The sequence below is a fragment of the Ohtaekwangia kribbensis genome, assembly GCF_042676245.1.
In the GTDB taxonomy this organism is placed as follows: Bacteria; Bacteroidota; Bacteroidia; order Cytophagales; family Cyclobacteriaceae; genus Ohtaekwangia; species Ohtaekwangia kribbensis.
In genome coordinates this window covers 631,904-689,574 of record NZ_JBHTKA010000008.1, presented here as the reverse complement: position 1 = coordinate 689,574, position 57,671 = coordinate 631,904, and the positions used below count along the sequence as shown (strand labels likewise).

Genomic DNA, 57,671 nt, shown 5'->3' with positions numbered 1-57,671 from the left:
TGTCCAGCTTGAACCACCGGCTGTATAGTTTGCACTCTTGCTATCCAGGTATTTTGATTTGCCGGCTTGCGTATCGGCAGTCCAGTTTATCGGGCTAGCACCGATAGTTCCTCCACCGGTATTCACTCTATATATAGGAGTCGAAGATGTTACCGGTGGTTTTGAACTTGTAGTGTTAACGGTTACAACGACATCGTCATACGCAGAAGCCCCTGCATTATCTTTTACAGTAAGCCGGAAGGTATAGGTACCTGCCACAAGCGCTGAAGCCGTGAGCTTTATGGTTGAGGTTCCACTCAACGTAGCCGCAGGTCCGCTTTGTTTGGTCCAGGTATAGGAACTTATAGAACCATCGGCATCGCTCGCGGTAGCTGTAATGGTAATGCTGGATGTTGGGAGTGTTATTGTTTTGTCAGCACCGGCATTCACCACAGGTGCGCTGTTGCCACCGGCCTGTAATTCAAACGCCCCGATATCATATACACCACCGGCAGGTCTTGATTTCTTATCGAAGTCAAACGTAACACCGTAGGATGACGTAGATGCACCTTTGTTCAACGCTGGTGATGCTGTTAACAAGTGATAGTCGTATGACGCTGCGTTTACAAATTTAGCGTCTGCAATATTGTTGCTATAGAAGTTGTTAACTTCTTCCAACTTTACCGTAGGGTGTACTTTGTTTACATATTTACCAGAGCCCGGCTTGATCACAATGTTATTGATGAAGTGATTCATGCTTACGCGCTCCGCTGCGATCTTCAATCCGTCTTCGCCAGGGTTAATGATTGTGTTATTCACAAATGAAAAACCAGGACCAAGTGTACCTACCGTGGTAGCATCATCACAATATATACCGTTGCTGCCGGCATCAATCACAATGTTGTTATAAACCTTGTTATCACCTTTACCTTGTATAAGGATACCGTTACCGGGACCTTTTCTTACTTTGTTGTTATACAACAATCCTCCGGTACCAAGTCCTATTTGTATACCGTTGTTCTGATAGTTTGCAAACGGATCCTGTCCGAAGAGTTCAACATCGTTGCTGTATATTTCACATCCCGAAGTTGCTGCACCTACTTGTATCGCCTCGGCACCGGTTCGCTTGATTATATTCTTGTATACTTTGCAGCCAACAACATCATGCGGATACAGAAGTACGCCAAGGCATAATAGATTTCCATTCCATCCGTTGAAGAACGAGTTTCCAATGTACATACCTTCACCTCCCACATCGTGCACATAGTTATCGTGGACAACAACATTATACATGGTGAATTTTCCGCGATTGGCACTAAGATCGCAGCGAGGATCTGTCTTAGCCATGATGCCCGAGAAACCGGCACCCGCTATTTCTACATTTTCGATTTCTACATCGGAACTTAAATCTGATACCACCAATGCATTTGATCCTGCTTTGGTTGTCTTGCAGCGTATACCATATTGTTTGCTGGCATCGCCTGTTCCGGAAATTTTAAAGTACCGACTCGTTGAGACCCATATCGAATAGTTTCTGTCTCCGTTCTCTACATTCGCTACACCGCCACAGTTTTTAATAACAACGGGTTTATCTGCAGTGCCAATAATGTTTGAAAATCGCAGTACACTTCTGTTACCTGCCTGTAAACAAATAACGTCACCAGGTTTAATGCCTAACGCTTTACCGTCAACGTTTACTTCACTCAGTCCCACAGTGTACTTACAATTACAATTCTGCGCCCATGAAAAATGTACCGATAAACAAGCAACCAACACAAAGACAATTTTCAACATGGTTTTTCCTCTCATGATCTAGACTTAGGGTTTTATTTTAGCAAGCACCAGCACCTTGCTGATAATTTTTTTGATCGCACAAAAGTATCCCGGCAGGAACAGTTTTTTCTGTTTCATAAACATGCAGCATTACATGCGCCAAAGATGCAATTAGATTATACCTGAACCAGAGACATGGGTAGAGCACCAACAGAATGAGCAATATATTTCACAACAAGTGTGTATATATTTATATACTCATTAAACTATATATGGGCTCATGAAGATTAAAACGCGGTATTAATTCGGGCGCAATGTGTAATTATTTTGGCTTGTGGACAAGTGTTGTACAAGCCTGTCTCTATTTTGATTACAGTGCGAGTGTAGAAATTTTTTACACAGTTAAGGGTAAGTTTCAATATATACCGATGAGACAGTCAAAAAATTGGGTCAACTGCATTTGCCCTCAATATTAATTTTTTAAAAATTTTTTTTGTCTCACTGCATAATTCTAATGCCAACATTCCATTGGATACTTTTACTCCTCATTTCGAAGTGCAGAGCGTGTCTCATCTATATAAATGTGAAAAACAACTATATAGCGTGAAAACAGTACAGCAAAAATTGAAGTGTCTCAAAAATTATCGCAGGTGAATAGGACAATAATCAATTACCATTAGGACAGTATGAGAGAATTTATACTTGAAAATTTGTGATGCAACATTAGTCGGTTTAACATCAACTATGCGCTCTGCAGTATTAGACACAAGCCCCAATGCTTCAAATCAGTTATAAGAGTGAACGGAATAAGACACGAAGGTTTTATAATGAGCTGTCTCAAACGATATACTTCGTGCTCAGATTCGCGATGAGACATGAATTGGACAATGGTATATTTGAATTGATACGCGAGTATATAGCGTACAACGAACAGAACATTTCGCGTTTTCCAAAACAGGCGGAAAAAAGGAAGGACAGCTCTAGTAGCTGTCCTTTTGCTTCTGTACCCGGGGCGGGAGTTGAACCCGCACGACTATTACTAGCCACAGGATTTTAAGTCCTGCGTGTCTACCAATTCCACCACCCGGGCGTCCTGCTGACGTTTGCCAGCGGAGCTTGGTGTTAAATAAAAAAGTGTGAGGGTTCTCACACTTTTCTGTTTCTGTTAATCTCTCCTGTTTGGAAGATTAAGAGCGGGAAACGAGGCTCGAACTCGCGACCCCGACCTTGGCAAGGTCGTGCTCTACCAACTGAGCTACTCCCGCTTATCTGGCCCTTTGTTTCGTAAAGGGAGTGCAAATTTAAAGCGGAATCACAAATTTCCAAATCATGGTTATTTAAATCATGCAGATTTTTTCATCGCTTCAAATTCTTTTCGAAGCTCTACAGCATGTTGCTTGTTCTTTGAATGCTTGATATGATGAGGTACTCCCTTGAGATCTGATATTAATCCTACCGCCTGGAAACTTCTTAATATATAGTATGTTATATCGATCTCCCACCAGAAAAATCCTTGTCTGCCGGATACTTCGTAATAATGGTGGTTATTATGCCAACCCTCTCCCAATGTTAAAAGCGCAAGCCATAAACTATTTTTTGATTCATCGTTCGATTCATAGCGCTGCGTTCCAAACTTGTGCATGATCGAGTTGATGGAGAATGTTCCGTGGTATAAAATCACCGTACTTAAAAAGAATCCGATGAACAGTGAAGAAAAACCAGCGGAAGTAAACATAGCTGTTATGCTACCACCGTTTACAATTCCACCAAGTGCCATTACTACCAGTGCAAGAATAGTGGGCGGCACCAGGTAATGTTTATTAAGCCACATAAGCTCTGGATACTTGGCGTAGTCGCCTATAGTTTTATAGTCTGTTTCTTTAAAATCAGGACCCACGATCCATCCGATGTGTGAATACCAGAATCCATAAATTTTCATAGAGTGCGGATCTGCCGGTGTATCGCTGTGACGATGGTGATGACGGTGATGTGCTGCCCACCACAGCACTCCTTTTTGTGCTGAAGTCTGCGCCATAAATGCAATCACGGCCTGGAACCAACGTGATGTTTTATATGATTTGTGTGCGAAGTAACGATGATAACCTCCCGTAACCCAAAACATACGTGATACATATAGCACTGCACATATAGTCCAGTCAAACCATGTAGCACCTGTCCAGATTGCTCCAAGAGGTAAAAGATGTACTACTAAAAATGCCAGTTCCTGAACAAGAATTGGTTTTCTGCGTACTTCTGGTGTTAATGTTGTATTCGTCATTGGTAAACTAAACAAAGATTCCGGAAATAAATTCAGATCGATAAATGGGTCACATTTTCCTTACCGCACTACAAAGGTAAAGCATATTGAAATAACGGTTTTACTCATGTAATAATTTCTTGCAGAGCAAACAAGTGTGTGGTAGTCAATTGTTTAATTTTACAATACTTTCTATAAGTGGAATATGATGGCCCGATTTTGGTGTTATCTTTACAGCCGCTTACAGAGGCACGGATGAACCAGGCACAGACCATAGCATTGTATCAACCATTACTCCAAACTATCGCCTATAATTTAGTGCGTTGCAAGGAGGATGCTGAGGATATTGTACAGGAGACTTTCGCAAAATGGCTGAGCGTTGATCAACAGAAAATTGATAACACCAAAGCATATCTTATTCGTGCTGTTACCAACAACTGTTTGAATCATCTTAACTCCCTGCGCAAGAAAAAAGAAGAGTATATCGATAACGTTTCTGAAATGATAAAACATTTCAAAGAAACCAACCTTGCTCACCTGGATATGGACGCTGCGATTAAAGTGCTTCATTCAAAACTGGAGCCGCTCGAACGCGCAGTATACCTGCTGAAAGAAGTTTTTGATTTTGACTACGAAGAACTCCAGCAAACCTTCGACAAGAAAAAAGATCACTGTCGCCAGTTGTTCTTTCGCGCGAAGAAGAAATTAAGTGAGGAAACATCTAAGATCGACCTGCCTGATACATCCAAACTATTGGAAAGTTTTCGAAATGCCTGTTATTTGGGTAATGCCTCCGAACTCATTCAGGAGCTGAAAAATGATATTGCAGCTGCTATCAGCAAAAAATTTTAACTTTCTTTTTCATTTCTGTCACAAATCCGGTTGTCACTTGTCTTACAGTAAAAGGCTCTGTAAGAGCCTCAATTAATAAGTTTTATCTACAACCAATTTTCACATGATCGTCATTTTTGCATTTTTTATTGCGCACTGGTATCTCTCTCTTTTCTTCCAGACATTTTTTCTGCATCGGTATGCTTCTCATAAGGCGTTTACGATGAACAAATTCACGGAGAAGGTATTTTTTGTGCTGACGTGGATTTTTCAAGGCTCGAACTATTTAAGCCCATATGGTTATGGCGTTATGCACCGCATGCACCATGCTTTTGCCGATACGGAGGATGATCCGCACTCACCAAAGTATGACGAGACCATCTGGAATATGATGTGGAAAACCAAAACGATCTATTCTGATATCGCTAATAAAAGAATTGTTGTTGACAAGCGCTTTACTGAAGGAGTGCCGCAGTGGGAAGCCTTCGATAAATTTGCGCGCTCATGGCCGTCACGCATCTTTTGGGCTGCAGTATATATTACTATTTATGCTCAGTTCGCTACAGCATGGTGGTTATGGCTGTTGTTACCGATTCATTTTCTGATGAGCCCTGTTCACGGAGCGATCATTAACTGGTTTGCCCATAAATATGGTTACAGAAACTTTGAAGTTGGCGATACTTCTAAGAACTTCTTGCCTGTAGATTTTCTGATGATGGGCGAAAGCTATCACAACAACCACCACAAGCACGGAGGCCGCGCAAACTTCGGTGGAATTCGCTGGCACGAGATCGATCCAACCTATTTAGTTATTAAGGTGCTGGACAAACTAAACATTATTCAGATTGCCAGACGCAAAGAAGTAAGCCTTGAAAATGTGAAGAAGGCTGCCTGATAAAACATATCTAAAGAAGTATTTACAGATCCCCTTAGGAATTTCTTAAGGGGATTTTTTATTTTATACAGGCGAAAAAGATTACTGTAGAGAAATATTTCTCATGGCAGGTAATTAAAAAAAATTTGTCGGGGAAATAAACGAAGACTAGAAAAGATGATTGAAAAAATTTCGCTAACGGTGGGTTCCTTAGAAAAAGAAAGTGGTGATGGAGGGAATCGAACCCCCGACACAAGGATTTTCAGTCCTTTGCTCTACCAACTGAGCTACATCACCGGGAAATCACCACTGTCTCTTGTTCGACAGGGGCACAAAAGTATGTAAATTTATATTCGGTGCAAAACTCCAGACGAATTTATTGGAATTAATAGACATAGAGTTATTATCGCGTATGATTCAACAGATTGCTTTTATCATTACACTGGGTGCTGCCAGCTGGTTTATCTGGAAGCGAGCCTCCCGTATTCGTGCCAATATAAATCTTGGTAAAGACAAAGAAATAAAAGACAATCCTCAGCAACGGTTATCTAATATGATACTCGTGGCGCTGGGTCAGAAAAAAATGTTTAAGAGACCTGTTCCGGCCTTTCTTCATTTAATGATCTATGTAGGCTTCCTGGTTATCAACCTCGAGGTGCTCGAGTTTATTATTGATGGCCTGGCGGGCACGCACCGTATCTTCGCTCCGTATCTCGGAAGTTTCTATACAGTACTCATGAATATTTTTGAGTTCCTCGCGATGGCTGTTCTCCTCTCCTGCGTTTTCTTTTTACTCCGAAGAAATGTTTTAAAGCTGAAAAGATTTTGGGCACGCGAACTTGTGGGATGGCCGAGACTGGATGCGAATATTATTCTTTGCACCGAGATCGTTTTGATGCTTGCCATCTTAACCATGAATGCCACCGACCAGGTTCTTCAACGATCGAATGAACACTACGCAGCTACGGGTAAATTATTTTTTAGCTCGTTTCTCATTCCTCTTTTCGATTCACTGCCGGAAGGTACCCTTATATTTATTGAACGATTTGCCTGGTGGTTTCACATCATCGGTATTCTGGGCTTCGCTATATATGTAACGTACTCCAAGCACCTCCACATTTTCCTCGGGTTCCCGAATACATACTTCGCCAACGTAGAGGCTAAGGGCCACATGAAAAATATGCCTGTAGTGACGAACGAAGTAAAAATGATGCTAGGCCTGGCGGATGCAAATGCTGCGGCTGCGCCTCCTGCAGAACCCGGACGCTTCGGGGCAAAAGATATAAATGACCTGAATTGGAACAACCTGCTTGCAGCATATTCATGCACCGAATGCGGCCGCTGCACATCGGAGTGCCCTGCGAATATTACCGGTAAAAAATTATCGCCACGCAAGATCATGATGGATACGCGCGATCGCATGGAAGATGTAGGAAAGAGTCTTGAAAAAGGTGGACCTGGTTTACAGGATGGAAAAACATTGCTCGGAGACTACATCACCAAAGAAGAAATTAACGCCTGTACCAGTTGCAACGCCTGCGTTGAAGCATGCCCAGTGATGATTAACCCACTGGAAATTATTTTAGAATTAAGACGCTATGTTGCCATGGAAGAATCTGGTTCACCAGCTTCGTGGAACTCTGTGTTTCAAAATATAGAGACCAACTTTGCGCCCTGGAAATTTTCTCCGAGCGATCGCTTTAACTGGGCGAAAGATGAGAAATAAATTTATAGCATCACCTAACGACTAACTATAACCATGACTATACACACAATGGCCGATATGGCCGCTAAAGGTGAAACACCCGAAGTTCTTTTTTGGGTTGGTTGTGCCGGATCTTTTGATGATCGTTACAAACGCGTGACAAAAGCATTCGTAAAAATTTTGAATGCTGTTAATATAAAATTCGCAGTGCTTGGTACGGAAGAAACCTGCACGGGCGACCCTGCCAGACGAGCCGGCAATGAATTTCTTTTTCAGATGCAAGCCATGAGCAACATCCAGGTGTTGAATGGCTATGGCGTTAAAAAAATTGTTACGGCCTGCCCGCATTGTTTCAACACCATTAAAAATGAATATCCTGAGCTTGGCGGAAATTATGAAGTGATTCACCACTCAACATTCCTTCAGCAATTGATTAATGAAGGAAAGATCAAAGTAGAAGGTGGCGCGTTCAAGGGAAAGAAAATTACCTATCACGATTCATGCTATCTCGGAAGAGCCAACAATATATATGAGGCACCGCGTGCGGTTCTCGAGGCACTTGACGCAGATTTAGTAGAAATGAAGCGGTGCCGAACAACTGGATTATGCTGCGGTGCCGGAGGTGCACAAATGTTTAAAGAACCCGAGAAAGGTGATAAAGATATAAATGTAGAGCGCACAGAAGAGGCGTTGAACACAGGTGCATCCACCATTGCCGTAGCTTGTCCGTTCTGCATGACCATGATGAGCGATGGAGTTAAGAACAAAGAGCGCGAAGCAGAAGTAAAGGTGAAGGATTTGGCAGAACTTATTGTTGAGGCCAACGGTTTACAATAAGCATATCCGGTGCTACTAGGCACTTCAAAAAATTCTCAAGGCTATGTATATACCATTCGAATCTCTCCCGTCACACTCCAGAGTCTGGATTTACCAGTCGGGTAAAAAATTTACGCAGGCTGATATCGACACAATCTCAAAGGCTCTTGTTTCGTTTACTCAGAGCTGGTCTGTACACGGTCAACCTATGGATGCATCGTTCGATATTCGCCATGATCATTTTATTATTCTTGCTGTGAATGACCAGGCAAGCGGATGTTCCATTGACAGTTCGGTAAGAACGATAAAAGAAATTGGTACTTCCATTGGTGCCGATCTCTTCGATCGTACCCAAGTGGCGTTCCGGGTAAAAGATGAAGTATTGCTGCTGAAGCTTGCTGAGCTGAAGCAAAAATTTGAGGAAGGTATATGGCATGAGCAAACGCCAACATTCAATAACCTTGTAGACACAAAAGCAGCGTTGGCAGACAATTGGGTGGTGGCGGCCGGCACTACATGGTTAAAACGTTATCTTCCGAAGGAAACCGTATCGCGTTAATTCAATAATTCGTAGCTTTAACAATATATTCAAGCGGTTATGAAGTCTACATTTTTTTCGCTTCTGGTTTTGCTTCTGGCGGTAAGTGCATGCAGCACAGAAAAGAAAGCCCAGAAAGCATTCCTCCTCGGTAAATACCAAAACGCGATCGAACTGTATAAGAAAACGGGAAATAGTCCGAAGGCTAATTTCTTCATTGCCGAATCATACCGATTGTCCAACCGATATAAAGAGGCTGAACAGTTTTATGCAAGGGCCGGTGGCCGCGGTATTGATAAAGACACCGTTAAATTTTATTACGCACAGTCTCTTAAAGCCAACGCTAAATATGATGAAGCTAAAAAACAATACGAGGAATTAATCGCTTCAACATCCAATGATCTATTGAAAGATCGGGCACGCTCCGAAATGAACGGCCTCGATTACCTGGCCAAGCTTAGCGAAACCAAGAGCTACTATAAAGTAAAGAACCTCGAAAGTATCAATACTCCTGCCAGCGAATACTCTCCGGTATACCTCAACAGCGAACTTTACTTTACATCATCACGCGGTGATGGTAAGATATATGAAGCAGAAGGAAAACCTTTTACCGATCTGTATAAAGTTACAACCAAAGGTGCCAACGTTGATATTAATACAGTGACCAAATTACCTGAAGGTATAAACGACAACATCCGGAATGAAGGATGTGTTACCTTCTCGCCTGATGGAAAGGTCATGGTGTTTGCCAAGGGTAACTCTGAAAAGAAAAAAGGCGGTGGAGCCGATGTTGACCTATATATCTCGCGCTTCCGCAATAACGTTTGGTCAGAGCCTGTACCGATAAACATCAATACACAATTCAAAAATGAGTCCGACCCGGATGCAAAAAACTTTAGTTGGGATTCATCACCGGCATTCAGTCCGGACGGCCGCACACTTTACTTTGCTTCTAACCGCAAGGGTGGTTATGGTGGAACCGATCTATACTCGGCACAAATGGATTCGCGCGGCAGGTTTACCCGCGTGCGTAACCTCGGGCCAGAGATCAACACGCCAGGCAACGAACTGTTCCCCTATGTAGCAGAAGATGCCAAGCTATATTTCGCTTCAGATGCACATCCCGGATATGGTGGCCTGGATATGTTTGTGGTGAAGCGCGCAAACGGAAAAACACAAATTGAAAATTTAGGTCAGCCCATGAACTCATCGGATGATGATTTCGGAATTTTCCTTTTCAAACCCGATCGCGGATTCTTCGCTTCCAATCGTAACGGAGGTAGAGGTGATGATGACATCTATACTTTCATCAATGAAGATCCGAACCTGAAGGTTGTTAACTACTACCTGCAGGGTATAGCGTATACGGAAGACAAAAATCAGAACAGACAAATTCTACCGAACACCAAAGTAAGTTTACTCGATGGCAAGGGCGACATCATGCAAGACTATACCACGGGCAATGATGGCAAGTTCCTGTTCCGTGTATATGAGAACGAAGATTACAGCCTCGTTGGTGAAACCGATGGCTACCTCATCAAACGTCAGGGATATACCATGAAAGGCAAGTCGGTTGACCCTAATTCATTGAAAGACCTGATCACGACTATCACGCTGGATACGGTCATCGTACTTGACAAGATCGAGCTCAACCGGATTTTCGTGATGGAAAATATATACTATAACTATAACAAATCTGATATCCGCCCGGATGCAGCAAAAGAACTTGACAAGCTTGTTCAATTGCTCGTTGATAATCCGGAGATCAAAATAGAATTGGGATCACATACCGATAGTGTTGATACAGATGACTATAACCAGCGACTGTCTCAAAGACGTGCGGAGTCGGCCGTAGGCTATATTGTGCAGCATGGTATTTCACCCGATCGTCTTGTAGCAAAAGGATACGGAGAGTCAAAACCGATTGCGCGAAATACAAATCCGGATGGAACGGATAACCCGGTGGGTCGTCAGAAAAACCGTAGAACGGAATTCAAGATTCTTGAAGTAACGGCCCGCGTGAAGCCGATCGAAGACGAAGAGGTTGACGAAGAGGACAAATACTTCAGGGACAATTAAGCTGTATAAGCTGATTCATTTCTTTAAGAAAACTTAACAGGATACTCAAAGCAGAGTATCCTGTTTTTTATTTCTTTACGTTGACACCAAAATCTATCGAAATGAAAATACGGAACCTGTTATGCTATAGCATCGCCCTGATTGTTATCGCGGCATGCTCGTCCAAAAAAACTTCCAACAAGAAATTTTCGGAGGCTGTTGCTCCGCTATACGAAAGCTCGCTGAAGCCGTTTTATCATGGCGTTGCTTCGGGCGATCCGCTTCAAGACCGCGTGATCATCTGGACACGGGTTACTCCGGAGGATTCCGCAGCTACAATACAAGTGCGATGGGACATAGCGTCCGATGAAAATTTCTCAACTATACTGAAGTCAGACTCTGTTACTACCGATGCAACAAAAGACTATACCGTGAAAGTAGATGTAGATGGATTGCAACCTGCCCATCATTACTACTACCGCTTCCATGCACTTGGACAAACTTCTCCGACTGGTCGTACAAGAACATTATCAAGCGATGCAGTGGATAGCTTAAGGTTTGCCATTGTAAGTTGCAGTAATTGGGAGTTCGGATATTTCAATCCATACTCAATCATTGCCGACAAAGAGGTGGATGCTGTTATACACCTGGGAGACTATATATATGAGTACGCCACCGGAGTGTATGGCGATACAACCATCGGAAGAAAAAATTTGCCAGCACATGAGATTGTTTCATTGAACGACTATCGAACACGCTATTCGCAATATCACCTGGATGAAGGTTTGAGAAAGTTACGCATGCGCCATCCGCTAATTACCATTTGGGATGATCACGAAGTAGCGAACAATGTATATACTGAAGGTGCGCAAAATCATCAACCTGAAGAAGGCGATTTCAATGCGCGTAAAGCGGCAGCGCGACAAGCATATTACGAGTGGATGCCAATCCGCGAAAGCGATAAACTATACCGATCATTTTCGTTTGGAAAGTTAGCGGACCTCATCATGCTGGACGAACGCCTTGAAGGACGTACCGCTCCAGTCGATAGCGTAAGTGCTCCTGATTTTGAAAGCGACAAACGCAGCATGCTGGGTGTTGAGCAGCTTCAGTGGTTCGAGCGCTCTATGAAAGATTCAAAAGCAACCTGGAAAGTTATTGGCAACCAGGTTCTCTTTTCAGACCTTAACATCAGTGGCCTCTATAAAAATGACATGCCTAAAAATCTCGATGCATGGGATGGTTATCCTTCCGAGAAAAAACGCATCGAACAATATATAGTTGAAAATAAAATCGAAGATATACTCTTTGTTACGGGCGATACGCATGCTTCGTGGGCCATCGAAACATTTGCGGAAGGTCTTGCCAACACAAAAGGCAAACAGGCACTGGCTGTCGAGTTGGGCACTACAAGTGTATCATCCGGAAACGGAAATGAAGGAAAGCCTGACGATAGTGTGAAGGTGAAAGAACAGAAATTGCTGAAACAAAATCCACACATTAAATATCTGAACAACCGCGATCACGGCTATCTCTTGCTCACGCTATATCCGCAAAAAGCAAAAGCAGAATGGTTTTATGCTGAAACGCTTCGCAGCATCAGTAAGAAAGAAATTCTTGGAAAAAGTTTCAGCATTGCACAAGGCAAACACATTCTACAATAACGCAGTTGAATTTTTTATAGTGCTTGAAAAAGGTTGCATTCTGCAGCCTTTTTTGTTTTAAAATGAAAGTAAACGATGGCACGGAGCTTGCGTTAATACTATAAATAAACAAGTATATTTATGAAAACGCTGCTACCCGTGCTGTTGCTCTTGATAGGCGCTACTCGCGCCTTTGCGTATGATTCCGGCATTGCGATTCAGACCGAAGATCGAACCGGTATATTGGTTTCGGTTAATGGAAAACTTTACAACAAACAACCTGGTAAAGTTGTACGCGTACGAAGTATGCCAGGCTTATTTCACCTAGAAGTAAAAGTTCTTAACCCGTGGAATAAGCAATGGTATATTGTTCGTAAAGATGTGCGTGTTGAAAAAGGATTTGAGTTTCAGTATAAGGTTGTTTTCGTTAACAAGCTTAAACCCGAAATTATAGAAGTAAAAAAGTACCCGATTTACTCGAAGTACTTCCTTAATCCTAATCTATATAACAGGCATCCTGTTTCGTAGCATTTAGCTTCGTCTTTTTGAAAGCACTACGAACAGAAGTATAATTACAAAGATGGTGAGGATGCTTGTGTTCCAGAAAACAAAGGGTCCATGGAAATTCCAGCTGAACAACCAGCCGAATAAACCCATGATGCCTCCTAGCACAGCACCGAATAGCCCCATCACAACACCAAAGATCGCTCCGAAGATTCCGATAATTCCACCCAGAATTCCGCCTGCAATGCCAATCCATATAGGAAAGGTTACAATCAAAAGCACAATGAGGAGAATCGTAGTGGTCGAGGTGTTTGAACTTCTGCTTTGCATAAGATTGTATTTTGGTACGTTTACTATTTCTTTACAAAAGTCCTACCCGTTTTTTAAAACGCTCTTTTAAGCTAGTGAAGGCAGTTTTTTGCCTCAACGTCCCTATCCATTTGTAAGCAAATGAACAGTTCCGTTTACAAATTCGTACACCTTATAAAATAGAAAAGGCCGGATTTCTCCGACCTCCTCAGTTTAGGTTAAGGTATGAGTTCTTAAATATTTTCGCACCGATTAGAAAGGATACTCTCCTTTCGCAATTACATAGTCAGCTACTTTTCTTCTGGCTTCTTTTAGATTGTATGCATCAATTTTTGTAAAGCGTTTCAATCCCATAAGCATGAGGCGTTGTTCATCTCCATCAGCAAAAGCTGAAATCGCTTCTCTTCCTACTGCTGCTGCTTTACCAATCGCGTGATGTAAGTATATCAGCGCCATTTCTTTTTGAATCTCAGTTGCCTTTTCTCCTTTTTGTGCGATGAGTTTTTCAACACGCAACAGAACAGATTCCGCCACATAAGCTTCGATAAGTATATCTGCCAGGTTCATGATGATCTCCTGTTGCTCAGAAAGCTTCATCATAAATTTCTGTACAGCCGATCCGGCAATCATCAATCCTGCTTTCTTCAGATTTGCCAGTGCCTTCTTCTCTTTAACAAATATACCTTCCTCTTCGCTCGCTCCGAAATCAGGTATAGCCATCAGATCTTTTTGCACAGCCATAGCGGGCGTCATCAGATCGATTGTTCCTTTCATCGCACGCTTCAATAACATGTCGATGGTGAGCAGGCGGTTAATTTCATTGGTTCCTTCGAAGATCCGGTTGATACGAGCATCGCGATACGCGCGGTCCATCGGACCTTCAGCCGAGAAGCCCATACCTCCGTAAATCTGAACACCTTCATCGGTAACAAAATCCAAAACTTCAGAGCCGTGTACTTTTAATATAGCGCACTCAATAGCAAATTCTTCCAGGGCTTTCAAACGTGCTTTGGAAGAATCCATGCCTCCTGCTGTAAATGCATTGTAAGCGTCATCTATATTCTGGCTTGCGCGATAGTGCGCAGATTCAGAAGCAAATACCTTTGTTACCATTTCAGCAATTTTGTGCTTGATAGCACCGAACGATGAAATTGAAACTCCGAACTGTTTACGCTCATTCGAATATTTGGTAGCAAGTGTTACCGTATGCTTACTTCCTCCGAGCGCTGCTATGCCTAACTTGATACGACCTATATTCAGAATGTTTACCGCAATCTTGAAACCATTCTCGCGTTCACTCAAAAGATTTTCAACCGGAACCTTGCAGTCGTTGAAGAAAATCTGGCGGGTAGACGATCCTTTTATACCCATCTTCTTTTCTTCTTCGTTCATGGTTATACCACCGAACGATTTTTCAACGATAAAGGCACTGAGGTTTTTGTCATTATCAATCTTGGCGAATACAACATATATATCTGCAAAACCTCCGTTAGTGATCCACATTTTCTGGCCATTGATAATATAGTGTTTACCATCGGCACTTAATGCAGCCTTTGTTTTACCGCTGTTGGCATCGGAACCTGAATCCGGTTCTGTTAAACAGTATGCAGCCTTCCACTCACCTGTGGCGAGCTTTGGTATATATTTCTGTTTTTGCGCATCGTTACCATAATAGAGTATAGGAAGTGTACCGATACCGGTATGTGCCGATAGTGCTACAGCTACTGAATGACCGGCACCTATTACTTCCGCTACAAGCATGGTGGTATTGAAGTCCATACCGAAACCACCCAGCTCGGCAGGCACAGATGTACCGAGTAAACCAAGCTCACCAGCTTTATCAAGAATAGAAGGCATCAACTTCGGGTCCTTCATCGAGTCGATCGCATCCAGGTGTGGCCAGACTTCTTTTGCAAGAAAATCTTTACACTGCTGCTGGATCATGCGCTGCTCTTCGTTGAATTCTTCCGGAATGAAAATTTCATTGGCTGCAGTTTCGCGAATAAGAAACTCCCCTCCCTTGATGGCTTGTTTTTCGGCTGTGGTAGTACTCATAACCTATAATGTTTTTATAAATTCTTGTTGATTCGTTTTCAGAAATATTTTACAACGTCTTATTACAGAAGCTCATATATACCGGCTACGCCCTGGCCTCCGCCAACACAGGCTGTAACCATTCCATATTTTTTCTTCTGTCTGCGAAGCTCACCAAAGAGTTGAACAGAAAGTCTTGCACCAGACGACCCCAACGGGTGGCCTACTGCAATTGCTCCTCCGTTTACATTTAACTTGGTGCGATCTATACCAAGTTCTTTTACTACTGCCAATGACTGTGCAGCAAACGCTTCGTTCAATTCAAACAGATCGATATCGTCTAATTTCAGATCGGCAAGTTTCAATGCTTTTGGTATAGCAGCCACCGGGCCGATTCCCATAATGCGCGGATCAACACCAGCTACAGCGTAGCTCACCATTCGCGCGATTGGTTTAACATTCAATTGCTTTACCATTCTTTCAGACATTACCACTACGAACGCAGCACCGTCTGAAGTTTGCGATGAGTTACCGGCCGTAACAGTTCCACCGGCAGCAAACACCGGTTTCAATTTTGAAAGTCCTTCAACTGTTGTGTCGGTACGTATACCTTCATCTTTATCTACGATGAATTCGCGCGTTTTCTTTTTCATGTTCTCATCCACATATACTTCCTTCACCGTGATGGGAACAACTTCATCTTTAAATTTACCTTCCTTCCACGCAGCGGCAGCTTTCATGTGCGACTCGTACGAGAACTGATCTTGTTCTTCGCGTGAAATTTTAAATTGCTTGGATACTTCTTCTGCGGTAAGACCCATGCTGGTATAATAAGTAGGATGATCTTTCGCGATGGTATAATTCAATGCGGTTTTTATACCCATTACCGGCACAAGTGACATTGACTCTGTTCCGCCCGCTATAATTACATCGGCCTGACCTGCATGAATACGTGCACTCGCGATTGCGATAGTTTCTACACCCGAGCCACAATAACGATTCACCACCATACCCGGAGTATCTATACCCAACGCAAGCAACGAGATCATGCGTCCCATCTGCATACCTTGTTCAGCTTCAGGTACTGCGTTACCAACGATCAAATCGTCAACCATTTTATTTTCAAGTCCGGGAACAGACTTTACCAGATGCTTGATCACATCAGCAGCAAGGTCGTCTGGTCTTGTAAAACGAAACCCGCCTTTCTTTGCTTTACCAACGCCAGTTCTGAAACCAGCTACTATATATGCATCCATAGTTTAATATTTTAGTTTCGAAGTGGTTTACCACCGGTTAATATCGACTGAATTCTTTCCAATGTTTTCTTTTCACCTGTGAGTGACACGAATGCTTCACGCTCCAGGTCGAGCAGATATTGTTCGCTTACTTCCTGTGCATACGAGAGATCACCTCCACACATTACGTTGGCAATCCAACGGGCAATTTTTTTATCATGATCGCTGATATAGTTACCCATGCGCATACCTTCAACACCTGCCATGAAGAGTGCCATACCTGTGCGACCCTGAACTTTTATATTTTTGGCAGGTACAGGCATAGTATATCCTGCTTCCGCCAATTCCAGTACAGCTGCTTTTGCATCGAGAATCTGACGATCTCTGTTAACAGAAATTCTATCTTTACTTCTCAGTATACCCATTTCGCGCGCCTCCTCTGCTGATAAGGCAACTTTTGCAGTTGCTATATTCATAAACGCATTTTGAAGTGCGTTCAGTTCTACATCGCCTTCTTCCAGCGCATCGCTCACGCGTTTGGTAAGTTCTTTTGTTCCACCTCCACCGGGAATCAATCCTACACCAACTTCAACAAGGCCTATATAGGTTTCCGCAGCTGCTTGCGCGAGATCCGAGTGAAGCGTCATCTCACAACCACCTCCGAGTGTTCGGCCTTGTGGAGCAACAACCACCGGAACGGACGAATAGCGAATGCGCATAACCGAGTTTTGAAATTGACGAACCATAAAATCGATCTCGTCATACTCCTGCTCGATAGCATACATGAATACGAGACCAAGGTTTGCGCCCAATGAAAAGTCTGCACCCTGGTGACCGATAACTAATCCTTTGAAATCTTTTTCTGCGAGATCAATCGCTTTGTTCAATCCTTCAATAACCGAGCTGCCCAGTGTATAGCTCTTGCTGTGCCAAGAGAAATCAATCACGCCATCGCCTATATCGGTAACTTTAGACTCTGCGTTTTTCCAGACTATATTATTGCTGAGGTTTTCAAGAATGATAAATTCTTCTTTACCTGGTATATTTTTATAACTCTTGGAAGGTATATCGTAATACTGACGTTTGCCGCCTTCTATTTTATAGAAAGATTTATTTCCTGAAGCGACCATGTCGTATACCCATGCGGCAGGTTTATAGCCTGTGGCTTCCATTGTCTGAATTGACTTCTCCACACCAACGGCATCCCATGTTTCAAACGGACCGAGTTCCCAACCGAAACCAGCACATACAGCATCATCGATTTTATAGAGTTCGTCAGCAATTTCAGGTATACGGTTGCTGGCATATTGAAACAATCCGAAAAATGCATCGCGATAAAAATCACCGGCCTTATCTTTTCCGGCCAGCAAAACTTTAAAACGATCTTTCAGATTATCGATTGTTTTGGTGGTTTCGAGCGTAGCAAATTTTGCTTTCGCTTTTGTTTTATACTCCAGCGTTTTAAGATCCAGTGTCAGGATCTCGGTTTCGCCTTTTGCATTTTTTGATTTTTTATAGAAACCCTGACCAGTCTTGTCACCTAGCCATTTATTTTTTTCAAGTTGATTAACTACATCGGGCAGCTTGAACATTTCACGACCTTCATCATTCGGAAGCGCTGCATATAAATTGTTCGCTACTTTAACTAGCGTATCGAGTCCTACTAAGTCGGATGTGCGAAAGGTTGCAGATTTAGGTCTGCCAATAACCGGACCGGTAAGCTTATCAATTTCATCCACATTGAGATCGAACTTACGCATGGCGTCAATTACTTTTAACAAGCCCCAAACACCAACGCGGTTCCCTATAAATGCAGGCGTATCTTTACAAAGCACTGTTGTTTTTCCGAGGTATAAATCGCCATAGTGCATCAGGAATTTTACTACCTCCGGATCAGTATGCGGTGTAGGTATAATCTCGAATAATTTGAGATAGCGTGGCGGATTAAAGAAGTGCGTACCCGCAAAATTCTTTTTAAAGTCTTCGCTTCTTCCTTCGGCCATCAGGTGAATTGGTATACCTGAAGTGTTTGAAGTAACAAGTGTTCCGCTCTTGCGAAATTTCTCTACCTGCTCGTATACTTTCTTCTTGATGTCGAGATTTTCAACAACTACTTCTATAATCCAGTCGTAATCTTTGATCTTCGGCATATCATCGTCAAAGTTGCCGAGCGTGATGCGTGAAATAAATTTCTTGCTATAGATCGGACCGGGACTCGATTTGATCGAACGATCGAACGAGCTCTGCACAATTCGATTTTTTACGACTTTACTTTCAAGCGAAAGACCTTTGGCTTTCTCTTCATCCGTAAGTTCTTTCGGGGCAATATCCAATAACATTACCTGGCAGCCAATGTTGGCAAAATGACAAGCAATGGCGGAGCCCATTACTCCGGAACCTAAAACAGCAACTTTGCGAATAGAACGTTTCATACTTTATGTTTGATGTGGTCGCATGTATACATGTCACACGCGTCCGAAGTTAATTCTATACTTTTTCGTAAATGTTATTTCGATCGATTATCTGATTTATGTTTTGCAGCACATCAAAAAATACGGCAAGTTTTTCAGCATCTATCTCTTCGCGCACTGCATCGTTAAATCGAAGAACGGTTTTCCGCGATACTTCTTTTTTCTTTTTACCGAGATCTGTCAAAAAAATTCTCACCGAACGTTTATCAACAGGATCGGGCTCACGGTATATTAGTTTTTTCTCTTCCATGGTCTTGAGCATGCGCGTAAGACTTCTTGCTTCGAGACCCATGAGCGGCGCAATTTTAGTAGCGGGAGTTCCGTCTTCAGAATGTATATTTAGAAGAACGAACCCGATGGACGTAGTGATATCATATTTACTCGCCTGTTGATTATACATTCGAGCAATTGCGTGCCACGCTGTTTTTATATGATGATCTACGGTTTCTTCCCTTCGCATACGTTTGAATCGGGGATAGCGAAGGTAGAAAAATTTTGGTATGCATGCAGAGTAATTGAAAATTTTTTTCCGGGCGATTTTTCAAAAATTCAATCTGCGTTTTTGAGGCACAGACAGCGTTTTTGATTTTTAACAATTTTACATTTTCCACAAAAATGCATTAGGAAAGCCCAGACGCAGTTTTTGAATTTTATAGTTTTAATAGAATCAACACAAAAGCGAAGCGAAAAATGGAATTTAAGCAACTACAAGAGCAGTATGCAAAGCCTGGCAAAGTGAAAACCATCTCGTTTCGTCCGAAGCGACTCGAGCCGGTCAGATTCACGCGGGAGATTTTGGCGATAAAGGATAAAGGTCTTGAAGGCGATCGTTACAAAAATTCAGGAGGCGACCGACAAGTTACGCTCATACAAGTCGAGGACTTAAAAGCAATCGCGAGCTATCTCGGGCGGGAAGAAATTGATCCGGCACTCACACGAAGAAATATAGTATCAGAAGGTATAAATCTTCTTTCTTTAAAAGGAAAGCGATTCAAAATCGGAGAAGCTGTTCTTGAATATACCGGAGATTGTCATCCGTGTTCGCGAATGGAAGAAAGTTTAGGTCATGGCGGATATAACGCGATGCGCGGACATGGAGGTATAACAGCAAAAGTTATTGAAGGCGGTGTTATTCGTGAGGGTGATGATATTAATCCGATTTGATTCATGTTAAAGACGCTTCGCCTAAAGCCATTCGATAAAAGAGGATTTCCATTTGATCTTCCTGTTCTCCAGAATTTCAAAGAGATTGAAATTGATTTGCCTATAACAATTTTTATCGGAGACAACGGCTGCGGCAAGTCGACCATTCTTGAAACACTCGCGTACTCCATCGGATTACCAACAATTAGTAGCAAGAGTATAGAAACAGACGGCTCGCTAAAAGCGGCAAAATTATTGGCTCCTTATTTTCAATTATCATGGACGAATAAAACCCGACAGGGATTATTTTTTCGCGCAGAAGATTTTACCGGCTTCATCCGATCCGTTAACGAACTGCGAAGTGCTTTTGATAAAGACATGCAGGATTTTGAAGCATCGCTTGAGGGCCACTCACTTGAAAGAGTCCGCGGTATGATAACAGGACAAAAGAATGCGTTGATTGAAAAATATGGCAGCGATCTCAATGCCTATTCGCATGGAGAAGGTTTTTTGAAAATTTTCGAATCTCGCTTTACGCAAAAGGGTATTTATATATTAGACGAACCAGAGGCATCGCTTTCTCCGCTTCGCCAGCTTTCTTTAATTTTACTTATTAAAGAGATGGTTCAGCAACGCGGCGCACAATTCATTTTGGCCACACATTCTCCTATATTAATGGGCATCCCAAATGCAAAACTTTTGGAATTACGCGATGGGCTGATTACGCAAACGAGTTTTGAAGAAACCGAGCATTACAGAATAACCAAAGGCTTTCTTGAAAACCGCGAACAGTTTTTACGATTTCTATAATCTATACAAATGTCGTTGCAATCTCGGTTTTTATAGGGGTACTGTTTACAGCACTTTTGTAAATTTTTTGACCACTTTCTAGGGATGATTTTCTAAAGACGCTTGTATTTTTTTTCATTTTGTTGTTGCAAACCAATGTTACTTCCAAGCATGCATATTTTCAAAAATTAGGTCTGGAATGAATCAATGTACTTTCTAAATATATAGTGTTTTAATTTTCTTCATTATTCAATGTAGATTCATTCGTTTCATTTTTTCATAAAGTCGATATCCACAGTTTTTAACACTGCTGTCAGGTATTTTTAAAATTCGAATTGCTTTAAAAAATAATCTATCTTTGGGTGGGAGAATGCCCATTTGTCTATATGAAAAGGCTTTACACTTTAACCTGCTTGCTGTTGGCATGCTCAACGGCATTGTTTGCCCAGTTATCAGGCACTGTTACAGTAGGTACTTCAGGAATGTATCCTGATCTCACAGGTTCATCCGGACTTTTCAATGCAATCAATGTTAATGGTATGAATGGAAATGTTACCGTAAGCATTGTGTCTGACATCACTGAACCGGGAACACACAGTTTAAATCAGCGAACAGAGTTTGGCGGTCCGTTCCTTCTTACCATTCGACCAAGTTCAAACGTGATGCGAACTATAACCGGAGCGACAGGTGGTGGCCTTGCACTTATTCGTTTTACAGGAGCTGACCGTGTTATAATTGATGGAAGAGATCCTTCTAATTCAACATTTGATTATTCAAATCGCTACCTCACATTCTCAAATACATTCGAGAATGTTACACCTGCCGGTGAAGGAATTGTTTTCAGTTTTAGCGGTGGTGCTATAGATAACTCACTTCGTTCTATCATCATTGAAGGAAATGATGCAAACGTAAATCGCGGTGTCGTTTTTTTTGGGGGTGGCGGTACAGTGGGTAACAATAACATTGTAGTAGAATACTGCGACATAAAAAATTCAAGTCTTCATCCGTCAAACGGGATATATTCTTCGGGTTCCTTTGGAACACCCAATCAAAACAACACCATTCGTTATAATAGAATTTACGATTTCTTTTTTGGTGTTGGTACTGTGAACACCGGTCGCGGAATTTTTCTAAGCTCCAACAATGATAACTGGACGATTGAAAATAATTCCATCTATCAAACATCAGCCATATCAAACACTGCGAGTAAAGATATATATGGTATAAACATTACGAGTTCAGGTACATATTATATCAATAATAACTACATCGGCGGTGACAGTCCGTTGGCTGCCGTTAGCAGTATTCCATGGACATCGTCCAACAGTTCTTCCTATATCCGTTCGCGTCTCATCTGGCTTGAGCCCAGTTCAGGAACAACAACTGCAGAAATTTCAGGCAACGTCCTCACGAATGTAAATGCAACGAGCCACGCAGCAACTGCTGCAACATTGCTGGTGGGTATTTTTGCAAACAATTGTAACTGCACGATTGAAGATAATTTTATCGGCTCGAAGGCAGACGGAACAGGAAGTATAGCTGTAACCGACAACACAGACGGTGGAACCGTGATTGGTATACAAACGAGTGGAACCCAACCCGTGGTGATACAGGAAAATACTGTTCAGAATTTTGTTGTGAGTAACAGCGGAGCGACTCCTTCAACATCAGCGCTCTTCAGAGGTATTGATCTTAACGTATCGAGCACTACGTACTCAACAGTTTTGAAAAATACGATCGTTAAAAATACAATTACCAGCAAGCCTTCGGGAGTTCAGTATATCTTCTCGGGAATTAATACCGGCACTGCCGGAGTTCGTGCCAACATTACAAAAAATGAAATCGGATCGCTCAGCGATAACACGCGGGCAAATTCTGTTGTGATCGATGCCTGCACTACATGTCCTTCAGAATATGAGATCGTTGGTATCAACACGAACACTACCAGCAACTATAGTTATGTAGATAAAAATAAAATCGGATACATCGTAGCATCCGGTGCTTCTACAGTAAACTATAGATTAACAGGTATAACAGCCGGAGCAAATGTCAGCAGCGTTCAGCGAAACACGATCAGCAACTTGCAAAGCAATTCCAATTTTGCAACGATATCAGGCATCTCGGTCGGAAGCTCCGATGTAAACCTCGCGCTTGTCAACAACATGATAACACTCGGCTCCAGCGTAACGGCTGATGCAGCGATCTATGGTTTCTATAATTTTTACACTAACACGTCAACACTTTCTCTCTTTGCAAATTCAGTGGTGATCACGGGAGCGAATGGTGGAAGCAGTGCAACTACCGCATCATTTTTCAGATCGTCCAACTCGCCTGTTAATGTTCAGAGTAATATTCTTTTTAATAATCGCAGCGGTGGAAGTGGCAACTACGCTATTGCTATGAACAATCTCGCCAATTTTACAACTGCATCATCTGACTATAATTTATTGTACAATACCAATGCTGTAGCGAATGTTGCCAGTACCAATTATGATTTTGCAACCTGGCAAGGTGTTGCTGATGCGAATTCAAAATTTTCGGATCTCGGAACGATTGCATCGACACCAAACGGAAAATTTATTTCGATCGCGTCAGGTGATTTGCGAATACCAGAAGATGGATCAACTGTGGTTGATGATAATATAGTTGACCAGGGAGCTTCCGTTGTAACCGAAGATATAGATGGAGCACAACGTTTAAATGTACCAGACATTGGAGCAAGTGAAGTGCTCATAACCTGGCTCGGAGGTTCAGCAGGTAATGAAACCAACTGGTACACAGCTGCAAACTGGTCGGGCAATGTTGTTCCATCATGTGGTGGTCGCGACCGTATCAAAATAAATAAAGCTACTTTCCAGCCAAATATAGCTTCATCTGTTACGGTTAAAGAACTTGTTATTATTGAAGATGCGATGGTTACACTTTCAGGAGCCGGAAGTATCAGCCAATGTACTGATGGTGTTGCTCCATATGGAGTGGTTGTAAATGGAAGTCTTGTTGTTTCGGGAAGTCAGAGCATAGATCTGATCGGAAATTTTACACAAAATAATTCTTTCGATGCTGGTAGCGGTACTATAACATTGAGTGGCAGCAGCGCTCAGCAAATTTCAGGAGATGATCAGTTTTCTATTTACGATCTTATTGTTGACGGAGGTGGTGCAAAAAATATTTCGCAAAATGTAGTGGTTGATAACCTGATGACTTTTGTAGATGGAATTGTGAACACATCATCAAGTGGTCATATAATTTTTGGTACCGGTGGAAGTTATACCGGTGTGAGTGATGCTACGCACATCAATGGTCCTGCCGGCAAACAAACAAACTCGATGGGGTCATTTACTTTCCCGATCGGAAAAAGTGGAAGATTACGAGAACTCTCCATTACAGCAACCAATACTCCGCTTACAACATTTACAGCTGAATATTTTTCAGCCAGTGCTTTGGATACATATGGTTCGCTCAATGATGGTTCGCTGGCAACAATAAGTGATGTTGAGTATTGGATACTGAATCGATCCGGAATAACTGATGCAACGGTTACACTTACATGGGATAATCGCAGTGGTGTATCATCCAACTCAGGCTCACCGGGTCGCGCAGATCTTCGTGTTATCCGTTGGGACGGATCGCGATGGATAAACCACGGAGGAAATTCAATTTCCGGTACACAAAGCGCTGGCTCTTTGACAAGCGATCTTATCACAGCATTCAGTCCTTTTACTTTGGGCTCTGAAGATCCAATTAACCCACTACCCATAAATCTGAAAAGTTTCAAAGCATACGCAATTGACGGAAGAGTTAAACTAGTGTGGACTACAACAAGCGAGTTGGACAACGATTATTTCACGATCGAAAATTCCAGGTCCGGAGAATTTTTCCAGACCGTTACGAAAGTAAAAGGCAGTGGTACAACAAACGAAGAGCATACTTATGAGGCTTGGGATAATGCACCGTATAGTGGTTTATCGTACTATCGTTTAAGACAAACTGACCTGGATGGCATATCAAAAACATTCAAGCCCGTAGCAGTTGAGGTTGATGCTACGTCTCAACGTGCGCAACTTGTTTTATCACCGAATCCGGTTCAGCAAAAGGATTTCACCGCGTCACTTCGCTCTTTCAGTGAGCAAGCCGATGTTGAAGTAAGTATACATGATATGTCGGGCTACGAAGTTGCGCGTAAAAAAATAACTACGGACGAAACGGGTTATGCAGAAGTAATTTTTGACAATGATTATCCTGCGGGGCTATACTTGGTCAAAGCAAAAAGTGGTGTACGATCGATAACCCAGAAAATTGTCATCGCGAGATAAAAACAAAGAAAGGGATCATTTTGTGATCCCTTTTTATTTTTTTATTCTTGGCAGAAACCAGTTATCCACAGGCTGTCAACAAGCGAAAAATTTTTTAAAAGCGAGGTTGAGCCGGTTCCGCAAAATCTCCACGCATGGTTCGATATCTTTTTCTTGCTTCGGCCGCATATACACTTCCCGGATATTTGTTGAGGAAGTCACGATATATCTCCATCGCTTTCTCTTTATTTTTTAACTGGCGCTCATAAATTTCACCTTGTAAAAAGTAAGCATCGTCAGCCAGTATATCATCAGCGAATTCATCGCGAATTTTTTGAAGCAGACCAATTGCGTTATCAAACTCTCCACGTTTCATGCGAATATTTGCTTCAAGCCAATATACATCGTCAAGTATAGTCTGGTTTGACACTGCCTTTCCTGCAACAGAAAATCCCTGCTTCAATTTATCAAGTCTTGCCAACGCTTCATCCGTTTTGTTCTGGTAGAGCGTCAGTTCAATGGAAGCATACTCCTGGAGCGCTTCACCGGCAGAATCGAGGGCTATATTTTCTTTAATGCGCATGCTCAGGTCAAGCGCATCGTTGGCGATTTCACGAGTCGTTGCTTCTTTAAGAATATCGAGGTGTTCCTGCGCAAGCCTGAAGTCGCCTTTGTAGTAGGATAGTTTTGCATTCTTCAACTTGGCCTCATAACCAATGGGATTTTCTTTTTGTGTTTTTTCTACTTGCGAGTATAGCAGCGTAGATTCCCACGGCTCGGCTTTCAAAAGATAAATGTCTCCGAGATCCAATTTTGCCTTTGACCGGAGGTATAGCGAAGTTCGTGGATTGGCGATGAGTTTATTTAAAATTTTTACGGCCGAATCTTTTTGATCCAGGTAATTGGCAAAGAGCAACGCTTCGCTTCGTGCCGCTTCCAGAGCGTTTGCGTTATCCGGATATTGTTTGATAAATTTTCTGTAATCCGTTACCAGTGTTTTAACTGAATCTGTATTTACCGGGTAGATTTTTTTTAATCTGGCTTCGCGTGTACGAATGAGGCCTAAGGTTGCCATCAGGTAGTTGGGTGTGTTTCTATACTCACGAATGATGTAGCGGTAAATCTTTGCTGCGTTATCATAGTCTTCATTGTCCAAAGCCACTTTGGCAACTTCCATACTTTTTTCGCCATCGTGTTTATAGCGCTTGTCGTAAGCCCGCGCCTGGACGAAAGACGCGTAGAAATTTTTCTGCTGCATCGTTACCCAGATCAGCAGATCCGAGTATACTTCCACGTCCGGAAATTCCTGTACGCGGTCGTATAGTAATTTTTCCAGGCTCGTTAGTTCTTCAGGTTCCGTCAAAAGAGCCTGCATCACATTTTTTACATATTGAATATTGGCTGAGGTCTGTGTTACGTAATTCAGATATTCCTGCACCATTTTATCTTGATTTCCCTTCAGTCGATACAGCATGGCCAGGTCGAGACTGAAGAGTGTGGAATTGTTTAGAAAGTTTCGGCTTTCAGTGAGCGAGAGTATGCCGTAATCGAGCAGTGAACGTGACGAGAAGAATTCCGCCATAAGCTTTATACGCTGCACGTTCGTTTTATTTTCAGCAATCAACTCACGGAAGTAACGATCGGCCCGTGTAAGGTCTCCAGAACGCACGTAGACGAGTCCTGCATCGAGCTTGTACTGCAGATTCTCCGGATCGCGCTTTAATAATTTTTTTAAGAAGCCTTGTGCTTCATCGTACGCCCCCAGGTCGAGCAGCGTGTTTATATAGTTGTTGTAAATAAAAGAATTGTTCACATCCTGTTTGGACAACTCACGATAAAGCTCAACCGCTTTTTTCTTATCACCTTTTAAAAGATACTCATTCGCGAGCTGTATTTCGGATTGATTCTGTCCGAACGAAAGGTGAACAAGAAGAACAAGGAACGTTATTAAGATTGAACGTTGACTAATAGTATTAATTAAATAATATATATAGTATTTATAATTAGTCATGTCGAAATGTGGATAAGGTTTCGTTGTTCTTTGTGTTGAATGAATGTTGAATGAATTTACAGTTTAATTATCTCTTTATCAATAGGTTGTGAAGTTGTTAACATATATACGTTGAGTGGGTAAGTTGCGTGTGGATAGAGTACGATGTTAGTGTATGTTGGTAACTTGGTTTTCATACACATTGTTGTGCATGGGTTGGTAACAATGAGGATTTCGACAAAGTTTGACTTGTTTTTTCAACATCATTTAACAAGTTATGGATACTTTATCAACAATGGTCCGACCTCCCAATTCGCTTTTAAGTTGATAACTGGATTAGCTTTTTCGTTCCTGTAAAAACGTATAGGTTCTGGTTCGTGTTTGAGAATATAATTTCCTGGTGACCATTTGCCGTCATTATCTTTATCTATGATTAGTCGGATTTGATATTCGGATGGGCTCAGATCTTCGAACTGTGGTTTACGAATATTTTTTTGTGATGCGATGACATTGAAATTTTTATCAAGCAGTTCTACTATAAAGTTTGGTTCAGTTGTTTGTACATCAATAAAAATAATCCCTGTCTCCTCGAGTGCTATGGGTTTAAGTTGCTCTTCTGAATGCTTGGAGCTGTCGAGCTCTATACTGATGAAGGCACCTTTACCAAATAGGAGTTGATGGCTTACGACTTTTTTCGGAGCTGTCTTGGTTTGAGGAGAGGGCTTTTGAATTGGAGTTGTTGCCTTGATTTCTGATTCTGTTGGTTTGGCGAGTAAACTTTTGTCAAATGTTTTTTCTATAGTGAGACGATTATGCAGACTGTCCCAGAGGATGTTTTCACGTGAAAAAGTAATTGTCTTTGCTGAATCAATTCGGTAGATGATACTATCGAAATGAACATCAAGGAGAGGTTTGTTGAACTGTACTTTTCCCTTGATGGTGCCTTTGTTGGCTAGTACTCTAAAGCCCTCAGATTTTGTAGTAAAGGCTTCCGGTTTTACTTCACGTTCACTGAACTTTGCGTAGAGAACAGTGTCGAGAGAATTGTTTACACTATCGAGTGCTTGAAGCGTTATAGCTACACTATCCTTGGTGTCAAAGGTGTTATAGATTTTTATGTTAGACTGATCGTCACCAAAAGAAGACATAACAACTTCGCCCGGAGAGGACAACCTGAATTGTTTTAGATTCTTAGAGGTTTTGATGTTGAAGTAAGTATTGTAAGGCCGGGAGTTTGTAAGCTTGAGCGGACGAGCATCGAGTTTGATCAGAGGGATATTGATTGACTTGATATCTTTTGTGAGATTGATGCTATCTACAAGAAAGCCGTATGACTCAGTTTTACTGTCAACAATCAGGTTTCGGTTTTTATCATCTATTCCGTAGAGGTGATATATACCGGGTTTTAGATTTTCAAGTCTGTATCTTCCTTTGTCATTGCTTTTGGTAAGATAGACTGGTTTGTGTTTTAGAATGTTGAAGGTGTCACTTTCATATAGTGCGATGGTAACATCTTTATACTCTTTGTTTTTGAGTGGATCTACAGCTGTCCCTTCAATGGATAATGAATCTATGTAGGACCCTGTACTTAGAGCAAGTTTGAGATTGACTGCCGGATTCTTTTCAGTTATATCTTGAACGGCATCACGGAAGTTGAAAGAGTAAGTAGTGCTGTCTTTGAGTTTGGCTTTCAGTGTGAGGCTTACTTTATTCTTTCGGGCAATGATGTCGTACTCTTTATTAATATCTGGGGTTATGATAATTTGCTCTTTTGGATTATTAACTGCAACGGCTTCATCGAATATAAGCTCTATAGTATTGTCTTTGAAGTTGGTTTGTTCCTTTACCGGGAATGATCGCATGAGTATAGGAGGTATGGTATCTTTAGGACCACCCGTTGGCGAGGTTTGTCTTGCGCATGAAAGAATGAACAAAGGAAATATTAACCAGTGTAAACTTTTTTTCAGTTTCATTTTCTAACTATGTATATCAGGCTTGAGTATTGACCGTTTTTTGTAGCAAGTATATTTGACTTCAATCCGTTTATAAATGCTGCGATCATTCCGGTGATTGTTGTATTTCCTCTCCTATACTTTTCACTCAGAAGAGATATATAGAATGAGTCGAGTTTCATCGGTATAATCTGTTTTACTTTTAATCCGTTGTTCTCAACTAGCTTCGTCATGGTTTGGTCTGAGAAGTGCCACAGATGTCTTGGTACATCGTAGCCCGCCCAATGTGCTTTATACTTCTTTCCATCCCAGCTAGAATGATTGGGTACAGCAATAAACATTGTGCCATTCTCTGAGAGAATTGATTTTAGTTTCTGAAGAAGTTCATTCAGATCAGGAACGTGCTCAAGCACGTGCCACATAGTGATAGCATCGAACGTGTCGTCCTGTATTTCATCAAGTGATTTATAAACAGGGGCATTTGTTATCTTCTTTGCTTCCTCCCTGGCTTGAGTGGATGGTTCTATCCCGAATGACTTCCAATTGTCTTTATTTGCTGCGTGAAGGAAGGCTCCGGTTCCACAGCCATAGTCAAGTAGTTTGTTCTCGGTGCGCGTAGTGTTATTCAGGATAAGGTTACGTTTCCATGTTAGAGTATAGTTTCGAGCTGTCAGATATACTTTGTCAATTAATGTTTTAGCTTCGTTGGTGTGCGAAATGTAGTCATCAGACAAATAGTACTTTCCGAGCTCAGAGTCACTTGGCCTTGGACTAGTTATCAAGAAGTGGCATTGTTCACATAGTACAAGTGTGAAATTTTCTTGCGTAACGGTATAGTCTTTACAGGTAAATACATTTTGAAAATTATGGTTGCCACATATTGGGCAATTGGTAACAGCGATCATTTGCCTAGATAAATAGTTAATACAGAAATGTCAGATGGCGATACACCACTGATTCGGGTTGCCTGTCCTAATGTTTCAGGTTTTATTTTCTTAAGTTTTTCTCTTGCTTCCGATGAAAGTGCCTTTACCCTATCATAATCGAAGTCGGATTTGATTTTGAAGTCCTCAAGCGTTCCTATCTTTTCGGCAAGCTTTTGCTCACGATCGATATAGCTTTCATACTTTATACTTATCTCTACCTGTTCTTGTACTTCAATGGAATATTTGTCGAGTAGTTCCCTTGTTTCGGTACTTAAGGCTTTTATTTCTTTGATGCTGAGTTGGGGTCTTTTCAGAAGATGAGCCACGGAGACTTTCTCATCAATAGTTGAAGTATTGAATTGAGTCAGTCCATCATTCACCATTGCGGGGTCGAGTTTAGCCTTCTTTAGTTGTTGAAGCAGATGGTTAAAGTGTTCTTTTTTGGTTTGCACCTTTTCAAGCCTTTCGTCACTTGCTAGTCCGATGCTATGCCCTATTTCAGTTAATCTAAGGTCTGCATTGTCTTGTCTTAGTAGAATTCTGTACTCCGCTCTTGAGGTGAACATCCTGTATGGTTCTTGGGTGCCCTTGTTAACTAAGTCGTCTATCAGTACGCCGATATAAGCTTCCGATCTTTTCAGGATGAGTGGTTCTTTGCTATGTGCTTTGTTGTGGGCATTGATTCCTGCCATGAGGCCTTGGCATGCTGCCTCTTCGTATCCTGTGGTCCCGTTGATTTGACCTGCAAAGAAGAGTCCCTCTACTCTTTGTGTTTCAAGGCTCAATTGTAGCTGAGTTGGTGGGAAGAAGTCGTACTCTATTGCGTAACCAGGGCGGAACATTTTAGCCTTTTCAAAACCTGGTATCTTGGTGAGGGCTTGATATTGTACATCTTCAGGTAGAGAGGTAGAGAATCCATTTACATAGATCTCAACGGTGTTCCATCCTTCTGGCTCTACAAAGATCTGGTGTCTTTCACGCTCAGCGAATCGATTTATCTTGTCTTCTATGGATGGACAGTATCTTGGGCCTAAGCCTTTAATGCGACCCTGGAACATTGGAGATTTCTCGAAGCCTTTCTTGAGTTCGTGATGGACTTCGTCATTAGTATAGGTTATCCAGCAGCTTATTTGTTTTTCTAAAGTTTTGGTATCGCCGTAGGAGAACTTTGCGGGTTGTTCATCTCCTGGTTGTTCTTCCATTTTTGAATAATCGAGACTCCTACCATCTATTCGCGGTGGAGTCCCTGTTTTCATTCTCCCTGACTCAAATCCTAACGAGACCAATTGCTCAGTAAGACCAGTGGCTGCACCTTCTGCTGTTCTGCCTCCACCGAAGTTCTTTTCTCCTATGTGAATCTTCCCATTCAGGAATGTTCCGTTGGTCAGTACGACCGCGTTGGCTTTTATCTCTAAACCGAGACTAGTCTTTATTCCAACTGCCCTTCCATTCTTAACAAGTACTTCTTTGACCATTTCTTGCCAGAAGTCCAGGTTAGGCGTTTGTTCAAGAGCTAATCTCCATTCTTCAGAGAATCTCATTCTATCGTTCTGCGTTCTTGGACTCCACATGGCAGGACCCTTAGATCTGTTGAGCATTCGGAATTGAATCATGGATTTATCTGAGATAATCCCCGACATACCTCCAAGGGCGTCTATCTCTCGCACTATTTGACCTTTGGCTACACCACCCATTGCCGGGTTACAAGACATTTGGGCAATAGTGTTCATGTTCATAGTGACCATTAACACTTTTGAGCCCATTCTGGCCGCGGCATGTGCCGCCTCACAGCCGGCATGCCCAGCCCCCACCACAATAACATCGTAATCTGGAAACATCATATATTAAGAAATTCTATTCCGTCAATTTTGTTCCACGTGGAACGAAAAGTTGCCCACAAAATTCATCCACATTTCCACATTTGTGTTCCACGTGGAACGTGAATAAATCTGCAGGGGTTGTTGTTCCACGTGGAACAGTCATTTTCCTCTCAAAGATAGGTAAGTGTCCTCTTTTCTTTTCATCTGGGCTTTCTTGGTAGATCCCTTGTCTGAGTAGCCGATTAGGTGAAGGACTCCATGAATTATCACGCGGTGAAGTTCTTCATCGAAAGATGTGTTGAATTTGGAGGCATTTTCTTGGATTCTTTCAACGCTTATAAAAATGTCTCCCTCTATTAATCCCTTTGTTTCGCTGCTGTCGAACGTAACAATGTCCGTGTAGGTGGTGTGATTGAGGTATTGGACGTTTATGGAGTGCAGGTATTCGTCAGAGCAAAAAATGAAATTCACATTGCCCTGCTCTTTCTTCTCTTTTTGTATAGTCTCTTTAATCCAGTTGGTGGTTTTCCGCGGATGAGGGATTTTAAATTGTACGTCTTCCGCAAAGAATCGAATAGAAGCCATCAGGAGTTTACGTAAAAGCTAAGTTCTACAACACGACCTTTTTCCTTGAAATCAACTTCATCAGAAAGATGTTTCATCAGGAATATACCGCGGCCTCCGGGCTTTTCAAGATTCTCAGGAGCTGTTGGGTCGGGCAGGTTGTCGTAATTGAATCCGTTTCCTTCATCTTTAATAACAAACTTAATCATGCTGTTGTCAAGGGATAAACTCAGATGAACGTTCTTCGACTTGTCGCTAGAGTTGCCATGCTTAATGGCATTGTTCACTGCCTCCGTTACGGCTATCATTATATTTCCATAAATGTCATCGTCCAGATGAAAGCGCTCTTTAGCATTGTCAATAAAGCTTTCAATCATTCTGATGTTCTCCATAATTGATGGAACCTGGATGCTGATCGTGTTCATGTGCCGTAAATCCGTTGTTATTGGTTATTCATTCTTTTAAAATAGTCGTTTACCTCTTTCTTATAATAGGGGTAAAGTTTGGGTGGAACTGTTTTTAGCAATTCTACTTCTTTTTCCTTGAGTCGCAAATATTCTTCAAATGCCTTGGGAATTTCTTTGTCGTAATCCTTCGCTGTCTCGCCTTTCCTCTCTTCATCCATATCCTGTTCACGCATTGACTTCTCTGTTTCAAGCATTCTGGTGAGGATATCTTGCTGGCGTCTGATTAATTGGTCGGTAAGCTGTTTGTTCACCAGATCCATTTCCGTTTGTTCCATTTTAGAAGGAAGATCTCCCCCAGGACCCTTTCCTCCTTCTTTCATCTTCTCCTGCATTTCCTGAAGAGCTTTCCGGATACGTTCCTGCTCTGCAGCCATTTCAGCAAGTTCTTCTGATAATTCACGGCCTGATTTACCGCTACCTTTTAATTCCTGAATCTTTTGATTGAGCAGCTGCTGCATTTGACTCAAGCTTGGCTTCTGACCTTTCTTGGATTTTCCCATCGATGGTTTGGCATTAGCCATCATCTGCATCATCATGTCGAAGTGATCATCCAGCATCAAAGCCAGATTATTGATAGAAGTCATGCTGGCCTGCATTTCAGAAGAAGCTTGTGGTCTCTTCCGTTCACGGTTGGCTTCAATTACTTTGTCCAGATGATCGTTTAGTTCGCCAACCTCTTTTGTTACAAAAGAACCCATAAAAGGATCACGCTTTCCAAGCGCTAAAAGACTGTCTTCTAAAACACGAGCATCATCTTTTAACTTCAGCTGTTGCTGAGCAAGCGTATTAAAACGCGGGTCGCTCTGATTTAATTCAGCCAGGCCCTTCATCAGGTTTTCTTGGTCAAATGAGAGTTTTACAAGTCCATGGATGATTTGACGTAATGATTCCATATTCTGCATGTCCATTTCCATATTCATGGAACTTTGTGCACCCTCCATTTGCTGCTGCATCTTCTGCATTTGCTGAATAGCTTTCTGTTGAGGCGTTTTGGATTTAGATGGCTGGTTCTGTTCAAGCATCTCCTGACTTTCGTCTTGTTGTTGCTCGTTTTGATCCATTTCTTCCTCTGAAGGCAATTCTTCACCTTTATCCAGCTCTTCCCCCAGTTTCTTAAGCTCATCGAGCTTTTCAGAAGTTTGTTTGAATTGCTCTTTTAGCTTTTCCTGTTCTTTTGCCAGTTCTTGGCTTTCTGACTTCTGATCCTCTCCATTCTGCTGATCGTTGCTTTTATCTCCCTTTTGATTCTTTTCGTTTTGCTCGCCTTTCTTTTCCCCTTTTTGATTCTTTCCGGATTTTTCCTTTTCCAAAGATTCAGTTTTCTCCAAAAGTGATTTTTGATCCTGGACTTGTTCTTTTATGTCTTCAATGGCTTGATCAAGTTTATAATCGTATTGAAGTTGTTTGAATAACTCCAGTGTGCGCTCGAGCTCTTTCTCCAGGTTGTTTGTGTTTTGATTGAGTTTATCGAGCACTTTCTGAAGCTTGTTGATATCAGCATTTTCCTTCAATAGCTTCTGCAGTTCTTCAAACAACTTTTTGGTTTCTTCATCTAAGAGTTCTTCCATTAGCTTCTGGATCTGCTGGGCTTTTTCGCGAATGCGTTCGTCCTGTTTTGTAAAAGCCTCTTTTTTCTCTTCCAGCAGCTTATTCTCTTCTTTTAACTTTTCGAGCATTTGATCCAGACTCTGTTTCTGCTGAACAATGTCTTCCAGCATCTTCTTATCCTGCCAATCGAGATTCTGTTTGCCTTTTAACTTCTGTGCGGCCTGCTCTATCTGATTCTGAAGCTTGTTTGCTTTAGACTCGCTCTGATTGATTTTTTGCTCGGTCTGATTTTGCGAGTTTCGAATCTCGGTCACCAGATTATCCTTGGTAGGAATCAAAAATGTGTAAAAACCCGTTTTGCTGGATTTTCGACCATTTACGCCATCGTTATCCCACACTTGCAAATAATATTCAAGTTGTTCGCCTGGACTGAGCTTCAACGAATCAACAGACCAATTGTAAAAGAAGCTTTGCTGATTTTGGACTTTGGAAATTGGAATATTTACCGATCTCGATAAAATCTCTTTTTGGTTTTTATTTCTTATTCTGAAATGAAGTGTCAATTGTGTAATTCCATAATCATCTCCAATCGAGCCTCCCAAAATAATTCTTTGGTATAAAACTGAGTCTTTGAAGTTATTAACGGAAATCTGGGGATGCTGATCTTTGATGACTTCAACCTGGTAGGCTATTCTTTCTTTGTTTTTGCTCCTGTCGTTTTCCAGTAGAATTTCATATTGATCAGGATTTCTAAACTCTTTTATATAGTTAAAGAATTGGTTGTCAGATTCTTGAAAATTTTGAGGAGCGTTTTCGGAGGAGAACAAAATGCTTGCTTTCTCTGCATTTACTGTTGTCAGATTCCATTTTACTTTCGTTCCCTCGGGAATTTCAAGGTTTCCGGAGTTTACAATCTTTTCTGGTTGACGTTGCAGATAACGAGGGTACTCAAGCTCAATGTTGAATTGTGTGAGTTCAGGTCTGTTAACAAGTGAAACGTGAAACATTTCTGAATAAAACCCCGCTGCCTCAAGTTGAAAATCAAATGCAGTCTGCACATTTTCGAAAACGGCAGTAAACTCACCGTTGCCTTTGTGATCCAGTTTAATTCTGCGTTCACCCGTAATGAGGTAAGCATCATCTGGAACGGCCTGCCCATCCAACGTTATGTTTACAGAGAGATCTTCGTTGTAAAATGCGGTTAGCGATTTGTCGGCTACATTAAATTTAAAAGGAGGCTGTGGAGAATATTGCTGTGTAAAATTTACAATGCGTTGGGTGCTGAGTGTTAAGATGCTGCTGTTGAAAATGATGATTGCAAAAATGGCAACGAAGGGTATAATGAGATAGCGCAGGTATTTTCTGTTCTCGCGTATATCAATAAAACTATCAAATTGGATGGGTGCGAAATCCTGGGACTTTTGTTGGATGCTCGCGTAGGTTAGAGCGGAGTCGCTTTTGGAAGAGCTGAGTTGGATAAGGTTGAGAAGTCTGTCGCTAACGTGAGGTAGATGGCTACCGATAATTTTTGCACTTTGCTCTTCATCCATTCCTCGTTTGATGATCCACCAGCGAAGTGGTTCTTTCAGAAACCGATAGGTGCAGAATGCAGCTACAGCGAGAAACGTAAAGAAGATTAAGAATCTCGCCCATGGACTGAGCCACAAATTATATTCAACAAGCGCGGCAATCAGAAAGTACGATGCGAGAATTGACAGCGAGAGAATGGCACCTCGTATGAAAATGTTGAGATAGTACTTCCGTTTGAAGGACTTGATCTTCTCATGTATCTGCTCTACACCCGTTCCCATATGGATTTATATTTATAGTCAAAAACGAAACAACCAGACTGAAAGTTGAGAGACACCGAAGATAGCGGCTCCCAACTTTCAAAACAAAGCACTGGTGTAAAACGGACAACAGACTAAGGATTGTGTTCAGGCTTAGTCCAATCGAACTCTTTTTCGAAATACTCGATCACATGCATCCTCAACAACTTCTCTTGTTCGAGTAAATCAAAATGGGGCAATTTTTTAATGAGCTTCCAATGAGGCCAGCCATCTTTATCCTGACCTTCCAGTTCATAATAACCCGAGTAGCTAAGCACTTTGCAGATGCCGATGTGCATTAGGTCCTGCTTTTCTTCTTTACTGAAAACCCGATTGCCTTTTCCCAACTCCTGCACGCCAATCAGAAAAAGTACACTGTTCAGATCTTTTGGTTTTTTTCCAACCATACCTTCTATACCGAGGAGTAATGCAGACCAGGTTCGTTCAAGTTCGAGATCGCGCTTAAACATTTTGAAGTTCCTCCCAATACTCAAACGCTCTGCGTAAATGTGGAATTACGATGGTACCTCCTACCAATGTTGCAACTCCAATTGCTTCGTGAACTTCTTCAGTGGTAAAACCAACTTCTTTGCATTTTCCTAAATGATAGCGAACGCAGTCGTCACAGCGAAGAACGAGTGAACAGGTTAAGCCGATAAGTTCTTTTGACTTTACATCCAGGTGTCCTTCGGCATAAGCGTTTGTGTCGAGATTGAATATTCGTTTAATGATCAGACTATCGGAAGCCATGATCTTATCGTTCATCTTGCTACGATATGTATTAAAATCTTCAACAAGTCCCATAAAATAATTTTTGATTTAGTACATTTAAAAACACAGTTGCTGGCAAATATATTTCAAAATGGCTAATTCTATTTTCAGGGAGTTAATCTCCGATTTCGTCTCGCTCTTCTTTCCGAATTGTTGTGTTGCCTGTTCAGATTCACTGGCCAAAGGTGAAGAACTTGTCTGTACGCGTTGTATGTTAGAGATGCCTCAAACGTCTCATCACAAAGAAATCAACAACGAGTTGCGAGTGAGATTATCGCACCGGTTCGAAGTAACAAAAGCTGCAGCACTTTTCAAGTTTGCCAAGAGCAGTCGTGTACAGCATATACTTCATGCGCTGAAGTATAAGAACCGCCCGGAAGTAGGCATTATGCTCGGTAAAGTTTTAGGACAGAAACTGGTGGATGCTAAAATTATACAAACGGATATTATTATACCGGTTCCGCTTCATTCATCCCGAAAAAGAAAACGCGGTTATAACCAGAGTGCAAAGTTTGCTGAAGGATTATCGATGAAGTTAAATATACCTTTCTCGGATACAATCATCACCAGACTTGTAAAGACGGATACACAAACCAAGAAGAATAAACTGAACCGCTGGCAAAATGTTAGCGAAGTTTTCCACGTGAAAGATCCTGTTACCGTGAAAGGTAAGAGGATCCTTCTGGTGGATGATGTAGTAACAACAGGTGCTACCATTGAAGCTTGTGCTCATGTACTTAAGCAAAACGGTTGCTCAGAAATTAATATAGCATGTATTGCCGAAGCCTAATCATTTTTCAAATTATCAACCGGGTTTGCCCACGCGGCACGTATAGTTTGCGAACCAATGGTGAGGCCTCCGAGTGCGATAAGAATTAATACGCCAGAACCAATCACACCTATACTTAGCTCTGTACGGTAGGCAATCAGTTGTAACCATAAGTTATTGATAAACCATGCAGCGGGTACCGCCAGTACAATGGCGATAACAATGAGAAGTATAAAACTCTTCGAAAGTAAAAGCACCAGAGAGCGATTGCTGGAACCTAGAACTTTACGAATCGAAATTTCTTTCAATCTGGTTTCCGTGGTATAGGTGGCCATGCCGAGTAAACCGAGACATGAAATAACAATAGCCATAAAGGCGATCACGCCAATGATATTTACAAAATCAGCAAATACGGTTTTGTAAAATGATCTTACCTCTTCTTCAAAATCGCGATAGTCAAGTTTTAGTGTTGGATTTACTTTAGCCCAAGCTGCTTCTATATTTTTTACTGCGTCTTCACGACTCCCAGTATATTTTACCTGCAGAATATTGAATTGCTCCGGATTATACCGTAGTGCCATCGCCTCTACTTTACTCATCATCATCTGGTGATTGTAATCTTTTATCACACCGATGATCTCAAATTTTGATGAGTCGAATGCGTTATAGATAAATTCGCCAATGGCATCGTGTGGTGTAGCGAATTGAAAACTCTTTACGGCTTCTTCGTTGATGATAATCCAACTCTTATTTTTATCACCGGCCTGTGCGTCAAAATTTTTACCGGCCAGCAAAGGTATGCCCATGTTTTCAAGATATCCTTCATCAACTACAAAGTAGTCTACCATACTACTCTCTTTATCACTCAATTGTTTTTTGAAATTATCGCCATAGGTAACACCCGTTGCCGGGACGTGTGAAGCTGCCGCTATACTTTGTATAGTGCCATAGGAGCCAAGTTGTGTTTTGAGTGCCCCATAAGATGATCGGTTCAATTGAACATTGATCTTATTGGCCATGTCGAAACCATGATCGGCCTTCACAAAAAGCTGAAGTTGATTATAAAGCAGTAACACGGAAAGAATAAAAATGAGTGACAAGGTAAACTGTACAACCAACAGCGACTTACGCAAACCCATTCGTGAGAACAGCTTCAGGCTGCCACCTATATTTTTGAAAACTTTTACCGGTTGAAATTTTGAAAGTATAACCGCTGGGAAAAATCCTGCGAGCAGTCCAACGCAGATGCTGAAGACAACAAACACACTGTATACATATATATTTCCCTCCAGGTCCCAACGGAGCGCCTGGGCAAAACGGAGGTTGAGCATAAACGGTTTAACCGCGAGCAAAAACAAAAGTGAAAGCCCCAGTGCAAAGAGCGACATGATCACCGCCTCTGATATAAATTGAGAAAATATCTGATAGCGATACGCTCCGTTTACTTTTCGTATACCAATTTCTTTCGCACGAGTTAACGCGCGTGCTATTGAAAGATTGGTATAGTTGAAGCATGACGTTACCATGACGATCAAAGCCAACCCACCAAAAAAGTATACAAAGATTCGCGGCATGAACGGACCAATCGGATTGTTGATAAAACCTCCGGGTGTTATACTTGAAAGATTCTGAAGGTAAAACTCAATTTTTCGCTCGTCTTTACTTTCAGCTTTATCGACTTGTTGCTTTTTCGCGAAGTCGTTTAAGTGTCTTTCGATCTCGGTGGGCGATTGCCCTTCTTCCAGTAACAGATATACCCAGCCCGCTGTGAAATTATCCCAACCCGAATCGTTACGGTCGAAAGTACTATCGGCTTCGAGACTTTTAATGGTTGAGTACGAGGCGAGTCCTTCAAAGACAATGTGTGATTTGTGTTCAGTTTCTTTCAATACACCGGTAACTTTATACTCTCCCAGCTTTCCGACTTTGATAACCTCGCCTACCGGATTGTTGTTGCTGAATAATTTTTTAGCAGCCTTGCTTGTAATAACAACAGAATAAGGATCTTTCAATGCGGTTTTTGGATCACCGAGTTCAAGCTCGTATTCGAAAACGTCAAGCGCATCCTGATCTACAAAAAAACCAGATATAGGAATATTGATGTCGCGACCCGGATCGAGTTCGAGCCAATTATTACCAAATCCTCTGCGGATGCGAACCGCTTTTGCCACACCGGTGTATTCTTCGAGCATTGCCTGCGCCACCGGCTGAGGTGAAGTCGAGTAATCATTACCGGAAGACGAACCATCGGGATTGAGGTTGCGCGTGATGACCCGGTATACCCGATCGCGTTTTGTATTATAGCGGTCGTAGGTGAGTTGGTCTGCTACCAGCATGATAATGCCGAGACATACAGACATGCTGATGGCTAGTCCGAATATATTTATGAAAGAGAAAAATTTATGCCTCTTCAGATTGCGCATGGCAACCTGTATATAGTTTTTAATCATAAAGAAAGTGAAAAGAGGTGAGGGTATATAGTATAAGAAGTGAGTAAATCGTACTGCTTATTTAGCAGCACGTTTCACCAGGAAGAAGTATAGCAGAAAACCGAGAGAAAGAGCAACAGCAAAAATTCCGTAAGGTAATGTTGAGTCCGGACGAACTTCGAGTGAATCCATTAAGATCAACGCCACGCCGCCTGACAGTGCGATCAGTCCCCATTTCAAAGAACTATATTTATTGTCTTCAGCGGAATGTGACTTGAAGATTGATTGACTCTCTTCATTAACAAAGCCTTTTTCAATCATCTTCTTTTTAAGAATATAATCGGTAAGCACTTTTGTGAAGAAGTATAAAGAAGTACCAAAGCTTCCTATAATCGCGATTGGCATGAGTACATGTTCCATAACTGTTTCGTGTTTTTGTTTTGAAGCGTAAGACACGCGACTGTACCGCGATGTTGCAGACTTGGTTATTTATTTTCAAGAAAATCAGCATCCATTTGCAGGCTCAATATTTTTCTTCCTTTCTGCAACATCTTTGCTTGCTAACTTGTCTAACAACTCAATGACAGACGATCGGGCACTCATCTCTAGAACCTTGCGGGGAGATATGCAGGCCTTCACGTTGCTGATCCGGCAACATGAAAGGCTTGTTGCTCATATGATAAGCCGCCTGGTAAAAAATGACGAGGAGCGTGAAGAACTTTGCCAGGACGTTTTTTTAAAAGTGTACGAAAAACTGGCAGAGTTTAATTTTCAGTCCAGGCTCTCCACGTGGATCGCCACCATTGCCTATCGTCATGCCATTAACCACATGCGAAAGAAAAAGATGTTGTACACAGCCATTCCGGAGGACGAAAGTTATACGGCACATTTTACAGAAGATGTAAATCCAGAATCGTTGATGGAAGATAATGACATGGACTCTTTCGTAATGAAGCTGGTTGACTTGTTGCCTACGAACTATAAACTGGTACTTACACTTTATCATGTAGAAGGCATGACCTACGAAGAGATAGGTTCTGTAACCAATATGCCGGAGGGCACTGTAAAAAATTATATCTTCAGAGCGCGAACGCTCCTGAAAGAAAAAGTAAAAAACATTTTACCAAAAGAAGAGTGGTTATGAGTGAGGCCGATAAAAAACTGCAGGAAAAAATTGAAGCCGGATTTTCAGGTTTGGGTTCTGATGATGAAAAAGTATATCAACAGATCTTTTCAGCGTTGGAGAAGGAACCGGCTTTTGCTTTACCCGCATCGTTCGCAGAGGGTGTTGTTCATAAAATTCAACGCGAACAGGCGCGTGCTGCCAAGCGCGAATATTTCTGGTTGTGTGCTGGAATTGTACTCTTGATCATCGTGATGATAGTAGCCATTGCATTTACCGGTTTCAAAATCAGTGCAGGTTTTCTGTCGGGTATATCAGCTTACAAAGGTCTGTTTGTGTTCGGAGCGATCTTTATTCTCGTTCTTCATTGGCTGGACAGAAAGTTTGTTCGTGTAAAGAGTGACATCCTGTAATTTTCATGTGTCAGCAATTACACTATATTAGTGACGGAGATCGTTTACTCCATCACTAATTATGAAGTATTCTAGCCTACTACTACTCCTGCTCTGTTCAGTATTCAGTCCGTTGTATTCCCAAAAGTATACGGGCGACAGCTGGTCGAAAGTAAAATCAAAAGGATCCGGAACGTTAACGATTGTATACTATGATCAGGCCGGTCTTATTCAAAATGTAAATGGCAAAATGAAAGGAGTGTGCGTAGATATACTTTCAGATTTTGCTGAATACGTAAAGACCAAACACGGGGCGAACCTCACCCTGAACTATGCCGGACAAGAACAAGAGTTCTCGTCTTTTCTAAAAATAGCGCAGACAACTCCGAATATTCTGGGCGTAACCAACACCAGTATTACCGAGGAACGAAAAAAAATAATGAAGTTCAGTCCTCCGTATATGACAACGCAGTTAGTGTTACTTACCAATCAACAGGCTCCTACGCTGGCTAAACTCGAAGATCTTTCAAAAACATTCAATGGTTTTACCGCTGAGGTGATAACCGGAAGTACCCACGTGAAGTATGTTGATAAAATAAAAAAACAATACTACCCAACGCTTAATGTAGTATATGCCACGTCCAGCGAAAGCGTTATTAAACATCTTACCTCGAACGCAAAAGTTTTTTCCATTCTCGACTTTACGGAATATGTAGGCGTGGTGCGGAAAAAGCTCCCGGTAAAAAGACATGACATTGACCTGGGTAATGCTGAAGAACTTGGTTTTATAATGGCCAAACAAACTGATTGGGATGAAGTATGGAATGAATTTCTTACAACGGATTATCGTAAAAGTGTACGCTATAAAAAAATCATAGCCGATAACCTGGGCTCAACTTTCCTCAACCTGGTGCGCTAATAAATAAAAAAGAGGCTTACCGATATGGCATGCCTCTTTTTATTTATACCTATATATGTTTTTCTCGGTTTAGTCAGCTTCTATCGTAACGGTGCCTACGTCAGTAACATTACCAACCGTTACCTGCACACCAGATTTTGTCGTGCTGAGATAATTGAAGTTGGGAGCAAACGAAACATCATACGTACCGGTTGATAAACCGCGGATCAAAAAGCGACCTTCGGCATCGGCATAGGTGGTACCAACAGTGTCTTGTCCAACAATGGCGTATACCGCAGGCGTTGACGCAGCCGGAGTAACGATACCTTTAATCGCTCCATCTTGTGCCTCTGCGATGCTGCGAATTACGGGCTTCAGTTTGTAGCTGCCATTGCCGGTAGTAACAATAGAGCGTGCAACATCAAAATCAAGCAGAATCTTGTAGGTTATACTGGCCGATAAAGTTTGGTGAACCTGCAACTTCAAACCAGATTGTTGTGCACTGGGTGTGGACAGATCAAATACATCTCCATCAACCTTAACAGTATTATCATCACCTAATACTAAACGCACTTGCGAAATTTTGCCTGCGGGTATTTCAACTTCGCCCAGCAGCGTATCCAGTCCGTTGGTGAGATCAAGCAGATTATAAATTCCCTCTCTTATGGATAAAGATCGCCAGCCTGATTCCTCATCATTATCTCCAACGTGTACTTTCACTTCCTGAATGTCAATGTTTACTTCCTGAAAGTCTCCGGGAGCATCCGTTAACCACACCTGAACCTTGGCCGCTTTGTCGTCATCAGAGTCGCAACACACTAAAAAGATCGAAACAAGGCTCAGCAGAAATAGTTTTACTGTTTTTGTGAACATATAAATTTGGGTTATTTACAGTTCAAAGGTTGGTAAAAGATCATCTTTATGTATAACCAATACTGATCAGTAGCCAATAGTTTCGCTTTTGTGACAGCTTCCTATATTTTTGCGCACAAATTAAAAAATTCTGCTATGAGCTATCGCATCGAAAAAGACACCATGGGTGAAGTGCAGGTTCCTGCCGATAAATATTGGGGAGCACAAACTGAGCGTTCACGCAATAACTTTAAAATTGGTCCTGAAGCAAGCATGCCCAAGGAAATCATTTATGCTTTTGCATACCTTAAGAAGGCTGCAGCCATGGCCAACCACGAACTTGGTGTTTTAGCGGCCGATAAAAAAGATCTTATCGGTAAAGTTTGCGATGAAATTCTTACCGGTAGTCTCGATGCTGAATTTCCTCTGGTGATCTGGCAAACCGGATCGGGTACACAGAGTAACATGAACGTGAACGAAGTGATCGCATACCGTGCACATGTTATTCAAGGCGGTAAACTTACAGACGAGAAAAAAGTACTTCATCCAAACGATGATGTTAACAAGTCTCAATCTTCCAACGATACTTTCCCAACGGCTATGCACATCGCTGCTTATAAACAGGTGGTTGATGTTACCCTTCCGGGAATGACGAAGCTTCGTGATACACTTGCTAAAAAATCAGAAGCGTATAAAAATATAGTGAAGACCGGCCGCACCCATTTTATGGATGCAACTCCGCTTACACTCGGTCAGGAATTTTCAGGATACGTTCAACAGATCGACAACAGCATTCGCGCTATAAAGAATGCGCTTGAAGTTGTTCGCGAACTTGCATTGGGTGGAACAGCTGTAGGTACGGGACTCAATACACCAAAGGGATACGATGTACTCGTTGCTAAAAAAATAGCCGACCTCACCGGACTTCCTTTTGTTACTGCTCCCAACAAATTCGAAGCGCTTGCCGCACACGATGCTATGGTAGAATTATCAGGAGCGTTGAAAAGATCGGCCGTAGCATTTATGAAAATCGCGAATGATATTCGTATGCTGAGTTCAGGCCCACGCTGCGGTATAGGTGAAATTGTTATTCCGGATAACGAACCAGGTTCTTCTATTATGCCGGGCAAAGTAAATCCTACACAACCGGAAGCACTTACCATGGTATGCGCACAGGTAATCGGAAATGATGTTGCTGTATCTATAGGAGGGTCAACCGGCCATTTCGAGTTGAATGTTTTCAAACCAGTTATCGCAGCAAACGTACTGCAGTCTGCACGACTTATCGGTGATGCCTGCGTATCATTCAATGATAAATGCGCAGAAGGTATAGAACCAAATGAAGCGATCATCAAACAACATCTTGAAAATTCTTTGATGCTGGTAACATCACTCAATACACACATTGGTTATGAGAACGCAGCTAAAATTGCCAAGAAGGCGCACAAGGAAAATAAAACATTGCGCGAAGCTGCTGTAGAGCTGGGTCTCGTTACTTCAGAGCAGTTCGATCAGTGGGTAAGGCCTGAAAAGATGGTTGGAAGTCTTTGAGAAATAGCACCTTCCTGAAAAATATAATAAATTTATTTGTACTTTTAAATGGGATTTAAACCAAACAAGCCATGAAATACAGACTTACTTTATTTTTTTGTCTGGCTTTAATTTTTTCATCTACACTAGTTTCTGCACAGCTCTCCAAACAAGAAAAGAAGGAGTGGAAGAAAAAAGCCAAGCAATTTTCTAAAAGCCCTGAGAGCCTGAAACAATTAACAGAGGAAAAACAGGCAGCAGAAACTCAGGTATCTACACTAAACCAAAAGGTAACGCAGATGCAGAGCCAGGTGAGTGAGAAAGATGCCAAGATCGTTCAACTCGAAGATGAACTTACACAGGCACGCGGACAACTTACAGCTGCAAAAGCAGAACTCGCGCAGTTGAAAGAAGCTCCTGTTATTAACCCGATGGATTTTTCGAAGGGTATCGTTTTTAAAGTACAGATAGGTGCTTTCAAGAATAAAGATCTTGCGAAGTATTTTGACAATAACCCCAACTTTGGTGGTGAGGTAAAAGAAGGAGAGCCACAAAAAGTAACGATCGGAATTTTCCGTGACTACTGGGAAGCTGATACCTTTAAAAAGTATATGCGCGAAATGGGCGTTAAAGATGCATGGATTGTTCCATACAAAGATGGCCAGCGCGTAGAGATAAAAGATGTTCTGGAAGGTGTTGTAAATGAGAAACCCGCAGAAAGTTCTAAATAAGAAATTGTTTTCTGTTTGAAATAAAAGCAGTGGTCAAACACTGCTTTTTTGTTTTCATATGCTCTGGTCCTGTTATTGATATCTGAAAGTTTTTAAATTTTTAAAAGACCGGCTCTGCCTTATTTTTGTAAAATGACTTGCCTGCGAACGTTCCTGTTTCTCCTGCTTTTGCTGCCTACTACACTTCTGGCACAGATTCGTGTTGGCAAGCTGGTGATTAAACCAAAAGAAGTTTTTGAGCTTGGTCAATCCGATATCCTCGTAGCCGATACACTCATTATGATGGATTCATCGCGACTGGTGTTGAATAAACTCAAGAGCGAAAACTATATACGTGCACGCTGGGCGGTATTTGGAAATAATTGTGTTATAGATGGAAAAGGTATAGATGGCAAACCTGGACGAGACGGAAGAAATGGTGATACACCTACGATTCCATGCAGCTCAGGTCAACCCGGAAGAAACGGAGGAAAAGGTCTTGACGGAACACCGGGCATTAATCTTTTTCTGTATCTTGAAAGAATAACCGTGAACGGAAATCTGATCATCGATATAAGAGGAGGAAATGGAGGAAGAGGTGGTAACGGAGGCAACGGTGGTGGTGGCAGTCCGGGTACCGTGCATTGCATCGGGGGTGATGGCGCCAATGGGGGGAACGCGGGCCCCGGTGGAAATGGTGCGAACGGAGGAAGTTTAACATTAGACAACGCGAAGAATCCTGCTGTAAAAGATTTAATAGGAAAACAGATCATTATTAGAAATTATGGTGGTATGGCGGGCTCGCCCGGGCGAGCCGGATACTACGGGCCAGCAGGCTTAGGTCCATCGCGCAGAAACGGAAAAAAAGGTTTGCCAGGAACTGAAAGCGCCTTCGGTATAGGAGGTGGCTATGGCAAAATCAACATCGAATCAAACTAGGCAGATGTATAGAAGATGGATTCAAAAAGAAATACCCTCACAAGAGGAAGTGGAAAAGCTTTCGCAGGCAATTAATGTAAATCACTGTTTAACGTCTATTCTTATTCAGCGAAAGATCGGTGAGTTTGAAACGGCCAGGAATTTTTTTAGACCCTCGCTCGAACATCTTCATGATCCGTTCCTGATGAAGGATATGGATAAAGCTATAGATCGTTTGAAGAAAGCAATTGACTCAAACGAAAAAATTCTGATCTATGGCGACTACGATGTAGATGGTACCACGGCTGTGTCGCTGGTGTATAGTTATGTTCATAACTTTTATACAAACTGTGAAGTATATATACCCGATCGCTATGCCGAAGGCTATGGCGTTTCACTTGCTGGTATAGAATGGGCGGAGCAAAACGGATATACTTTAATCATTGCACTTGACTGCGGTATAAAATCATCGGAGCTGATAGACACGGCACGGAACAAGGGTATAGATTTCATAATTTGTGATCACCACTTGCCTGACGATAACATTCCGCTTGCTGCAGCGGTGCTCGATCCTAAACGCAAGGATTGTAATTATCCGTATAAAGAATTAAGCGGTTGTGGAATAGGTTTCAAACTTATTCAGGCATACGCCCAGCGCCATCGCGATAGTCATGAAATATACCAGTACCTCGACCTGGTTGCTGTAAGTATAGCTTCTGATATTGTGCCGATCAATGGTGAGAACAGAACGCTCGCACATTTCGGTTTAAAGAAGTTAAATGAAAATCCTTCTCCGGGATTAAAAGCGCTACGAGAAATTGCCGCTATAAAAAACGACCTCGATGTTTCCGGCATCGTCTTTACGTTAGGACCTCGTATAAATGCAGCCGGCCGTGTAGCACATGCGCGTGCAGCCGTAGAGTTGCTCATTGCAAAGACAGAAGAAGAAGCAAACGACCTGGCAGGCAAAGTAAATATCAAGAACGATCTTCGTAAACAGTTTGATTCGGATATAACCGAAGAAGCTATTGCCATGATCGAAGGTGATGCCGCCTTGCGCTCCGCTAAATCAACCGTACTTTTTAAAAATACCTGGCACAAAGGTGTAATTGGCATAGTTGCTGCTCGCTGTGTAGAGAAATACTACAGGCCAACAGTGATCTTGACAGAATCCAATAATAAAATTACAGGCTCGGCACGAAGTGTAAATGGCTTTGATCTATATAAAGCTATACATGAATGCAGCGACCTGCTTGAAAAATTCGGAGGACATAAGTATGCTGCCGGCTTAACGCTGGATATACAGAACCTCGAATTGTTTCAGCGAAGATTTGAAGAAGTGGTTTCGTCAACTATAACAGAAGATATGCTCACGCCTGTTATTGAAATTGATATGCCGCTAAACTTCGACACCATCACGCCAAAATTTTTAAACGTGTTGAAGCAAATGGCACCGTTCGGCCCAGAGAGTCAGCGCCCCGTTTTCCAGGCAAGTAATGTATATGTATTTAATTCTCTGTCGAGTTTTAAAGACAAGCACGTTCGTTTCCTCGCTGCACAGGAAGGAAGCGATAATGTATTTCAGGCGGTAGGTTTTGATCTGGTTGAACATTACGACAGACTTTCAAGACGCGACACGTTCAAGATGGCCTATACGGTTGAAGAAAACACATTCAACGGAACAACTTCGATCCAACTAAGAATCAAAGACATTAAATTTCATTGAGATGATATTGCGCGCAGAACATTTAATGAAAAAGTATAAAACGCGAACTGTTGTGAACGATGTTTCTGTGCAGGTTGCACAAGGAGAAATTGTTGGTTTGCTCGGTCCGAATGGTGCAGGCAAAACCACTTCGTTTTATATGATTGTGGGTTTGATAAAACCGAATGAAGGAAAAATATTTCTGGACGACCAGGAGATAACTCCCCTGCCTATGTATCAGCGCGCGCGCATTGGTCTTGGGTATCTCGCACAGGAAGCTTCCGTTTTCAGAAAATTAACCGTTGAAGAAAATATAATGTCGGTGCTGGAGATGCGCGATTACACAGCCCAGCAACGAAAAGAAAAAGTTGATGAACTGATTGAGGAATTTAGTCTTCACAAAGTTCGTAAAAATATGGGCATGTCTCTTTCAGGTGGTGAACGCAGAAGAACGGAAATAGCACGTGCGCTTGCTGTTGATCCTAAATTTGTTTTACTCGATGAGCCCTTTGCCGGTGTAGACCCGATTGCGGTTGAAGAAATTCAAACCATCGTTGCCAAGCTCAAGAATAAAAACATTGGAATACTCATCACCGATCACAACGTTGATGAAACATTATCCATTACGGATCGTGCGTACCTGATGGTAGATGGAAAATTATTCAAATCAGGAACGGCCGAAGAACTTGCCAGTGACCCTCAGGTAAGAAAGGTTTATCTGGGACAAAACTTCGAGTTGAGAAGGGCAAAAATTACTCTTCCCAAAGAAGAGCAATGGATTGATCCATCGGAAGGATTATAAGATTCTTAAATTGACCAACACACGCACTTTACCTCCGCTCTAGTCGGCAAGTTTTACTATTTTTGATTTTACTGTAAAGTGTGTAAATGGGTCTTATCAATTCTATATTAACATGGGTTATGAAGAAGCGCATCCACCAGATGGAGCTCTTCATGAAATATCCGCATGAAGTACAGGATGAGCTTTTCAAAAAACTTATTTATAGCGCGCGCTATACAGAGTTTGGATTGCAGTATGATTTCAGCAGCATACAAACCTACGAGCAATTCCGTGAGCGCGTTCCGGTTCATACCTACGAAAAAATTTTTCCGTTCATTGAACGTCTCATGCGTGGTGAACAAAACATTTTGTGGCCGACCGAAATAAAGTGGTTTTCAAAATCTTCAGGCACCACGAACGCACGCAGTAAATTTATACCTGTATCACAAGAAGCTCTGGAAGACTGTCACTTTAAAGGCGGAAAGGATCTGATATCCATTTACGTCAACAACTATCCGGATACAACTTTGTTTGATGGAAAAGGTCTTGCTGTGGGAGGCAGTCATCAACTCAATGATTTCGATCCGAGTGCTAGTTCATACTACGGAGACGTGTCGGCAGTAATTATGCAGAACCTTCCGCAGTGGGCGCAGTTCATTCGCACGCCAAGTCTGGAGACAGCATTGATGGGCAACTGGGAAGAAAAAATTGAAAAGCTCGCGCGCGAAACAGCGCGAGATAATGTTACTAACATCGCCGGTGTACCTACCTGGACAATTCTGCTGATACAGAAAATTGTTGAACTCGAAGGAAAGAATAATATACTCGAAGTATGGCCTAACCTCGAAGCATTCTTTCACGGAGCTGTTTCGTTTACGCCTTATCGAAATCTTTTTAAATCACTTATACCTTCCGACAGAATGCGATACTGGGAAATATATAATGCCAGTGAAGGATTCTTCGGTATACAAGATCAGCGCGATTCGGAAGAAATGTTACTGATGCTCGACTATGGTATATTCTATGAATTCATTCCGGTATCAGAACTTGATAATGAAAATCCGCGCGCGGTTCCATTGGGCGAAGTGCAACTCAATACAAACTATGCTATGCTCATTTCTACCAATGCCGGCTTATGGCGCTATAGTATTGGTGATACTATAAAATTTACTTCGCTCGCTCCGTATCGTATCAGAATATCAGGTCGCACCAAGCATTTCATCAACGCCTTTGGCGAAGAGCTTATCGTTGAAAATGCAGATGCTGCAATTGCGCGTGCGTGCGATCAAACCGGGGCTATTATTGAAAACTTTACGGCTGCGCCTATATATCTCGATCACGGAAAAAAAGGCGGTCATGAATGGCTGATCGAATTTAAAGTCAAGCCATCAAGTCTCGAACAGTTTACATATATACTCGACAAGACACTGCGCGAAATAAATTCTGATTACGATGCCAAACGCACGCACGACCTGGCACTGATCGAACCTCGCGTGCATTGCGTTGAAGAAGGAACATTTTATAACTGGATGAAGAATCGCGGCAAGCTTGGCGGACAAAACAAAGTTCCCCGGTTATCAAACTCACGCGAGTATGTTGAAGATATACTCAAGATGATGGCGGAGGTAGAACGTTAAAATATACTCTCTGAAAAAACTAGGGAATAAAAAAGGGTGGACTATATATCCACCCTTTTACTTTAGTAAATAAGCCGTGATTTAGTTTATAGTAAATGTACTCTCGCTAAGTATCTCCATCGGTACATCCATATCCTGCGGAATCATGCCTCCTGCGAGCAACGTCATTTTACCTTTTATTTCAGAGATCACTTCCATTTTGCTGGGCCACCCGCTTTTTAAATCAACGGTACCTTTTGTCATCTGTCGTCCGCCTAAATCTACTTTTGCCTGCATGCCATTTATAGTTGTAGTCTTATCCTTATCGACCGTAACAACGATACCATCACTTACGATAGATGCAACCGTGCCTTCAAGTTTTTCGAATGTCCACGTGTTGTTAATCTGCATCGGGAAGTTAAGCGCAGTGCTCACGGTGTTCTTCCAGGTATCACCTGTCTTTACTTTCGCAGTCGGGTATTGCATCAGCGACATTTCGATACTTGCTTTGATGGATTGCTCACTCATTGCTTGCTGAAGAGATTGCTTCGCTTGTTCGGCCGCTGCGGGCTCCATGCCCAGTTCAGAAATTCCGGAGTATAGATTCTCGGTGCCTTCTACTTTTTCAATCACACCTTGCTTGTTCATAAAAATGTAGAACGGCTTCTTGGTCATAGTCTTCATCATCTTGTTTTGCATGGTATCATCGGTACCCTCGCTGTCCATCGTAACATCTCCCATGGGTGCAGGCATCTTCATCAACATCTTAATTTTAGAATATGTAGTTTCTACTTTCGCTCCGGTAGCGGTTAATGCAACAACCTTTAATTGCATGGCACCATCCAGCGAAATGTTTACCGACATCTCTCCTGCCCCTGGCACAGATTGAGTAATGGTTTGCCTGGTGGTTTGAATCCATTCGTGTACATCGCCTACTTTGAAAATATACTCGAGCTTAACTTCTTTAGCAGGGTTAGTAAAGGCACAGGCTATAAATACAAGAACTACAAAACGCAATGCTTTCATAAGGTGTTTATGGGATGATAGAAAATTTAAAAACTCAGTTTAGTCTCTTTTTATACTCTTTAGCCACGAGCCAATACTCCATCGGGTTGATTCCTGAACAATGGTACCACTCTCTGCTGCGCGATTAACTTTCTCAACAGTATAAAATGCACTGGGCAAAATATCTTTTAGTTTCAGCAAAAGATCATCGAGGTGTTCTCTTTCTAAAACTGTAAACACCAGGTTTTCGTGTCCGTCTGGTCCTTCAGCATGTACATGCGTATAGCGAAACTGCTGCGAAGAGAGAAAAGCAAGCAGGTGATAAACTTCTTTACGAGTTATGATACGAACAATCACTTTACCATACGCGATTCGTTCTTCAATGATCATCCCAACAAAAATACCCGAAGCAAAACCAGCGGGATAGGCGATATAGCAGATCCAGTTATCGAGGTGCTCAAAGATTTGTCGGATAGCCATCAGCCAAATGAATGATTCAAAAAAACCGAGTATTGTAGCCGTTGCCTTTCGTCCTCCCAACACGTAGATGATACGAATCGTGTTTATCGATACATCGGCAATGCGCGCGAAAAAAATCATCAGCGGCAGGATCAGAAAACTGAAGAGGCTTTCACTAATTCCCAGTGTACCGATAAAGAAATCTTCCATGATTTTGCAATAATTTAATTAACATTCCCGACCTAAGCTCTATAAAAGCTAAGTTAGCGAGCTTCGGCCCGTAAGCTATACATTGACTTTTTATTTTGCTCATGTTCATCGGCTTTTTTATCACGGGTCGTCTCAGTAACTTTATTCCGAATAAACTCAACCCGGGTTGCATCCTTAAAACGTAAAACAGAACCGTCAATCTACTTTCAAAAGAATCTGTGCCCGTGAATAAAAGTCGCAGCATGGAAATCTTAAAAACCCACAAAAGATATGAACCTTAAACAGAAATTTTCCGAGAGCGACCTCCAACGCATTAAAGAGGCAGTGAAGAAAGCGGAAGATAAAATTTCAGGAGAGATAGTTCCTGTTATTGTAGAACGCAGCGGTTTCTATTCGGAAGGAAACTACCGGGGCAGTTTGATTGGTGCATCGCTCATGTTTGTTTTTATGATCATACTCGATCGCTATATAATTACAGATGCTGCCAACACGCTTTACTACGATCCCGTTTTTATTTTCATCGCGGTAATTCTCGGAGGCGCTATGGGTGCAGTACTTCCTAATTTTATCGATCCGCTCAAGCGATTGCTGGTAAGCCAGCGACACCTCGATTACTCTACACGCCAGCGTGCTGAGAATGCTTTTCTGGAAGAAGAAGTTTTCAACACACGTCATCGTACCGGTATCATGATCTTCATTTCATTTTTTGAACACGAAGTAATTGTTATGGCTGACAAGGGTATAAGCAAAGTAGTAGATCAGAAACAATGGGATAAAATTGTCGCAGATCTGATCACTCATATTCGTGCCGGAAAAATTGTAGAAGGTCTAGAAGCATCGATACAACGCTGTGGTGAAATTCTGTTGGAAAAAGGATTCTATAAAACGGAAGATGATACGAATGAGTTAGGTGATGAACTTCGCTTTGATCGTTGATCAGGCCGATCGCTATCGGTAAACATTTCAAAAAATTCCTAACTCCAGATTTCATCACATGACTTTCAGAATTCTTTTCATCCTTTTATTTATACCATTCCTTTCGTTCGCCCAACGAAGTATACCTGAACACGGAGGTATGTGGGTACACGATGAAGCCAATGTATTATCAGCACAGACAAAAGCTGAACTCGAAACGATTTTAAAAGCAGAACGCGATTCAACCTCTAACCAGATTGCCGTACTCATCATTCCTTCTTTGGAAGGTGATGCACTGGAAGACTATTCTCTTCGTGTTGCAGAAAAATGGAAGCTCGGTCAGAAAGATAAAGACAATGGTGTGTTGCTGATCATTTCCATTAACGACAAACTGGTGCGCATTGAAACCGGCTATGGATTGGAAGGAGCACTCACCGATGCTCTTTCAAGTCGCATCAACAGAAATGAAATCGCTCCGAGATTCAGGCAAGGCGATTTTGATGGTGGTGTAAAGGCTGGCGTGTTGGCTATTATGCAGGCTATAAAGGGCGAGTATAAAAATGACGCACCTCCTCCGAGAAAGAAATCCAGAAAGAACTCTCCGCTCATCACATTACTGATTATAGTTGCCATTATTATTCTTGCTTCACGCAGACGTGGTGGAGGCGGTGGTGGTGGCTGGTCATCACGTGGGGGATGGATTGGTCCGATCGGCGGATTTGGTTCAGGCTCAGGTTCTGGCTCGTGGGGTTCGGGTTCCGACTTCGGTGGTGGCGGAGGATTTGGTGGAGGCGGCTCCAGCGACTCGTGGTAAGCTTGTGATTTAAGAAAGTAAAGAATGAAAAAAGTAGCATTGCTTGTTTGTCTGTTAACACTGGTATTCACAACGTGGGCGCAGCGTGCTGTACCTGAACTGTGGGGCCATCGCATTCACGATGAAGCGCACATTCTTACGCAGGCTACTGCAGACAACCTGGAGGCTACACTACGAAAGCATGAAGATTCTACTACGAATCAAATCGCTGTTCTCATTATACCATCTCTCGATGGAGAAGTGCTCGAAGAATATTCCATGCGAGTAGCACACGATGTCTGGAAACTGGGAACCAAGAATAACGACAACGGTGTGCTGTTACTCATTGCTGTTGACGACCGAAAGATGCGCATTGAAGTTGGCTACGGACTTGAAGGTGTATTGACAGATGCGTTGACAAGTCGCATTATCCGAAATGAAATAGCCCCTCATTTTCGAGATCAGGAATATGATGCTGGTGTTACGGCCGGAGTAAATGCAATTGTTGCCGCGATCGGCAATGAGTATAGAACTGCAGATAGCAGCAGTGATACTTCTGAAAACAGTTCGCTGGAAATGGATATGACCTGGCAGGAGCGTTTGCTTATAGGAGCTTTCATCTTTGGTATACTCGGTATATTTACAGCGATCGGCATTTTTATACCGGGATGTGGCGGTTGGTTTATGTATGCTTTTCTCATTCCGTTTTATGCTGTATTTCCGCTGGCAGTAGTCGGGGTTACCGGAGGTATGATTTTGTTAGGTATATATACGATCGGATTTCCGATTGTGAAGATATTGCTGGGGCGAAGTGCCTGGGGTAAAAATGTAATGAGTAACCTGCAATCCGGAAAAGGCTCTGGCGGGAAACGAGGAGGAGGCGGTGGCTGGGCATCTGGTTCTGGTTGGTCATCCGGAAGAAGTTCTGGCTGGTCGTCTGGTGGAAGCAGTGGCGGATTCTCCGGAGGTGGAGGAAGTTTTGGAGGCGGTGGTAGCAGCGGGTCGTGGTAACTTTGGACTATGAATACAACGGAGCATTTAGCACAGCAGTATCAACTCGTTAAAGGTTCACGCAACGTTGTGATAGAGTTTTGCCACAAGCTTGATGGCAACGTGTTCGTAAAGTTGAATTCATTCAACAATAAAAGTATATCCGATTTGCTGGTTCACGTTACGCATGTATATACTTTCTGGCTCGGAAAATTTTCGCTTAAAAAAGAGGCTGTGTTTGCTGACCCGGATAAAATCAACAGCCTGGATAAACTTCAGCTTCTCTTTGAAGATGTGAATAACCTCGCATCAGAATTTCTAAAATACACAGATCAGACTTCCATCCGGGAAATTTCAGGTGAAGCCGGAACACCACCCCAACGCATCACGCGTTCTCCAGTGGAAATTTTCACGCATGTAATTACGCACGAATTCCATCACAAAGGTCAGATACTCATCATGGGCAGACAACTCGGTTTTGTGCCGCCTGATACGGATATCATTCGCTTTTAATGGTAAAAAATACTGACAATCATTTCAATAGGCCATATCCTAATCCTATTTTTGGGCCTTCTTTAAAATACGTTATAAACAAGAGCCTGGGCAGCGAAAGAGCATTATGTTAAGGCCGTAAAATATCAGCAAGCGTAAAAATCGTATCACTACAAACAAACCACTTACCCTGATGAAAAGAGATAAAGTTATTTTCGACCTCATTGAAAAAGAAAAACAACGCCAGCAACATGGCATCGAACTGATTGCTTCCGAAAACTTCACGTCACTGCAAGTAATGAAGGCAATGGGTACTGTGCTTACCAACAAGTATGCTGAGGGTCTTCCCGGAAAGCGTTACTACGGAGGTTGTGAAGTAGTGGATGAGATCGAGCAACTTGCTATAGACCGTGCAAAAGAATTGTTCGGAGCAGAGTGGGCAAACGTGCAACCTCACTCCGGAGCACAGGCAAACGCAGCCGTAATGTTGGCATGCTTGAAACCCGGTGACAAAATTTTAGGTTTCGATCTTTCGCACGGAGGTCACCTTACACACGGATCACCGGTAAACTTCTCCGGCAAACTATATCAACCACTGTTTTACGGTGTAGAGCAGGAAACCGGTGTAATTGATTTTGATAAAGTAATTGAAACGGCCAAGCGTGAAAAACCGAAGATGATCATCTGCGGTGCCTCTGCTTACAGCCGTGACTGGGATTATAAAAAACTTCGCGAAGCTGCCGACAGCGTTGGCGCCGTACTCCTCGCAGATATATCGCACCCGGCTGGTTTGATAGCAAGAGGTTTATTGAATGATCCGATGGAACATTGCCACATCGTTACCACGACTACACATAAAACGTTGCGTGGTCCGCGCGGTGGAATGATCATGATCGGTAAAAATTATGACAACCCGTTCGGCTTGAAAACTCCGAAAGGCGAATTGCGCAAAATGTCATCGGTGCTTGACTCAGGCGTATTTCCGGGTACACAGGGTGGTCCGCTGGAGCACGTGATCGCAGCGAAAGCAATTGCATTCCAGGAAGCACTGTCGGATGAATACATGGAATATATAGTTCAGGTAGCCAAGAACGCAAAAGCAATGGCGCAGGAATTCCTTGATCGTGGCTATAAAATTATTTCCGGAGGCACTGATAACCATTTGATGTTGATCGATCTTCGCTCGAAGAACCTCACCGGAAAACAGGCGGAAGAATCATTGATCCTGGCAGATATTACCATCAACAAAAACATGGTGCCGTTTGATACACAATCTCCTATGGTAACATCGGGTATGCGTGTAGGAACGCCAGCCATTACGAGCCGCGGTATGCAAGAGAAAGATGTAGTAAAAGTGGTTGAACTGATCGATGAAGCTTTACAGAATGTTGATAACCCGAAACAACTGAAAGCAGTGAAGAAAAAAGTAAACCGCTTGATGGAGAAGTTTCCGCTTTATTAATTTGAAGAAATCAGAATGACCTTCCTGATAAAAACAGGAAGGTCTTTTTTATAACGCTTACGAACCATGCCATTAGATCAGGACCCAATAGAAGAAGAAAGTGGAGAAAAGGAAATGTCATTTCTCGATCACCTCGAGGAACTCCGGTGGCATGTTATCCGCTCATTAGGCGCTATAGTTGTATTTACCATTTTCGCTTTTGTTGAAGTGAAGTGGATATTTACCAACGTAATTCTGGCACCGGCAAAATCAGATTTCTGGACTTGGAGAATGTTCTGTAAACTCGGCCAGGCCTTCAACTCGCAGGATCTGTGTATTGATGATATACCTCTCGAACTGCAAAGCCGCTTTATGACAGGGCAGTTTACGATTACCATCGTAGCAGCCTTCATCATCGGACTTGTATTTGCTTTCCCTTATGTTGTATGGGAGTTGTGGCGATTCATCAAGCCCGGCCTGCGCATCAACGAACGTAAAAATTCACGTGGTGTAGTAAGCGCTGTT

General features: G+C 42.2%; 48 protein-coding genes and 3 tRNA genes (2 of these 51 running past the window's edge). 27 read left to right on the top strand and 24 right to left on the bottom strand.

Annotated features, from left to right (window positions below; genetic code table 11):
- From ACFQ21_RS23950 to ACFQ21_RS23935, 4 genes are all read right to left on the bottom strand, one after another.
- A protein-coding gene (locus tag ACFQ21_RS23950; protein WP_377583456.1) for a PKD domain-containing protein crosses the window boundary here: on the bottom strand, nucleotides 1–1,788 show its 5' portion. 702 nt of this gene lie to the left of the window's left edge; only the first 1,788 of its 2,490 coding nucleotides appear in the window; it begins with the start codon at nucleotides 1,786–1,788; its stop codon lies off the left edge, out of view.
- A 968-nt stretch (nucleotides 1,789–2,756) separates the two neighbouring features.
- Nucleotides 2,757–2,842: transfer RNA gene (locus ACFQ21_RS23945), tRNA-Leu, on the bottom strand.
- A 102-nt stretch (nucleotides 2,843–2,944) separates the two neighbouring features.
- Nucleotides 2,945–3,017: transfer RNA gene (locus ACFQ21_RS23940), tRNA-Gly, on the bottom strand.
- Between the two features lie 77 nt (nucleotides 3,018–3,094).
- Entirely contained in the window at nucleotides 3,095–4,030 is a 936-nt protein-coding gene (locus ACFQ21_RS23935) for an acyl-CoA desaturase (protein WP_377583454.1), read from the bottom strand.
- A 234-nt stretch (nucleotides 4,031–4,264) separates the two neighbouring features.
- On the opposite strand from ACFQ21_RS23935, the gene ACFQ21_RS23930 reads away from it, so the two are divergent.
- Both ACFQ21_RS23930 and ACFQ21_RS23925 read left to right on the top strand, forming a co-directional pair.
- The gene (locus tag ACFQ21_RS23930; protein ID WP_377583452.1) at nucleotides 4,265–4,861 is read left to right on the top strand and encodes a sigma-70 family RNA polymerase sigma factor; all 597 of its coding nucleotides are present in this window, start codon (nucleotides 4,265–4,267) and stop codon (nucleotides 4,859–4,861) included.
- Between the two features lie 103 nt (nucleotides 4,862–4,964).
- The gene (locus tag ACFQ21_RS23925) at nucleotides 4,965–5,735 is read left to right on the top strand and encodes an acyl-CoA desaturase (protein WP_377583450.1); all 771 of its coding nucleotides are present in this window, start codon (nucleotides 4,965–4,967) and stop codon (nucleotides 5,733–5,735) included.
- A 203-nt stretch (nucleotides 5,736–5,938) separates the two neighbouring features.
- On the opposite strand, the gene ACFQ21_RS23920 is transcribed toward ACFQ21_RS23925, so the two are convergent.
- Nucleotides 5,939–6,011, bottom strand: a tRNA-Phe gene (locus tag ACFQ21_RS23920).
- Between the two features lie 115 nt (nucleotides 6,012–6,126).
- On the opposite strand from ACFQ21_RS23920, the gene ACFQ21_RS23915 reads away from it, so the two are divergent.
- From ACFQ21_RS23915 to ACFQ21_RS23890, 6 genes are all read left to right on the top strand, one after another.
- On the top strand, nucleotides 6,127–7,440 hold the full coding sequence (locus ACFQ21_RS23915; protein ID WP_377583448.1) for a 4Fe-4S dicluster domain-containing protein: 1,314 nt from the start codon (nucleotides 6,127–6,129) through the stop codon (nucleotides 7,438–7,440).
- A 33-nt stretch (nucleotides 7,441–7,473) separates the two neighbouring features.
- The gene (locus tag ACFQ21_RS23910; protein WP_377583446.1) at nucleotides 7,474–8,256 is read left to right on the top strand and encodes a (Fe-S)-binding protein; all 783 of its coding nucleotides are present in this window, start codon (nucleotides 7,474–7,476) and stop codon (nucleotides 8,254–8,256) included.
- A gap of 43 nt (nucleotides 8,257–8,299) precedes the next feature.
- A complete protein-coding gene (locus tag ACFQ21_RS23905; RefSeq protein WP_377583444.1) occupies nucleotides 8,300–8,794 on the top strand; it encodes a hypothetical protein in 495 nt (164 codons plus the stop codon).
- 39 nt (nucleotides 8,795–8,833) lie between these two features.
- Nucleotides 8,834–10,852: an OmpA family protein gene (locus ACFQ21_RS23900; protein ID WP_377583442.1), complete on the top strand. Its 2,019-nt coding sequence runs from the start codon at nucleotides 8,834–8,836 to the stop codon at nucleotides 10,850–10,852.
- A 101-nt stretch (nucleotides 10,853–10,953) separates the two neighbouring features.
- Entirely contained in the window at nucleotides 10,954–12,495 is a 1,542-nt protein-coding gene (locus ACFQ21_RS23895) for an alkaline phosphatase D family protein (RefSeq protein ID WP_377583440.1), read from the top strand.
- Between the two features lie 120 nt (nucleotides 12,496–12,615).
- On the top strand, nucleotides 12,616–13,002 hold the full coding sequence (locus tag ACFQ21_RS23890) for a hypothetical protein (RefSeq protein WP_377583438.1): 387 nt from the start codon (nucleotides 12,616–12,618) through the stop codon (nucleotides 13,000–13,002).
- Nucleotides 13,003–13,005: 3 nt separating this feature from the next.
- Here ACFQ21_RS23890 and ACFQ21_RS23885 read toward each other — a convergent pair whose 3' ends face one another.
- From ACFQ21_RS23885 to ACFQ21_RS23865, 5 genes are all read right to left on the bottom strand, one after another.
- Nucleotides 13,006–13,308 carry a hypothetical protein gene (locus ACFQ21_RS23885; protein ID WP_377583436.1) on the bottom strand — a complete coding sequence of 101 codons (303 nt, stop codon included), beginning with the start codon at nucleotides 13,306–13,308 and terminating at the stop codon, nucleotides 13,006–13,008.
- A gap of 231 nt (nucleotides 13,309–13,539) precedes the next feature.
- Nucleotides 13,540–15,342 carry an acyl-CoA dehydrogenase family protein gene (locus tag ACFQ21_RS23880; RefSeq protein WP_377583434.1) on the bottom strand — a complete coding sequence of 601 codons (1,803 nt, stop codon included), beginning with the start codon at nucleotides 15,340–15,342 and terminating at the stop codon, nucleotides 13,540–13,542.
- 62 nt (nucleotides 15,343–15,404) lie between these two features.
- A complete protein-coding gene (locus ACFQ21_RS23875) occupies nucleotides 15,405–16,577 on the bottom strand; it encodes a thiolase family protein (protein WP_377583432.1) in 1,173 nt (390 codons plus the stop codon).
- A gap of 11 nt (nucleotides 16,578–16,588) precedes the next feature.
- On the bottom strand, nucleotides 16,589–18,988 hold the full coding sequence (locus ACFQ21_RS23870) for a 3-hydroxyacyl-CoA dehydrogenase/enoyl-CoA hydratase family protein (protein ID WP_377583430.1): 2,400 nt from the start codon (nucleotides 18,986–18,988) through the stop codon (nucleotides 16,589–16,591).
- 55 nt (nucleotides 18,989–19,043) lie between these two features.
- Nucleotides 19,044–19,487, bottom strand: a complete 444-nt coding sequence (locus tag ACFQ21_RS23865; RefSeq protein ID WP_377583428.1) for a MarR family winged helix-turn-helix transcriptional regulator — start codon at nucleotides 19,485–19,487, stop codon at nucleotides 19,044–19,046.
- Nucleotides 19,488–19,717: 230 nt separating this feature from the next.
- On the opposite strand from ACFQ21_RS23865, the gene ACFQ21_RS23860 reads away from it, so the two are divergent.
- The 3 genes from ACFQ21_RS23860 to ACFQ21_RS23850 all read left to right on the top strand — a co-directional run bounded on the left by ACFQ21_RS23860 (nucleotide 19,718) and on the right by ACFQ21_RS23850 (nucleotide 25,272).
- Nucleotides 19,718–20,191, top strand: a complete 474-nt coding sequence (locus ACFQ21_RS23860) for an MOSC domain-containing protein (RefSeq protein WP_377583426.1) — start codon at nucleotides 19,718–19,720, stop codon at nucleotides 20,189–20,191.
- Nucleotides 20,192–20,194: 3 nt separating this feature from the next.
- Nucleotides 20,195–20,980 (top strand): AAA family ATPase, encoded by a 786-nt coding sequence (locus tag ACFQ21_RS23855; protein ID WP_377583424.1) that lies wholly within the window; start codon nucleotides 20,195–20,197, stop codon nucleotides 20,978–20,980.
- A gap of 398 nt (nucleotides 20,981–21,378) precedes the next feature.
- Nucleotides 21,379–25,272, top strand: a complete 3,894-nt coding sequence (locus ACFQ21_RS23850; RefSeq protein WP_377583422.1) for a T9SS type A sorting domain-containing protein — start codon at nucleotides 21,379–21,381, stop codon at nucleotides 25,270–25,272.
- Nucleotides 25,273–25,366: 94 nt separating this feature from the next.
- On the opposite strand, the gene ACFQ21_RS23845 is transcribed toward ACFQ21_RS23850, so the two are convergent.
- The 9 genes from ACFQ21_RS23845 to ACFQ21_RS23805 form a co-directional block, all read right to left on the bottom strand.
- On the bottom strand, nucleotides 25,367–27,262 hold the full coding sequence (locus tag ACFQ21_RS23845; protein ID WP_377583420.1) for a tetratricopeptide repeat protein: 1,896 nt from the start codon (nucleotides 27,260–27,262) through the stop codon (nucleotides 25,367–25,369).
- A 254-nt stretch (nucleotides 27,263–27,516) separates the two neighbouring features.
- Nucleotides 27,517–29,214 carry an Ig-like domain-containing protein gene (locus tag ACFQ21_RS23840; protein WP_377583418.1) on the bottom strand — a complete coding sequence of 566 codons (1,698 nt, stop codon included), beginning with the start codon at nucleotides 29,212–29,214 and terminating at the stop codon, nucleotides 27,517–27,519.
- Nucleotides 29,211–29,975, bottom strand: a complete 765-nt coding sequence (locus ACFQ21_RS23835; protein WP_377583416.1) for a class I SAM-dependent methyltransferase — start codon at nucleotides 29,973–29,975, stop codon at nucleotides 29,211–29,213. The genes ACFQ21_RS23840 and ACFQ21_RS23835 overlap by 4 nt, the downstream gene beginning before the upstream one ends.
- A gap of 119 nt (nucleotides 29,976–30,094) precedes the next feature.
- On the bottom strand, nucleotides 30,095–31,957 hold the full coding sequence (gene mnmG, locus ACFQ21_RS23830; protein ID WP_377584063.1) for a tRNA uridine-5-carboxymethylaminomethyl(34) synthesis enzyme MnmG: 1,863 nt from the start codon (nucleotides 31,955–31,957) through the stop codon (nucleotides 30,095–30,097).
- 141 nt (nucleotides 31,958–32,098) lie between these two features.
- On the bottom strand, nucleotides 32,099–32,524 hold the full coding sequence (ybeY, locus tag ACFQ21_RS23825; protein WP_377583414.1) for an rRNA maturation RNase YbeY: 426 nt from the start codon (nucleotides 32,522–32,524) through the stop codon (nucleotides 32,099–32,101).
- The gene (locus ACFQ21_RS23820) at nucleotides 32,524–32,928 is read right to left on the bottom strand and encodes an ATP-binding protein (protein ID WP_377583412.1); all 405 of its coding nucleotides are present in this window, start codon (nucleotides 32,926–32,928) and stop codon (nucleotides 32,524–32,526) included. Before ACFQ21_RS23820 ends, ybeY begins: the two co-directional genes overlap by 1 nt.
- A gap of 17 nt (nucleotides 32,929–32,945) precedes the next feature.
- Nucleotides 32,946–36,068 (bottom strand): hypothetical protein, encoded by a 3,123-nt coding sequence (locus ACFQ21_RS23815; RefSeq protein ID WP_377583410.1) that lies wholly within the window; start codon nucleotides 36,066–36,068, stop codon nucleotides 32,946–32,948.
- A 374-nt stretch (nucleotides 36,069–36,442) separates the two neighbouring features.
- A complete protein-coding gene (locus ACFQ21_RS23810; RefSeq protein ID WP_377583408.1) occupies nucleotides 36,443–36,817 on the bottom strand; it encodes a hypothetical protein in 375 nt (124 codons plus the stop codon).
- Nucleotides 36,810–37,151: a carboxymuconolactone decarboxylase family protein gene (locus ACFQ21_RS23805; RefSeq protein WP_377583406.1), complete on the bottom strand. Its 342-nt coding sequence runs from the start codon at nucleotides 37,149–37,151 to the stop codon at nucleotides 36,810–36,812. Before ACFQ21_RS23805 ends, ACFQ21_RS23810 begins: the two co-directional genes overlap by 8 nt.
- Before the next feature lie 58 nt (nucleotides 37,152–37,209).
- Between ACFQ21_RS23805 and ACFQ21_RS23800 the strand changes: the two genes are divergently transcribed.
- The gene (locus ACFQ21_RS23800; protein ID WP_377583404.1) at nucleotides 37,210–37,908 is read left to right on the top strand and encodes a ComF family protein; all 699 of its coding nucleotides are present in this window, start codon (nucleotides 37,210–37,212) and stop codon (nucleotides 37,906–37,908) included.
- Here ACFQ21_RS23800 and ACFQ21_RS23795 read toward each other — a convergent pair.
- Both ACFQ21_RS23795 and ACFQ21_RS23790 read right to left on the bottom strand, forming a co-directional pair.
- Nucleotides 37,905–40,337 carry an ABC transporter permease gene (locus tag ACFQ21_RS23795; protein ID WP_377583402.1) on the bottom strand — a complete coding sequence of 811 codons (2,433 nt, stop codon included), beginning with the start codon at nucleotides 40,335–40,337 and terminating at the stop codon, nucleotides 37,905–37,907. The two genes, ACFQ21_RS23800 and ACFQ21_RS23795, sit on opposite strands and share 4 nt — an antisense overlap.
- A gap of 57 nt (nucleotides 40,338–40,394) precedes the next feature.
- Complete coding sequence (locus ACFQ21_RS23790) at nucleotides 40,395–40,736, bottom strand: DUF6249 domain-containing protein (protein WP_377583400.1); 342 nt, start codon at nucleotides 40,734–40,736, stop codon at nucleotides 40,395–40,397.
- A 160-nt stretch (nucleotides 40,737–40,896) separates the two neighbouring features.
- Between ACFQ21_RS23790 and ACFQ21_RS23785 the strand changes: the two genes are divergently transcribed.
- The 3 genes from ACFQ21_RS23785 to ACFQ21_RS23775 all read left to right on the top strand — a co-directional run bounded on the left by ACFQ21_RS23785 (nucleotide 40,897) and on the right by ACFQ21_RS23775 (nucleotide 42,750).
- Entirely contained in the window at nucleotides 40,897–41,460 is a 564-nt protein-coding gene (locus ACFQ21_RS23785; RefSeq protein WP_377583398.1) for an RNA polymerase sigma factor, read from the top strand.
- Nucleotides 41,457–41,852: a hypothetical protein gene (locus ACFQ21_RS23780; RefSeq protein WP_377583397.1), complete on the top strand. Its 396-nt coding sequence runs from the start codon at nucleotides 41,457–41,459 to the stop codon at nucleotides 41,850–41,852. Before ACFQ21_RS23785 ends, ACFQ21_RS23780 begins: the two co-directional genes overlap by 4 nt.
- Before the next feature lie 61 nt (nucleotides 41,853–41,913).
- Nucleotides 41,914–42,750 carry a substrate-binding periplasmic protein gene (locus tag ACFQ21_RS23775; RefSeq protein ID WP_377583395.1) on the top strand — a complete coding sequence of 279 codons (837 nt, stop codon included), beginning with the start codon at nucleotides 41,914–41,916 and terminating at the stop codon, nucleotides 42,748–42,750.
- A 69-nt stretch (nucleotides 42,751–42,819) separates the two neighbouring features.
- Here the strand turns inward: ACFQ21_RS23775 and ACFQ21_RS23770 are convergent, their stop codons facing one another.
- Nucleotides 42,820–43,602: a DUF4382 domain-containing protein gene (locus tag ACFQ21_RS23770; RefSeq protein WP_377583393.1), complete on the bottom strand. Its 783-nt coding sequence runs from the start codon at nucleotides 43,600–43,602 to the stop codon at nucleotides 42,820–42,822.
- Between the two features lie 135 nt (nucleotides 43,603–43,737).
- Between ACFQ21_RS23770 and fumC the strand changes: the two genes are divergently transcribed.
- The 6 genes from fumC to ACFQ21_RS23740 all read left to right on the top strand — a co-directional run bounded on the left by fumC (nucleotide 43,738) and on the right by ACFQ21_RS23740 (nucleotide 50,862).
- Complete coding sequence (gene fumC / locus ACFQ21_RS23765; protein WP_377583391.1) at nucleotides 43,738–45,132, top strand: class II fumarate hydratase; 1,395 nt, start codon at nucleotides 43,738–43,740, stop codon at nucleotides 45,130–45,132.
- Nucleotides 45,133–45,203: 71 nt separating this feature from the next.
- Nucleotides 45,204–45,842 (top strand): coiled-coil domain-containing protein, encoded by a 639-nt coding sequence (locus tag ACFQ21_RS23760; protein WP_377583389.1) that lies wholly within the window; start codon nucleotides 45,204–45,206, stop codon nucleotides 45,840–45,842.
- A 132-nt stretch (nucleotides 45,843–45,974) separates the two neighbouring features.
- Complete coding sequence (locus tag ACFQ21_RS23755) at nucleotides 45,975–46,760, top strand: hypothetical protein (RefSeq protein WP_377583387.1); 786 nt, start codon at nucleotides 45,975–45,977, stop codon at nucleotides 46,758–46,760.
- A 4-nt stretch (nucleotides 46,761–46,764) separates the two neighbouring features.
- Nucleotides 46,765–48,465 carry a single-stranded-DNA-specific exonuclease RecJ gene (recJ, locus tag ACFQ21_RS23750; RefSeq protein WP_377583385.1) on the top strand — a complete coding sequence of 567 codons (1,701 nt, stop codon included), beginning with the start codon at nucleotides 46,765–46,767 and terminating at the stop codon, nucleotides 48,463–48,465.
- 1 nt (nucleotide 48,466) lies between these two features.
- On the top strand, nucleotides 48,467–49,246 hold the full coding sequence (gene lptB, locus ACFQ21_RS23745; RefSeq protein WP_377583383.1) for an LPS export ABC transporter ATP-binding protein: 780 nt from the start codon (nucleotides 48,467–48,469) through the stop codon (nucleotides 49,244–49,246).
- A gap of 86 nt (nucleotides 49,247–49,332) precedes the next feature.
- Nucleotides 49,333–50,862, top strand: a complete 1,530-nt coding sequence (locus ACFQ21_RS23740) for a GH3 auxin-responsive promoter family protein (RefSeq protein ID WP_377583381.1) — start codon at nucleotides 49,333–49,335, stop codon at nucleotides 50,860–50,862.
- Between the two features lie 81 nt (nucleotides 50,863–50,943).
- Here ACFQ21_RS23740 and ACFQ21_RS23735 read toward each other — a convergent pair whose 3' ends face one another.
- Both ACFQ21_RS23735 and ACFQ21_RS23730 read right to left on the bottom strand, forming a co-directional pair.
- Nucleotides 50,944–51,867: a DUF6263 family protein gene (locus ACFQ21_RS23735; protein ID WP_377583379.1), complete on the bottom strand. Its 924-nt coding sequence runs from the start codon at nucleotides 51,865–51,867 to the stop codon at nucleotides 50,944–50,946.
- Between the two features lie 39 nt (nucleotides 51,868–51,906).
- The gene (locus ACFQ21_RS23730) at nucleotides 51,907–52,515 is read right to left on the bottom strand and encodes a DUF2179 domain-containing protein (RefSeq protein WP_377583377.1); all 609 of its coding nucleotides are present in this window, start codon (nucleotides 52,513–52,515) and stop codon (nucleotides 51,907–51,909) included.
- A gap of 270 nt (nucleotides 52,516–52,785) precedes the next feature.
- Here ACFQ21_RS23730 and ACFQ21_RS23725 point away from each other — a divergent pair, with 270 nt between their 5' ends.
- The 6 genes from ACFQ21_RS23725 to tatC all read left to right on the top strand — a co-directional run.
- Nucleotides 52,786–53,451: a TPM domain-containing protein gene (locus tag ACFQ21_RS23725; protein WP_377583375.1), complete on the top strand. Its 666-nt coding sequence runs from the start codon at nucleotides 52,786–52,788 to the stop codon at nucleotides 53,449–53,451.
- Nucleotides 53,452–53,509: 58 nt separating this feature from the next.
- Entirely contained in the window at nucleotides 53,510–54,244 is a 735-nt protein-coding gene (locus ACFQ21_RS23720) for a TPM domain-containing protein (protein ID WP_377583373.1), read from the top strand.
- Nucleotides 54,245–54,268: 24 nt separating this feature from the next.
- On the top strand, nucleotides 54,269–55,234 hold the full coding sequence (locus tag ACFQ21_RS23715; protein WP_377583371.1) for a TPM domain-containing protein: 966 nt from the start codon (nucleotides 54,269–54,271) through the stop codon (nucleotides 55,232–55,234).
- A gap of 9 nt (nucleotides 55,235–55,243) precedes the next feature.
- A complete protein-coding gene (locus ACFQ21_RS23710; protein ID WP_377583369.1) occupies nucleotides 55,244–55,726 on the top strand; it encodes a DinB family protein in 483 nt (160 codons plus the stop codon).
- Between the two features lie 172 nt (nucleotides 55,727–55,898).
- Nucleotides 55,899–57,167, top strand: a complete 1,269-nt coding sequence (gene glyA, locus ACFQ21_RS23705) for a serine hydroxymethyltransferase (protein WP_377583367.1) — start codon at nucleotides 55,899–55,901, stop codon at nucleotides 57,165–57,167.
- Nucleotides 57,168–57,233: 66 nt separating this feature from the next.
- On the top strand, nucleotides 57,234–57,671 hold the beginning of the coding sequence (gene tatC, locus ACFQ21_RS23700; protein ID WP_377583365.1) for a twin-arginine translocase subunit TatC. 441 nt of this gene lie beyond the right edge of the window; the window shows 438 of its 879 coding nt (coding positions 1–438); the start codon lies at nucleotides 57,234–57,236; its stop codon lies beyond the right edge, outside the window.

Excerpts from the sequence above, each read along its gene's own strand:
- ACFQ21_RS23935 (WP_377583454.1), bottom strand. The coding sequence starts at position 4,030 with ATGACGAATACAACATTAACACCAGAAGTACGCAGAAAACCAATTCTT.
- ACFQ21_RS23930 (WP_377583452.1), top strand. The coding sequence starts at position 4,265 with ATGAACCAGGCACAGACCATAGCATTGTATCAACCATTACTCCAAACT.
- ACFQ21_RS23925 (WP_377583450.1), top strand. The coding sequence starts at position 4,965 with ATGATCGTCATTTTTGCATTTTTTATTGCGCACTGGTATCTCTCTCTT.
- ACFQ21_RS23915 (WP_377583448.1), top strand. The coding sequence starts at position 6,127 with ATGATTCAACAGATTGCTTTTATCATTACACTGGGTGCTGCCAGCTGG.
- ACFQ21_RS23910 (WP_377583446.1), top strand. The coding sequence starts at position 7,474 with ATGACTATACACACAATGGCCGATATGGCCGCTAAAGGTGAAACACCC.
- ACFQ21_RS23905 (WP_377583444.1), top strand. The coding sequence starts at position 8,300 with ATGTATATACCATTCGAATCTCTCCCGTCACACTCCAGAGTCTGGATT.
- ACFQ21_RS23900 (WP_377583442.1), top strand. The coding sequence starts at position 8,834 with ATGAAGTCTACATTTTTTTCGCTTCTGGTTTTGCTTCTGGCGGTAAGT.
- ACFQ21_RS23895 (WP_377583440.1), top strand. The coding sequence starts at position 10,954 with ATGAAAATACGGAACCTGTTATGCTATAGCATCGCCCTGATTGTTATC.
- ACFQ21_RS23890 (WP_377583438.1), top strand. The coding sequence starts at position 12,616 with ATGAAAACGCTGCTACCCGTGCTGTTGCTCTTGATAGGCGCTACTCGC.
- ACFQ21_RS23885 (WP_377583436.1), bottom strand. The coding sequence starts at position 13,308 with ATGCAAAGCAGAAGTTCAAACACCTCGACCACTACGATTCTCCTCATT.
- ACFQ21_RS23880 (WP_377583434.1), bottom strand. The coding sequence starts at position 15,342 with ATGAGTACTACCACAGCCGAAAAACAAGCCATCAAGGGAGGGGAGTTT.
- ACFQ21_RS23875 (WP_377583432.1), bottom strand. The coding sequence starts at position 16,577 with ATGGATGCATATATAGTAGCTGGTTTCAGAACTGGCGTTGGTAAAGCA.
- ACFQ21_RS23870 (WP_377583430.1), bottom strand. The coding sequence starts at position 18,988 with ATGAAACGTTCTATTCGCAAAGTTGCTGTTTTAGGTTCCGGAGTAATG.
- ACFQ21_RS23865 (WP_377583428.1), bottom strand. The coding sequence starts at position 19,487 with ATGCGAAGGGAAGAAACCGTAGATCATCATATAAAAACAGCGTGGCAC.
- ACFQ21_RS23860 (WP_377583426.1), top strand. The coding sequence starts at position 19,718 with ATGGAATTTAAGCAACTACAAGAGCAGTATGCAAAGCCTGGCAAAGTG.
- ACFQ21_RS23855 (WP_377583424.1), top strand. The coding sequence starts at position 20,195 with ATGTTAAAGACGCTTCGCCTAAAGCCATTCGATAAAAGAGGATTTCCA.
- ACFQ21_RS23845 (WP_377583420.1), bottom strand. The coding sequence starts at position 27,262 with ATGACTAATTATAAATACTATATATATTATTTAATTAATACTATTAGT.
- ACFQ21_RS23840 (WP_377583418.1), bottom strand. The coding sequence starts at position 29,214 with ATGAAACTGAAAAAAAGTTTACACTGGTTAATATTTCCTTTGTTCATT.
- mnmG (WP_377584063.1), bottom strand. The coding sequence starts at position 31,957 with ATGTTTCCAGATTACGATGTTATTGTGGTGGGGGCTGGGCATGCCGGC.
- ybeY (WP_377583414.1), bottom strand. The coding sequence starts at position 32,524 with ATGGCTTCTATTCGATTCTTTGCGGAAGACGTACAATTTAAAATCCCT.
- ACFQ21_RS23820 (WP_377583412.1), bottom strand. The coding sequence starts at position 32,928 with ATGAACACGATCAGCATCCAGGTTCCATCAATTATGGAGAACATCAGA.
- ACFQ21_RS23815 (WP_377583410.1), bottom strand. The coding sequence starts at position 36,068 with ATGGATGAAGAGCAAAGTGCAAAAATTATCGGTAGCCATCTACCTCAC.
- ACFQ21_RS23810 (WP_377583408.1), bottom strand. The coding sequence starts at position 36,817 with ATGTTTAAGCGCGATCTCGAACTTGAACGAACCTGGTCTGCATTACTC.
- ACFQ21_RS23805 (WP_377583406.1), bottom strand. The coding sequence starts at position 37,151 with ATGGGACTTGTTGAAGATTTTAATACATATCGTAGCAAGATGAACGAT.
- ACFQ21_RS23800 (WP_377583404.1), top strand. The coding sequence starts at position 37,210 with ATGGCTAATTCTATTTTCAGGGAGTTAATCTCCGATTTCGTCTCGCTC.
- ACFQ21_RS23795 (WP_377583402.1), bottom strand. The coding sequence starts at position 40,337 with ATGATTAAAAACTATATACAGGTTGCCATGCGCAATCTGAAGAGGCAT.
- ACFQ21_RS23790 (WP_377583400.1), bottom strand. The coding sequence starts at position 40,736 with ATGGAACATGTACTCATGCCAATCGCGATTATAGGAAGCTTTGGTACT.
- ACFQ21_RS23785 (WP_377583398.1), top strand. The coding sequence starts at position 40,897 with ATGACAGACGATCGGGCACTCATCTCTAGAACCTTGCGGGGAGATATG.
- ACFQ21_RS23780 (WP_377583397.1), top strand. The coding sequence starts at position 41,457 with ATGAGTGAGGCCGATAAAAAACTGCAGGAAAAAATTGAAGCCGGATTT.
- ACFQ21_RS23775 (WP_377583395.1), top strand. The coding sequence starts at position 41,914 with ATGAAGTATTCTAGCCTACTACTACTCCTGCTCTGTTCAGTATTCAGT.
- ACFQ21_RS23770 (WP_377583393.1), bottom strand. The coding sequence starts at position 43,602 with ATGTTCACAAAAACAGTAAAACTATTTCTGCTGAGCCTTGTTTCGATC.
- fumC (WP_377583391.1), top strand. The coding sequence starts at position 43,738 with ATGAGCTATCGCATCGAAAAAGACACCATGGGTGAAGTGCAGGTTCCT.
- ACFQ21_RS23760 (WP_377583389.1), top strand. The coding sequence starts at position 45,204 with ATGAAATACAGACTTACTTTATTTTTTTGTCTGGCTTTAATTTTTTCA.
- ACFQ21_RS23755 (WP_377583387.1), top strand. The coding sequence starts at position 45,975 with ATGACTTGCCTGCGAACGTTCCTGTTTCTCCTGCTTTTGCTGCCTACT.
- recJ (WP_377583385.1), top strand. The coding sequence starts at position 46,765 with ATGTATAGAAGATGGATTCAAAAAGAAATACCCTCACAAGAGGAAGTG.
- lptB (WP_377583383.1), top strand. The coding sequence starts at position 48,467 with ATGATATTGCGCGCAGAACATTTAATGAAAAAGTATAAAACGCGAACT.
- ACFQ21_RS23740 (WP_377583381.1), top strand. The coding sequence starts at position 49,333 with ATGGGTCTTATCAATTCTATATTAACATGGGTTATGAAGAAGCGCATC.
- ACFQ21_RS23735 (WP_377583379.1), bottom strand. The coding sequence starts at position 51,867 with ATGAAAGCATTGCGTTTTGTAGTTCTTGTATTTATAGCCTGTGCCTTT.
- ACFQ21_RS23730 (WP_377583377.1), bottom strand. The coding sequence starts at position 52,515 with ATGGAAGATTTCTTTATCGGTACACTGGGAATTAGTGAAAGCCTCTTC.
- ACFQ21_RS23725 (WP_377583375.1), top strand. The coding sequence starts at position 52,786 with ATGAACCTTAAACAGAAATTTTCCGAGAGCGACCTCCAACGCATTAAA.
- ACFQ21_RS23720 (WP_377583373.1), top strand. The coding sequence starts at position 53,510 with ATGACTTTCAGAATTCTTTTCATCCTTTTATTTATACCATTCCTTTCG.
- ACFQ21_RS23715 (WP_377583371.1), top strand. The coding sequence starts at position 54,269 with ATGAAAAAAGTAGCATTGCTTGTTTGTCTGTTAACACTGGTATTCACA.
- ACFQ21_RS23710 (WP_377583369.1), top strand. The coding sequence starts at position 55,244 with ATGAATACAACGGAGCATTTAGCACAGCAGTATCAACTCGTTAAAGGT.
- glyA (WP_377583367.1), top strand. The coding sequence starts at position 55,899 with ATGAAAAGAGATAAAGTTATTTTCGACCTCATTGAAAAAGAAAAACAA.